This window comes from Frankia sp. CpI1-P (assembly GCF_001421075.1).
In the GTDB taxonomy this organism is placed as follows: Bacteria; Actinomycetota; Actinomycetes; order Frankiales; family Frankiaceae; genus Frankia; species Frankia torreyi.
This window is the reverse complement of sequence record NZ_LJJX01000008.1, coordinates 1-57,671: the sequence shown is the minus strand read 5'-3', so window position 1 is coordinate 57,671 and position 57,671 is coordinate 1. Positions and strand designations below refer to the sequence as shown.

Annotated in this window: 39 protein-coding genes and 26 pseudogenes (1 of these 65 running past the window's edge); 24 read left to right on the top strand and 41 right to left on the bottom strand. The window is 71.1% G+C overall.

What is annotated here, in order from left to right; all coding sequences use genetic code 11:
* Window positions 1–946, top strand: partial view of a mycothiol synthase gene (gene mshD / locus FF86_RS07470; RefSeq protein ID WP_044887016.1) — the 3' portion only. The gene continues 56 nt to the left of window position 1, outside the view; only the last 946 of its 1,002 coding nucleotides appear in the window; the start codon falls outside the window, past its left edge; its stop codon occupies window positions 944–946.
* 45 nt (window positions 947–991) lie between these two features.
* Here the strand turns inward: mshD and FF86_RS07465 are convergent.
* Window positions 992–1,312, bottom strand: a 321-nt coding sequence (locus FF86_RS07465) for an STAS domain-containing protein (RefSeq protein WP_242418349.1), incomplete at its 3' end; no start/stop codon positions are given.
* A 307-nt stretch (window positions 1,313–1,619) separates the two neighbouring features.
* On the opposite strand from FF86_RS07465, the gene FF86_RS07460 reads away from it, so the two are divergent.
* Window positions 1,620–2,078, top strand: coding sequence for a hypothetical protein (locus tag FF86_RS07460; RefSeq protein WP_044887018.1), 459 nt, complete (start codon window positions 1,620–1,622; stop codon window positions 2,076–2,078).
* Window positions 2,079–2,094: 16 nt separating this feature from the next.
* Here the strand turns inward: FF86_RS07460 and FF86_RS07455 are convergent.
* Window positions 2,095–2,578, bottom strand: a pseudogene (locus FF86_RS07455) (TMEM165/GDT1 family protein); the annotation flags it as partial.
* Window position 2,579: 1 nt separating this feature from the next.
* Window positions 2,580–2,760 (bottom strand): TMEM165/GDT1 family protein (locus FF86_RS42630; protein ID WP_242418348.1); only part of this gene is annotated, 181 nt, incomplete at its 3' end.
* A 437-nt stretch (window positions 2,761–3,197) separates the two neighbouring features.
* On the opposite strand from FF86_RS42630, the pseudogene FF86_RS42625 reads away from it, so the two are divergent.
* The 6 genes and pseudogenes from FF86_RS42625 to FF86_RS07420 form a co-directional block, all read left to right on the top strand.
* Window positions 3,198–3,841 (top strand): annotated as a pseudogene (locus FF86_RS42625) (L-seryl-tRNA(Sec) selenium transferase); the annotation flags it as partial.
* A gap of 1 nt (window position 3,842) precedes the next feature.
* Window positions 3,843–4,811, top strand: a pseudogene (locus FF86_RS42620) (L-seryl-tRNA(Sec) selenium transferase); the annotation flags it as partial.
* Window positions 4,808–5,320, top strand: a complete 513-nt coding sequence (locus FF86_RS07445) for a hypothetical protein (RefSeq protein ID WP_044887021.1) — start codon at window positions 4,808–4,810, stop codon at window positions 5,318–5,320. The pseudogene FF86_RS42620 and the gene FF86_RS07445, both read left to right, overlap by 4 nt.
* Before the next feature lie 1,697 nt (window positions 5,321–7,017).
* Window positions 7,018–8,660, top strand: a 1,643-nt coding sequence (locus tag FF86_RS07430) for a tryptophan 7-halogenase (RefSeq protein ID WP_313954308.1), incomplete at its 5' end; no start/stop codon positions are given.
* Window positions 8,661–8,771: 111 nt separating this feature from the next.
* Entirely contained in the window at window positions 8,772–9,245 is a 474-nt protein-coding gene (locus FF86_RS07425; protein WP_044887024.1) for a peroxiredoxin, read from the top strand.
* Between the two features lie 231 nt (window positions 9,246–9,476).
* Window positions 9,477–9,914, top strand: coding sequence for a hypothetical protein (locus FF86_RS07420; RefSeq protein ID WP_044887025.1), 438 nt, complete (start codon window positions 9,477–9,479; stop codon window positions 9,912–9,914).
* A gap of 152 nt (window positions 9,915–10,066) precedes the next feature.
* Here FF86_RS07420 and FF86_RS42615 read toward each other — a convergent pair.
* From FF86_RS42615 to FF86_RS65620, 3 genes and pseudogenes are all read right to left on the bottom strand, one after another.
* Window positions 10,067–10,618: pseudogene (locus tag FF86_RS42615) on the bottom strand (pirin family protein); the annotation flags it as partial.
* A 1-nt stretch (window position 10,619) separates the two neighbouring features.
* On the bottom strand, window positions 10,620–11,059 hold a 440-nt coding region (locus tag FF86_RS42610; protein WP_242418347.1), incomplete at its 3' end, for a pirin family protein.
* 44 nt (window positions 11,060–11,103) lie between these two features.
* Window positions 11,104–11,472 carry a cupin gene (locus FF86_RS65620; protein WP_055406497.1) on the bottom strand — a complete coding sequence of 123 codons (369 nt, stop codon included), beginning with the start codon at window positions 11,470–11,472 and terminating at the stop codon, window positions 11,104–11,106.
* A 165-nt stretch (window positions 11,473–11,637) separates the two neighbouring features.
* Here FF86_RS65620 and FF86_RS07405 point away from each other — a divergent pair, with 165 nt between their 5' ends.
* Complete coding sequence (locus FF86_RS07405) at window positions 11,638–12,207, top strand: VOC family protein (protein WP_236705524.1); 570 nt, start codon at window positions 11,638–11,640, stop codon at window positions 12,205–12,207.
* A gap of 1,129 nt (window positions 12,208–13,336) precedes the next feature.
* Here FF86_RS07405 and FF86_RS07395 read toward each other — a convergent pair.
* Window positions 13,337–13,789 carry a MarR family winged helix-turn-helix transcriptional regulator gene (locus FF86_RS07395; protein ID WP_044887030.1) on the bottom strand — a complete coding sequence of 151 codons (453 nt, stop codon included), beginning with the start codon at window positions 13,787–13,789 and terminating at the stop codon, window positions 13,337–13,339.
* 256 nt (window positions 13,790–14,045) lie between these two features.
* Here FF86_RS07395 and FF86_RS65615 point away from each other — a divergent pair.
* The 5 genes and pseudogenes from FF86_RS65615 to FF86_RS07380 form a co-directional block, all read left to right on the top strand.
* Window positions 14,046–14,252: pseudogene (locus tag FF86_RS65615) on the top strand (3-dehydroquinate synthase); the annotation flags it as partial.
* 1 nt (window position 14,253) lies between these two features.
* Window positions 14,254–14,570, top strand: a pseudogene (locus FF86_RS42605) (3-dehydroquinate synthase); the annotation flags it as partial.
* 1 nt (window position 14,571) lies between these two features.
* Window positions 14,572–15,098 (top strand): annotated as a pseudogene (locus FF86_RS42600) (3-dehydroquinate synthase); the annotation flags it as partial.
* 29 nt (window positions 15,099–15,127) lie between these two features.
* A complete protein-coding gene (locus tag FF86_RS07385) occupies window positions 15,128–15,934 on the top strand; it encodes a shikimate dehydrogenase (RefSeq protein WP_044887060.1) in 807 nt (268 codons plus the stop codon).
* A 130-nt stretch (window positions 15,935–16,064) separates the two neighbouring features.
* Window positions 16,065–17,105 carry an ROK family protein gene (locus tag FF86_RS07380; protein ID WP_396229808.1) on the top strand — a complete coding sequence of 347 codons (1,041 nt, stop codon included), beginning with the start codon at window positions 16,065–16,067 and terminating at the stop codon, window positions 17,103–17,105.
* Between the two features lie 22 nt (window positions 17,106–17,127).
* Here the strand turns inward: FF86_RS07380 and FF86_RS42595 are convergent.
* The 6 genes and pseudogenes from FF86_RS42595 to FF86_RS07365 all read right to left on the bottom strand — a co-directional run.
* Window positions 17,128–17,466: pseudogene (locus FF86_RS42595) on the bottom strand (HAD-IA family hydrolase); the annotation flags it as partial.
* A 1-nt stretch (window position 17,467) separates the two neighbouring features.
* Window positions 17,468–17,700 (bottom strand): annotated as a pseudogene (locus FF86_RS42590) (HAD family hydrolase); the annotation flags it as partial.
* A gap of 1 nt (window position 17,701) precedes the next feature.
* Window positions 17,702–17,853, bottom strand: a pseudogene (locus tag FF86_RS42585) (3-amino-5-hydroxybenzoic acid synthase); the annotation flags it as partial.
* A gap of 81 nt (window positions 17,854–17,934) precedes the next feature.
* Window positions 17,935–18,219, bottom strand: a pseudogene (locus FF86_RS42580) (gfo/Idh/MocA family oxidoreductase); the annotation flags it as partial.
* 1 nt (window position 18,220) lies between these two features.
* Window positions 18,221–19,026, bottom strand: an 806-nt coding sequence (locus tag FF86_RS07370; RefSeq protein ID WP_242418345.1) for a Gfo/Idh/MocA family protein, incomplete at its 3' end; no start/stop codon positions are given.
* Between the two features lie 109 nt (window positions 19,027–19,135).
* Window positions 19,136–20,207, bottom strand: a 1,072-nt coding sequence (locus FF86_RS07365; RefSeq protein ID WP_242418344.1) for a DegT/DnrJ/EryC1/StrS family aminotransferase, incomplete at its 3' end; no start/stop codon positions are given.
* 338 nt (window positions 20,208–20,545) lie between these two features.
* Here FF86_RS07365 and FF86_RS07360 point away from each other — a divergent pair.
* Window positions 20,546–20,989 carry a type II 3-dehydroquinate dehydratase gene (locus FF86_RS07360; protein ID WP_044887035.1) on the top strand — a complete coding sequence of 148 codons (444 nt, stop codon included), beginning with the start codon at window positions 20,546–20,548 and terminating at the stop codon, window positions 20,987–20,989.
* A gap of 127 nt (window positions 20,990–21,116) precedes the next feature.
* On the opposite strand, the gene FF86_RS07355 is transcribed toward FF86_RS07360, so the two are convergent.
* The coding region (locus FF86_RS07355) for a malic enzyme-like protein (RefSeq protein ID WP_242418343.1) at window positions 21,117–22,025 on the bottom strand (909 nt) is incomplete at its 5' end.
* Between the two features lie 15 nt (window positions 22,026–22,040).
* A pseudogene (locus FF86_RS42575) lies at window positions 22,041–22,191 on the bottom strand (malic enzyme-like protein); the annotation flags it as partial.
* 1,813 nt (window positions 22,192–24,004) lie between these two features.
* On the opposite strand from FF86_RS42575, the gene FF86_RS07345 reads away from it, so the two are divergent.
* Window positions 24,005–25,039 carry a replication-relaxation family protein gene (locus tag FF86_RS07345; RefSeq protein ID WP_044887037.1) on the top strand — a complete coding sequence of 345 codons (1,035 nt, stop codon included), beginning with the start codon at window positions 24,005–24,007 and terminating at the stop codon, window positions 25,037–25,039.
* A gap of 1,403 nt (window positions 25,040–26,442) precedes the next feature.
* Window positions 26,443–26,946, top strand: a complete 504-nt coding sequence (locus FF86_RS07340) for a hypothetical protein (RefSeq protein ID WP_044887038.1) — start codon at window positions 26,443–26,445, stop codon at window positions 26,944–26,946.
* A gap of 729 nt (window positions 26,947–27,675) precedes the next feature.
* Here the strand turns inward: FF86_RS07340 and FF86_RS65610 are convergent.
* Window positions 27,676–28,072: helix-turn-helix transcriptional regulator (locus tag FF86_RS65610; RefSeq protein WP_131729369.1), on the bottom strand; the 397-nt coding region annotated here is incomplete at its 3' end.
* Between the two features lie 395 nt (window positions 28,073–28,467).
* Here FF86_RS65610 and FF86_RS07325 point away from each other — a divergent pair.
* Both FF86_RS07325 and FF86_RS07310 read left to right on the top strand, forming a co-directional pair.
* Window positions 28,468–28,743 (top strand): hypothetical protein, encoded by a 276-nt coding sequence (locus tag FF86_RS07325; protein WP_044887040.1) that lies wholly within the window; start codon window positions 28,468–28,470, stop codon window positions 28,741–28,743.
* A 6,030-nt stretch (window positions 28,744–34,773) separates the two neighbouring features.
* Window positions 34,774–35,283, top strand: coding sequence for a hypothetical protein (locus tag FF86_RS07310; RefSeq protein WP_055865202.1), 510 nt, complete (start codon window positions 34,774–34,776; stop codon window positions 35,281–35,283).
* Window positions 35,284–35,794: 511 nt separating this feature from the next.
* Here the strand turns inward: FF86_RS07310 and FF86_RS35590 are convergent.
* The 4 genes and pseudogenes from FF86_RS35590 to FF86_RS07295 all read right to left on the bottom strand — a co-directional run.
* Window positions 35,795–36,103 (bottom strand): hypothetical protein (locus FF86_RS35590; protein ID WP_206778913.1); only part of this gene is annotated, 309 nt, incomplete at its 3' end.
* A gap of 258 nt (window positions 36,104–36,361) precedes the next feature.
* Window positions 36,362–36,531 (bottom strand): annotated as a pseudogene (locus FF86_RS42560) (NUDIX hydrolase); the annotation flags it as partial.
* 1 nt (window position 36,532) lies between these two features.
* The coding region (locus tag FF86_RS07300; protein WP_242418342.1) for an NUDIX hydrolase at window positions 36,533–36,889 on the bottom strand (357 nt) is incomplete at its 3' end.
* Window positions 36,886–38,256: a hypothetical protein gene (locus tag FF86_RS07295; RefSeq protein ID WP_128423497.1), complete on the bottom strand. Its 1,371-nt coding sequence runs from the start codon at window positions 38,254–38,256 to the stop codon at window positions 36,886–36,888. The genes FF86_RS07300 and FF86_RS07295, both read right to left, overlap by 4 nt.
* 233 nt (window positions 38,257–38,489) lie before the next feature.
* Between FF86_RS07295 and FF86_RS07290 the strand changes: the two genes are divergently transcribed.
* Window positions 38,490–38,906 carry a recombinase family protein gene (locus FF86_RS07290; RefSeq protein ID WP_044887046.1) on the top strand — a complete coding sequence of 139 codons (417 nt, stop codon included), beginning with the start codon at window positions 38,490–38,492 and terminating at the stop codon, window positions 38,904–38,906.
* Between the two features lie 80 nt (window positions 38,907–38,986).
* Window positions 38,987–39,565: ATP-binding protein (locus tag FF86_RS07285; protein ID WP_131729368.1), on the top strand; the 579-nt coding region annotated here is incomplete at its 5' end.
* 111 nt (window positions 39,566–39,676) lie between these two features.
* Here the strand turns inward: FF86_RS07285 and FF86_RS42555 are convergent.
* Window positions 39,677–39,887, bottom strand: a pseudogene (locus FF86_RS42555) (dCMP deaminase); the annotation flags it as partial.
* A gap of 1,949 nt (window positions 39,888–41,836) precedes the next feature.
* On the opposite strand from FF86_RS42555, the gene FF86_RS35585 reads away from it, so the two are divergent.
* On the top strand, window positions 41,837–42,037 hold a 201-nt coding region (locus FF86_RS35585; protein WP_206778912.1), incomplete at its 5' end, for a hypothetical protein.
* A 68-nt stretch (window positions 42,038–42,105) separates the two neighbouring features.
* Here FF86_RS35585 and FF86_RS65605 read toward each other — a convergent pair.
* The 11 genes and pseudogenes from FF86_RS65605 to FF86_RS07240 form a co-directional block, all read right to left on the bottom strand.
* Window positions 42,106–42,380: pseudogene (locus FF86_RS65605) on the bottom strand (MarR family transcriptional regulator); the annotation flags it as partial.
* Window position 42,381: 1 nt separating this feature from the next.
* Window positions 42,382–42,593: pseudogene (locus tag FF86_RS65600) on the bottom strand (MarR family transcriptional regulator); the annotation flags it as partial.
* Window position 42,594: 1 nt separating this feature from the next.
* Window positions 42,595–42,927: pseudogene (locus FF86_RS42550) on the bottom strand (MarR family transcriptional regulator); the annotation flags it as partial.
* Window positions 42,928–43,903: 976 nt separating this feature from the next.
* Window positions 43,904–44,219: GNAT family N-acetyltransferase (locus tag FF86_RS65595; RefSeq protein ID WP_396229802.1), on the bottom strand; the 316-nt coding region annotated here is incomplete at its 3' end.
* 653 nt (window positions 44,220–44,872) lie between these two features.
* Window positions 44,873–45,145: pseudogene (locus FF86_RS35575) on the bottom strand (hypothetical protein); the annotation flags it as partial.
* Window positions 45,146–45,448: 303 nt separating this feature from the next.
* A pseudogene (locus FF86_RS42545) lies at window positions 45,449–45,752 on the bottom strand (class I SAM-dependent methyltransferase); the annotation flags it as partial.
* A gap of 1 nt (window position 45,753) precedes the next feature.
* Window positions 45,754–45,858: pseudogene (locus tag FF86_RS61990) on the bottom strand (SAM-dependent methyltransferase); the annotation flags it as partial.
* A gap of 104 nt (window positions 45,859–45,962) precedes the next feature.
* A complete protein-coding gene (locus tag FF86_RS07250; RefSeq protein ID WP_052681297.1) occupies window positions 45,963–46,496 on the bottom strand; it encodes a hypothetical protein in 534 nt (177 codons plus the stop codon).
* Window positions 46,493–47,836, bottom strand: coding sequence for a hypothetical protein (locus FF86_RS07245; protein ID WP_052681299.1), 1,344 nt, complete (start codon window positions 47,834–47,836; stop codon window positions 46,493–46,495). Before FF86_RS07245 ends, FF86_RS07250 begins: the two co-directional genes overlap by 4 nt.
* A gap of 203 nt (window positions 47,837–48,039) precedes the next feature.
* Window positions 48,040–48,174: a hypothetical protein gene (locus FF86_RS61985; RefSeq protein WP_255355731.1), complete on the bottom strand. Its 135-nt coding sequence runs from the start codon at window positions 48,172–48,174 to the stop codon at window positions 48,040–48,042.
* Window positions 48,171–48,854 (bottom strand): AAA family ATPase, encoded by a 684-nt coding sequence (locus tag FF86_RS07240; RefSeq protein WP_044887053.1) that lies wholly within the window; start codon window positions 48,852–48,854, stop codon window positions 48,171–48,173. Before FF86_RS07240 ends, FF86_RS61985 begins: the two co-directional genes overlap by 4 nt.
* 1,738 nt (window positions 48,855–50,592) lie before the next feature.
* Between FF86_RS07240 and FF86_RS07230 the strand changes: the two genes are divergently transcribed.
* Window positions 50,593–50,910 carry a 4a-hydroxytetrahydrobiopterin dehydratase gene (locus FF86_RS07230; protein ID WP_044887054.1) on the top strand — a complete coding sequence of 106 codons (318 nt, stop codon included), beginning with the start codon at window positions 50,593–50,595 and terminating at the stop codon, window positions 50,908–50,910.
* Between the two features lie 35 nt (window positions 50,911–50,945).
* On the opposite strand, the gene FF86_RS07225 is transcribed toward FF86_RS07230, so the two are convergent.
* The 9 genes and pseudogenes from FF86_RS07225 to FF86_RS65555 all read right to left on the bottom strand — a co-directional run.
* A complete protein-coding gene (locus FF86_RS07225; RefSeq protein WP_052681302.1) occupies window positions 50,946–51,296 on the bottom strand; it encodes a MazG nucleotide pyrophosphohydrolase domain-containing protein in 351 nt (116 codons plus the stop codon).
* A gap of 174 nt (window positions 51,297–51,470) precedes the next feature.
* Window positions 51,471–51,564 (bottom strand): annotated as a pseudogene (locus tag FF86_RS65590) (hypothetical protein); the annotation flags it as partial.
* Window position 51,565: 1 nt separating this feature from the next.
* Window positions 51,566–52,377: DNA glycosylase AlkZ-like family protein (locus FF86_RS65585; protein WP_396229807.1), on the bottom strand; the 812-nt coding region annotated here is incomplete at its 3' end.
* Window positions 52,378–52,564: 187 nt separating this feature from the next.
* Window positions 52,565–53,260, bottom strand: a pseudogene (locus FF86_RS65580) (B12-binding domain-containing radical SAM protein); the annotation flags it as partial.
* A gap of 14 nt (window positions 53,261–53,274) precedes the next feature.
* Window positions 53,275–53,651 (bottom strand): annotated as a pseudogene (locus FF86_RS65575) (hypothetical protein); the annotation flags it as partial.
* A 1-nt stretch (window position 53,652) separates the two neighbouring features.
* On the bottom strand, window positions 53,653–53,842 hold a 190-nt coding region (locus tag FF86_RS65570; protein ID WP_396229806.1), incomplete at its 3' end, for a hypothetical protein.
* Between the two features lie 88 nt (window positions 53,843–53,930).
* A pseudogene (locus tag FF86_RS65565) lies at window positions 53,931–54,217 on the bottom strand (hypothetical protein); the annotation flags it as partial.
* Window position 54,218: 1 nt separating this feature from the next.
* Window positions 54,219–54,359 (bottom strand): annotated as a pseudogene (locus FF86_RS65560) (cytidylate kinase-like family protein); the annotation flags it as partial.
* A 1-nt stretch (window position 54,360) separates the two neighbouring features.
* Window positions 54,361–54,683 (bottom strand): annotated as a pseudogene (locus tag FF86_RS65555) (hypothetical protein); the annotation flags it as partial.
* A gap of 646 nt (window positions 54,684–55,329) precedes the next feature.
* On the opposite strand from FF86_RS65555, the gene FF86_RS07205 reads away from it, so the two are divergent.
* Entirely contained in the window at window positions 55,330–55,950 is a 621-nt protein-coding gene (locus FF86_RS07205) for a hypothetical protein (protein ID WP_095212067.1), read from the top strand.
* The last annotated feature ends 1,721 nt before the right edge of the window (window positions 55,951–57,671 follow it).

Below are 57,671 nucleotides of genomic sequence, written 5' to 3'. Positions count from 1 at the left end.
CCTCAGCGGCGCGGACGTGGACGACATCGCGAGCCTGCTCGCCGCCGCCGAGCGGGCGGACGGCACCGGTCCGGTGTCGGAGGACGTCCGGCTGACCCTGCGCCCCGACCAGCAGGTCGGGGCGGGGCGTCACCTGCTCGCCGTGGCCGCGCCCGGGGCCGAGGTCTCTGGCCCGCGGCGCGCGATCGTCGGCTACGCGCACCTCGGCGGCGCGCCCGACAGCCGCCAGGCCGAGGTCGTGGTCCATCCCGGGCATCGCCGCCAGGGGATCGGCCGCGCCCTGGCCACCGCGCTGACCGAGGCACTCGGCGACCCGCCGGCCCGGCTCGACGTGTGGGCGCACGGAGATCTCCCGCCCGCGGCGGCGCTGGCCGCGCGGCTCGGGTTCGCCCGCACCCGGGTGCTGTTCCAGCTTCGCCGGCCGCTGGGCGCGGGCGCGCCGCTGCCGGAGCCGCACCTGCCCGCCGGGGTCACCGTCCGCGCGTTCGTCCCCGGCCGCGACGACGAGGCCTGGTTGGCCGTCAACGCCGCCGCGTTCGCTGATCATCCCGAGCAGGGCCGCTGGACCCTCGACGACCTGGCCCTGCGGCGGGCCGAGCCGTGGTTCGACCCGCGCGGCTTCTTCGTCGCCGAACGCGACGGCCGGTTGGTCGGCTTCCACTGGACGAAGGTCCACGAGGTGGACGAGACGCCGCCGCCGGGCACGCGGCCCGGTCCGATCGGCGAGGTGTACGTGGTGGGGGTGCTGCCCGGCGCCGGCGGCGCCGGGCTCGGGCGTGCCCTGACCCTGATCGGCCTGCGCCACCTGCAGGCCGAGGGGCTCGCGGCGGTCCTGCTGTACGTGGACGAGGACAACGAACGAGCCGTGCGGATGTACACCGGCCTCGATTTCACCGTCCACACGCGCGACGTGTCCTACCACTGGCGCGGGGCGGCCACCGGCTGAGGCCGGTCATGCACCCCGGCGGGTCGCCAGACCGGACGCCGCGGNCGCGCCGCCGTGATCGACCTCGATGACCGAGGTCAGATTGGTGACGTGCAGCAGCCGGTAGGCGTCCTCGTTGAGGTTGCGCAACGCCAGCCGGCCGCCGGCGGAACGCTGCCGCTGGTGGGCGAACAGGATGACCGCCAGCCCCTGGGAGTCCAGGAAGCTCACCTGGGCCAGGTCGACGACGATGTCCCTGACTCCGGCGACGCGCGCGTCCAGCAGCGCCTCGCGCAGCGGGTCCAGGGAGGAGTAGTCAATATCACCGACCGGGTGCACGACGATGGCCTCACGGCCGATCACTTCGACGCGAACGCTTGGTTCCATGGCTCCGTTGACGACCGGACGGCATGGGCGCCACGGGAAGCCGGCCGGGCTGCTTCCCGCCACGCGCCGCGCCCCTGGCAAGCGCGACGATGGTCACCTACCCCCACCACACCACTCCCACACCCGCCCGATTCCCACCGGGAAGCAGTTTTCCTCACACCGAACCGACGCTGCCACCACCGGTACCGGTCCGTGACGCCGGCCGAGCCGACTCCGCCGCCCGCGGACTGCCCCACGGGCGCTCCCTCCCGTCTTCTCCCCGCCGCGCGGGATGGGATGACCAGTCGCCGGATGAGAGCGTCGACGCATGAACACCAACCCGCCCCGGACCCCTGGCGGCACCGATCACCCGAACGTCGTCACCTTCCTCAGCCAACTGGACGGCGCCGCCGTCTCCGTCGGGCCGCCTCCCGGCGCCCCGCCGACGCCGGAGGTGGTGCTGACCGCCCAGCGTCCCCACCGTGACCCGGCCGTCCTGCGGCTGGCGCCGGACGAGGCGGACCGGCTCGCGCGGCTGCTGTCCGCGGCCGCCGGCGCCGCAGCGCCGCCCCTCGCCCCCACCGACCGTTGCGGCGAGGACGGCGGCGGGCGGGCCGCCGTCCACTCGCACCACGTCGTCTGCGTCGCTGAGGGATCCGCGGCCGAGGAGCTGCGCCATGCGCTTGCGCTGCTGCCGGCGCGGGCACGGCTGGTCGACTTCACCTCGGACACCGACGTCGTCCTCGTGTTCGCCACGGACGACCCGCGCTGGCCCCCGCCCCGGTAGCGGCCGCGAGCCGGGTTCAGCCGCGCACCGCCTCGATCGCCGACACGACGGCCAGGAGCAGGAAGGCGCCCGCGGCGATCCGAGTGATCATCGCGATGGGCATCAGGCGAAGCAGCCCGCGTCCCCCGGCGATGGCCAGGCCGGCCACCGTCCACAGCGCCAGCACCGCCCCGATCCAGACCGCCACCGGCGCGTCGAACCGGGCGGCCAGGTTCGCCGTCGAGATCTGCGTCAGGTCGCCGAGCTCCGCGACGAAGACGACCCCGAAGGAGGTGGCCGCCACCCGCCAGAACGTCGTGGCCGCGACCGGCGCCGGGGATGCAGGCCGCTCGGCCGCGGCGCCGGCCCGATCCGGCTCGTCCTGGCCCGTACCGTCGTCCTGGCCCGTACCGTTGTCCTGGCCCGTACCGTCGCTCTCGCGGCCCTCGCGCAGCACGAGCACGGCTCCGGCGATGAAGAGCACCGCCGTGATCGTGTCGACGATCCGGTGCGGCAGCAGCNAGAAGGCGCTGCCGGCCGCCACGGCAACGGTGACGTGCACGACGAAGGCAACTGCGACCCCGGCCCAGACGTACAGCGGCCGGAAGCGGCTGCCCAGCACGAGGCTCGCGACCATCGTCTTGTCGGGTAGCTCGGCCAGGAAGATCACGCCGAAGGTGATGAGTGCTGCGGTGATGCTCAATGCCCGGGACCTCTCCGTGGAGCCGGGCCGGGAGCGGGGACGCGCCTTCGACCCGGCATGCCTGCCGTGTCGAAGGTCTCGCCCACTCGGCCGCGTGGGCCGGGCCCGGCCGCCGGGTGCCCGCGGACCGGCCCTGGATGGGTCGATCGGCGGACGCCAGTATGTCGACGACCGGACCGCTCGGACACCGCACCCGGCCGGCCCGGCGACGGACACGTCCGTCGTCCCAGGCCGTGCGCACCGGAGACGGGCCGCGCGGCAGGGCTACTCCCCTTCGGGGGAGACAGTACAGGCCGCGCGGACCGGCGGCATTCGCCTCGATCCGCCCTGACTGGCGCCCTGACGTGGAACGAGCCACAGGAACACGAAAGGACACCATCCATCGGTGGTGGCCTCCGTGAAAATCTCGGAAAGAAGCACTAACTTCACGTGGAGTGATGGACGACGCGGTTCCCCTCGCGTACTACTCCGGGGACGGTCCGGTGCCGGCGCCGACGACGCTCGCCCGCACGGCGACGGGACTACGCCCCGTGATCAACGCCACCGGGGTGATCCTGCACGGCGCGCTCGGCCGGGCCCCGCTGTCCGCGGCCGCGCGCGCCGCGGTGGATCTCGCCGCCGGCACCACCGATCTCGAGCTGGACCTGCGCACCGGCCGCCGCGACCGCCGGGGACGCACCGCCCTGGCCGCCCTCGCCGCCGCGGTGCCGGCGGCGGCGGGCGTGCACGTCGTCAACAACAACGCGGCGGGCCTCGCCCTCGCGGTGGCCGCGCTCGCCGGGCGGCGCGAGGTGGTGGTCAGCCGAGGGGAGCTCGTCGAGACGGCCGACGGTTTCCGGCTGCCGGAGCTGCTGGTCGCCGCCGGCGCGCGGATGCGCGAGGTCGGCACGACCAACCGCACCACGCTCGGCGACTACGCGGACGCCATCGGCCCCGACACCGGCCTGGTGCTGCGCGTGCACACGGCCAGCTACCAGGTGGTCGGGTTCACGGACAGCCCCGCCATCAGCGATCTGGCCGCCCTCTGCGCCGACTTCGAGGTGCCGCTCGTCGGCGACTGCGGCTCGGGCCTGCTTCATCCNGAACCGATGCTCGCCGAGCCCGACGTCTCGAGCTGGCTCGGCTGGGGGGTCGGCGTTGTCACGACCAGCGGCGACAAACTGCTCGGCGGCCCGCAGTGCGGTCTTCTCCTCGGCCGGGCCGACCTGATCGACCGGATGCGCCGCCATCCGATGTCGCGGGCGCTGCGCGCCGGCAAGCTCACCCTCGCCGCGCTGGAGGCGACCCTGCGCCATCCCGACTCGCCGGTCCGGCAGGCCCTGCGCGCCCGGCCGGAGCGTCTCGCCGCCCGCGCCGAGACGCTCGCGGCCTGGCTGCGCCGCGCCGGGATCGCGGCGTCCGCCGTCGCCAGCCGCGCGCTCATCGACGGCGGCACCGGCTCGGCGGCGGACACCAACACCTGCGGATGCCGGCGTGGGTACGCCACCGGAGTTGATCAGGCCGCCGGGCGAACGGCCTGCGGCGCGTGGGGGTTCGGGTGCGTCGGGGCCGAGCTGCCCAGTGCCGCCGTCGCACTGGACGCGATGATCGCGGCGCCGCTGCGCCATGGCGAACCGGCCGTCCTTGGGCGCGTCGAGCAGGGCTGCTGCCTGCTCGACCTGCGGACCGTGCCAGCGGAGCTCGATCCGGTGCTCGCCGCCGCCGTGCTCGCGGCGGCGACCGAGGCCGGCGCCGCCATCCTCACCGACGCCCCCACAGAGCCGCACAGCACGGCGGCGGCCGACACCGTCGTCACGGTCAGCGGGTCGGCGGTGGTGAGCGGGTCGGCAGTGGCAGGTGCGTCGGCGATGGTGAGCGGGTCGGCAGTGGCGGGCGCGTCGGCGATGGTGAGCGGGTCGGCAGTGGCGGGCGCGTCGGCGATGGTGAGCGGGTCGGCAGTGTTGGGCGGTGTCCCGGCGGTGGCGGGCAGCGCCGTCGCGGCGGCGGACATGGTGACCGTCGAGTCCATGGCGATCCCGCCCACCGCCGTGGCGGATCGGCGGGCGCCGTGAGCCGCATCCGGTTGCGCGACATCCCCGCCGTCGCCGACGCCGGGCGCCGGCTCGCCGGTGCGGCCGGTGGATCGGTCCTCCTCTGCTACGGGCTCGTCCACCTGCTGGTCTGGCCCGGCGCCCCGACCGGCACGCCGGCCGAGCGCTACGGCTGGGACGGGGAGACGGAGCTGCTCGGGTGGCTGCCTGTCTGGGCAATCTGGACGGTCGGCGGGGTTCTGCTGGCCGCCGCCGTGCTGGGCCACGCCGTCGGCGGGGCCGGGCTCGCCGGACTGCCCGTCGCGCGCCGGTACCGGCTGGCCGCGACCGGGACGGGAGCGGCCGGTTCCCTCGCGCTGTTCGCGGTGGCCTGGCCCGGCCTGGAGCCCACGCCCACCGAGTTCAGCGCCGGTCCGATTGTCAGCGGGCTGCTGCTGGCGAGTGTCGTCGCGACGGCGTGGGCCCGGCGCCACCCGCCGCCGGCCGGCGCCCGTCCACCCGACCGAAGCCGCCCGGCACCCGGGCGGTAGGACGGGCGGCTCAGCCGAGGGCGTGCAGCTCCCGGGCCAGGTTGAGGCGGGCCGGCGGCTCCCAGTTCCGCCGCGCCCACGCGGTCGCGTAGAGCGGACCGTCCAGCAGGCCGCGCAGAAGGGGCGCCCGTCCCTCGCGCCAGGCGCGTTCGTCGACCCAGCCGTATTCCCGGCGGACCCGACGCACGTAGCGGTCGTAGGCGGCCGGTGGTCGCGCCAGGACCCGCAGGTCGGCGTCGTTGACGAGGGCCTCGTCGTCGTGGGTCGAGCGGTGCGAGGCCGTGGCGAGGACCAGCCGGGCGACCGCCGTCCNGATCCCCCCGGGGCAGCCCAGCCGCGCGAGCACGTCGATCGCCAGCTCCGCGGACCGCTGCTCGTTGTCCGCCAGCCGCGGTTCGTGGACGGCGTCGTGGAAGTACACGGCGAGCACGCAGACGTGCGCGGCACGCTCCGCGGGCGGCCGGCGCTCGGCGGCGAGCAGCACCCGCAGCGCGGCGGACATCTCCGCGACGTGCCGCAGGGTGTGGTAGTGCCGACCCGGCTCCTGGTAGCGCCGAGCCAGGTCGACGAAGGCCGCGACCCGCTCACCCACGTCGGCGCGGGAGNCCGCGGTGACCAGCGCGTCGTCGAAGACCCTGGCCAGCGGTGATCGAGGGACGGCCGCGGCGGCCTCGCCGACGTGGCTCATGGTCCCGCCCATATCCACACGCCCTCTCACCTCCGCGAACCCCTCACGTCCGCACGCTCCCGCACACCCGCACGCCCACACATCTCACACGCTTGCGTGCCCCCTCTCGGACCATCGCGTCGTCGCCGGCAGGCGCGCCACCGGCGGGGGACCACGACGACGATCGTGCTCCCGGCACGCGTCTCCGGCCGGACGAATGCCTCCACCTGATACCAGAATGGTTCTTCCCTACCGGTCACCGCCCCCTGCCCCTGGCACCCCGCCCGGGCCAAGCTCCTCCTGCGGCCGGGACCGTGCCCGCCGGACGAGCGCATGACCCGTCCGGGCCATCCGGCATTTGCCTAGATCGAACAGGCGTGCGAATGTTGGGCCGTGGCAGTGCAGATCGTGATTGACGGGCAGCCCTATCCCCTGCCGCCGGGTACCGATCCGGACGAACTGCGCAGGCGGGTCGCCCAGGCGGTCTTCCGCTGCGAGGTCGAGCAGCTCCACCTCGCGGACGGCCGGACGATGCTGGTCAACTGGCGGTCGGTCCGACTCATCGAGGTCCGCTCGGACGCGGAGCCGCAGCCCCACCCGGAGGGCCGCGAGAACGACGCGGGGCACGAGCGTCGGCNGGTTGGCGACCGCTAGCAAGATCCGATCATCCGTGTTCGGCCGGTGCGCGCACCGGCATTACCTCAACAATGGTTGGGAAACACGTGGTTCACGATGCGACCCGGCGTCGACGCGACCGGGGGCCGTCCGCGCAGGTCACCAGCCGCCGACACCCCAAGTCGCCCGTCGGACCATTCCCCCCAAGTAGGTAGTTTCCGACATATGGGTAAAAGCTCAGATTAAGGATGGTCGCTTACGCATTGGCGTTGATGTTCCGTTTACTACAACCATGATCCGTCGAGCTGGTTAGGTGTTATTTGTNCACCGGTTGCGATGATTGTGATCATTGCGAGAGGACAGACGCAGCCGGCCCACTTCGTGTAGCGGCGTACAGGGAGTCTCGTAATGAGCNGGTACGACTATTCGGTTGCCATCCTCGGTAGCGGCATCGCCGGCTCGACACTGGCCAACATCCTCGCCCGGCACGGTCACAGTGTGGTCCTCGTCGACAGCGGCACCCACCCACGGTTCGCGCTCGGCGAGTCGACGATCGGAGAGACGACCTACCTGCTGAAGCTGCTCGCCGAGCGGTTCGACGTACCTGAACTCGGCCACGTGAGCAGCTTCGAGGGGGTGCGCTCGCACGTCACGTCAGCCTGCGGCGTCAAGCGCAACTTCGGCTTCGTGTACCACCGGGACGGGCAGGTACAGAACCCCGAGGAGGTCACCCAGTGCAGCGTCTCGGAGTTCCCGAACGGCCCCGAAATGCACATGCACCGTCAGGACATCGACTCCTACCTCTTCTACTCCGCGGTCCGCTACGGAGCGGACCCGCGCCAGCGGACCATGGTGGAGCGCGTCGAGTTCACCGCCGACGCGGCGACGCTCACGACGAGGTCCGGCGAGACGCTGCGGGTCCGGTACGTCGTGGACGCCTCGGGCCGCAACTCGGTGCTCGCGAACCAGTTCGCCCTGCGTGAGGAGCCCTGCCGGTTCCGGACGAACTCCCGGACGCTGTTCACCCACATGGTCGGCGTCACCCCGTTCGACGACGTGACGACCCCCAGCGGTCAGCCGTCGCTGTGGCACCAGGGCACCCTGCACCACATCTTCGACGGCGGCTGGCTGTGGGTCATCCCGTTCGACAACCACCGCAGGGCCACCAACCCGCTGTGCAGCGTCGGGCTCAACCTGGACGCCGGCCGCTTCCCGAAGGAGCCGGGGCGCACCGCCGAGCAGGAGTGGGCCGCCTACCTCGACCGCTTCCCCAGCGTGGCCCGCCAGTTCGCCGACGCCCGGCCCGCCTGGGACTGGGTCTCCACCGGACGCACCCAGTACTCCAGCACCCGCACGGTCGGCGACCGCTGGGCGATGATGAGCCACGCCGCCGGGGCCATCGACGCGCTGTTCTCCCGGGGCATGGCCAACACCATGCAGGTGATCTACGCCTTCACCCCGACCCTGCTGGCCGCGCTCGCCGACGACGACTTCTCCGCCGAGCGGTTCGGCCACATCGACACGCTCAACCAGACGATCCTCGACGTCAACGACAAGCTCGTGCACGGCTCGTACGTCTCGTTCCGGGACTTCGACCTGTGGCGGGCCTGGTCGAAGGTGTGGTTCCTCGGCTGGAACATGGGCATCGCGCGGATCGTCGGGACCTACTTCGGCTATCTCGAGAAGGGTGACCGGGCTCTGTTCGACCGGCTGCTCGACGCCCCGCACCTGGGCACCTTCTGCCCGGACCTGCCGGAGTTCCAGCCGTTCTTCGACTCCCTGAGCGCGGTGATGGTCGACGTGGAGGCCGGCCGGCTGGCCCCGGCGGCCGCCGTCGAGCGGCTCGCCGGCCTGCTCGGCGGGGCCGACTTCCTGCCCGCGCCGCTGCGGCTCGGCGATGTGCTGCGACGCTGGCACGACGGCTCCTTCGAGGCCCAGCGCCGGATGTACGAGTGGGGTCGGACCGACTCCCCGACGCCGCTGCGGCGCTGGTACGACTACGACCTCGACGAGCTGCTGACCCGCACGGGCGGAACGCCGCAACCGGCCGTCTTCTGACACCGCTCGGGCCCGGGCGGGCTGGCGTACCGCATTCTGTCACCGGTACTGTTGCGAAAATCAGCGCCCGCCCGACCCGCTGGCCGTGGCGGCCGGACAAGGAGCGTACTTGTGGCCACCCCGACTGTGGGCAACCCGGCGCCCGACCTCAGCCTGCCCGGACTCGTCCTGGCGGACGGCGAGCGGCGCGACGGCGAGTACGCCCTGTCCGCCGAGCGGGGGCATCCCGTGGTGCTGGCCTTCTACCCCGGCGACAACACGCCGGTGTGCACCAGGCAGATGTGCTCGTACTCGGCGGGTCTGGAGATCTTCGCGGAGCTCGGCGTGCTCGTCTGGGGCATCAGCCCGCAGGACCTGGACAGTCACGAGGGCTTCGCCCGCCAGCACAGCCTGGGCTTTCCCCTGCTCGCCGACACCGCGCGCACGGCGGTGAAGGCGTACGGGATCGCCGTGCCCGGGCTCGGACTGCGCCGCTCGGTCTTCCTCGTCGACGCGGACGGGGTGCTGCGCTGGAAGCAGGTCGGCCTGCTCGGAGTCACCTACTCCGACGTCGACACCATCACCGAACAGGTCAGAAAGCTCTAACAGATCAGGAAGCTCTAACAGATCAGGAAGCTCGAAGGAAGCTTGGACGAGCCGGGCGGCGCGGTCCNGCCCACACCGACAGTCGGGCGGTCCCGCTCGCCCTCCGGCCGCCGGCGACGTTACGTTTGGGGATAAACACGCCAGCGGCGCGAGCCGTCCGGCGCCCAGCGGCCAGCGCCCGGCGGCCAGCGGCCAGCCGACGAAGCGCCGCCCGACGGAAGGTTGCCCACCATGGGACTGCCCCTCAAGGCACGTGACGTTCCCGGCCGCGCCGCGGCCGGCGCGTTCATCCTGCATTCGGGTCTGGGCAAGTGGAAGGCCGACCGGGCCACCGCCGAGGGGCTGCACGGCATGGCGGCGAACACCTACCCGTTCCTGGCGAAGCTCGACCCGGTGACCTTCGCGAAGGTGCTCGCCGGCGCCGAGATCGCACTCGGTACGGCGCTCGTCGCCCCGGTCGTCCCGACCGCGCTCGCCGGGCTCGGCCTGTCCGCCTTCTCCGGTGGGCTGCTCGGGCTCTACGCCCGCACCCAGGGCCTGCGCGAGGAGGGCACGATCTGGCCGACGCAGCAGGGGCTGCCCATCGCCAAGGACGTCTGGCTGCTCGGCATCGGGCTGGGCTTCGTCGTCCAGGGTCTGGGTGCCCGCCGGAGCCGGACCTCCGACTAGCCCATGCCGCCGCCGGCCGGCCGGCCCGGGTCGTTGGCCGGCCCGGGTCGTTGGCCGGCCCGGGTCGTTGGCCGGCCCGGGTCGTTGGCCGGCCCGGGTCATCGGCCAGTTCATGGTCGCCAACCAGCCGAGGGTCCATCGACCGGCCAGGGTCAGCCGGCCGTCCAGGGGGGCTCGGGCGCGGGGATCCGTTGGGCAGTGGTCGTCACGGTGCCGAACCGGTCCGCGCCGGCCTGCCAGTCGGCGCGGGCGGCGTCGATCTCGACCCGGGACCGGGCGACGAAGTTCCACCACATGACCAGCCGGTCGGCGAACGGCTCCCCGCCGAGCAACAGCGCGCGAGCGCCCTCGCCGACGCGCAGCGGCAGCTCGTCGTGCCCGACGCCCAGATAGCCCAGCCGGCCGGGGCGCAGGACCTGCGTGCCGACCTGCACCGACCCTGCCAGGACGACCAGCCCGTGCTCGAAGTCGCGCCGCAGCGGCAGGACGGCACCGCCGGCCCGCAGCGCGAGGTCGGCACCGACGAGCGGGGTGTCGGTGCGCGCCGGGGAGACGTTGCCGTCGAGCTCGCCGAGCAGCACCGTCGCCTCGGCCGCCCCGAACCGGGCGACGGGCAGATCGGCGTGGTGGGCGAAGGCGGGCGGACCGTGCCGGGTGTGCTCGGGCTGCGCCACCCATAGCTGCACGCCGTGCAGTTCACCCCGNTAATCCTCGGATTCCTCCGCGTGGGTGACCCCGTGCCCGGCGCTCATCAGGTTGAGCTCGCCGGAACGCAGGACCTGCTCGGAGCCGAGGCTGTCCCGATGCACCTGGCGGCCGCTCAGCAGCCAGGTGACGGTGGCCAGCCCGATGTGCGGATGCGGGCCGACGGCCACCGGGTTCGACGCGGAGATCGTCATCGGACCCAGGTGGTCGACGAAGCACCAGGCGCCGATCGTCCGCCGGACCCGGCGAGGCAGCACCCGCCGCACCGGGATGCCGCCCACGTCGGCGGTCCGCCCTTCGACGACCGCCAGCTCCGGCCCGGCTGCCGAGTCCCGGTCCGCTCCCGATGGCGCTCCCGACAGCGGCGACAGTGGGAGGCTCGGCACCGGCGGTTCCGCTGGCACGGGGGCGACGTCGACAGGCAGGACGGGTCCACTCATCCCTCAACGGTACGACAATCGTTGCATACGCAACAAACCGTCGCCTACGCGCCCTCGTCCCGGTGGACAGTCTCCGGGAGGAAGGCCGGCAGGCACACCGAGATGTAGTCCGCGCCGTCCGCGCCGCGCGTGCTGTAACGAACCCATTCCCCGGCGGCGGTGTGCACCGCCTGACCCGCCGCGACCTCGATGATCCCGTCGGCATGCTCCACCGTTACCGAGCCGCGCAGAACGATCGTGTATTCGTCGAACTCCGGCCGCTGACCCGGCTCGGCCCAGCCGCCCGGACTCGACATGTGCGCGATGCTCAGGCTCCGCGTACCGGTGTTCACCCCGCCCACGTACTCGCGAATGATCTTTGGAAGATTCCCGGCGGCCTCGACGACGGTCGGGGACTCGATGAAGGTCGGCATGGGATGCATCATCGTGCCTGGCTGCCGGCCGAGGCGNCAGTGCCGCGGGACGGCAGTGCCGCGGGACGACGGTGGCGCGGGACGACGGTGGAACGCGGGTCGCGACGGGCGACGGTACGATCCGGTCGCGCTCCCCCGATACCGGCGGGACGTGGGAGGGGCGTCGTGACAACCGAATCGGTCTTTCACCCCCAGGCCTGGATGCAGGCCGGGGTTATTCCCGCACGTCACGGCGCCATGGATCCCCCGCCGGCCGGTGCGCGGTTCACCGGTGTCGGCGCCGTCGAGGCGGTGCTGGCCGGGCTGACGTTCCACCACTTCGCCGTCGTGGTGGCGGACCTGGAGCTCGCCCGCGAGCTCTACACCGTCTCGCTCGGCATCGACTCCTGGCACACCCGGGCGCTGTCCGGGGCCGCCGTGCACCGCGGCCGGCCCGTCGCGCTCGACGGCGCCCGCGTCGCGATCGGGCGGCTCGGCGCCGGCCTGGTCGAGCTGATCGCACCCGGCCGCCAGCCGTGGGCGGCGCGGGAGATCCTCGACCGGCGCGGCGAGGGCATCTTCGCCATCGGCTACCTGGTCGACGACGTGGCGGCCCAGCTTCGTGTCTCGGTCTCCGCCGGGGCCAGGGTCGAGCAGGTCAGACCGGATGCGCGGCATCCGGTCGAGGCTTACCTGGACGCCGGCTCCGGCCTGCTGGTCGACCTGGTCCAAAGCGGCTCATCCTGGCCCGCCTGACCGGCCGGCACGCTGTGGCGCGATCACGGTGGACTTGTGTCGGCGACCCGTTGAATGTCATCATCGGTTCAGAGGCCGCCCGGCACCCCCCGAGCTGGGCGGCCTCACCTATGCCATCGAGGCGCCGCCGGGCGGGGGCCCGCCGGGCACAGAAAATTCCGCAGGTACGTACCGTCGATGGATCCCGCGAAAAGCACCCCGACGGTCGGCCGGCGAGCCGCATCGCATTCCCGAACGCGCATTGGGCGCCGGGAAAGAACCATCCGCCGGTCAGGATGACCCCGGCCGACGAAAAGACTCCGCCGGTCGGTTACCGACCGCCAATCCCGTTACAGACCGCCGGTCGGTTACCGACTGCCGCCCCCGTGAGAGCCAGCCGCCCCCGTGAAGACAGCCGACGAGGAGGTCCGCCCGCCGGACCCGGGCCGACACCCGCTCCGCGGCGTCCCGGTCGCGGTCAGGTGGTGACGACGACGATCGTGAGGATCAGCCCGACCAGGGTCGTCGCGAGCGCGACGAAGGTCGCAATCTTGCCTCGCCCGCTGCCTTTTCGCCAGGCCATCGCCCCACAGCCGATCGCGATCAGCCCGGCGAGCGGGAAGAACAGCCCGAGCGCGGCGAAGGTGAACGCGAGGATCCACAACGCGCGAGCGCCGGGCAGCTCCGCCTCCTCCGGCGCCGCCGACGCGCCGTATTCCCCCTGGGCCCGGCCATTGTCCGGGTACGGAACATGTGGGGTGCCCTCGGGACCAGAGGAAATGGTCCCGGCCTGTTCCGGCCCCTCCGGCGCCGGCGTGGAGTGCCCTTGACCATCCCCGACCGGCGCTGCAGTCCACCCGCCCGGCGCCGTGCCCGGCGCGCCGGCGGGCGTTCCCGCGGGAACCGATCCGGAATCGGCGCTGGTCACAGGGGTCGNCTTGGTCATCACGGACTCCTCGTTTACGAACTATCCGGGTTTCTCGACGGATCTGCGGTCGGAGAACCGGCCCGTGGCCACAGAGCCTGACGCAGAATTCCGCCGGTGTCCCAGATCTTCGCGAAAGGCGCGCCGCGCGGAGNCATCGGCCACCCGAAAGCGCCACTGACCGTGACATAGGTCGCTACCGCCCGCAGCCATCGGTGAATCCGGCTAACGGCCCCGCTCGGCCAGGTTCTCCTCGACGAAACGCTCCATACCCGCAACGAAGGCGCGGGCATCCTCGGCCGGCCAGGCATCGAGCCTGCGCTGGAACGCGCCCGCCAGCCGGCCACGCAGCCGCTCGATGGCAGCGTGCCCCTCGTCGGTCAGGGTGAGCCGGGTGGCGCGGGCGTCGTCGGGATCGGCCGAGCGACGCAGCAGCCCGAGCGCCTCGAGCCGGTCGCTGTGCCGGCTCACCACCGACCGGTCGATGCCGATCTCCGTGCTGAGCTTGCGCGCCGTCGTGGGGCCCGTCCGCGCCAGACCGTTGAGCACGGGATAGGTCGCCTCGTCCAGGTTCACATCGCCCGCGGCCAGCAGGTCTCCGAACAGCCGCATCCGGGTCGGCCGCGCGAGCAGCATCCCCAGCGCGGCGGCAAGCCTGGCGCCGTCCTCTGATCTCACCGCTCGACCTTACTCTGCGTGCACGGTGCACGAGCCGGCCGGCATGTGGCGGACACCGAGTCCCGGCCGGGCCCCGCCGCGTCGACCAAAACACAACGGGATCTTCGGGTCGGGTGCCCCGGGTGGGGCCTCCGGACCGCACTTCGGCAGACTGGGACACAGGCGCCGCGGCGGACCATCGGGGAGCACGGCGGACAGCCACGACACCTCGCGGATCCGGAGACGAAACGTGACGGGCATGCTTGCAACCCTGNCGATCAGCCCGATCAAACAGGTCGCCGCCGACCACCGGCGCATCCCGGTGGAACTCGGCCCGCGCAGCTACCCGGTCGACATCGGCGCCGGCGTCCGCCGGACCCTGCCCGACGTCGTGGCCCGTGTCGGAGCGAGGCGGGCCGTCATCGTGTCCGCCCGTCCCCTCGACGCCGTGCCCGACCCGGGCGTACCGGCGCTGCGGCTGCCCNCCCGCGACGGCGAGGCGGACAAGACGCTCGCCAACGTCGAGGCACTGTGCAGCCGGTTCGCGGACTTCGGGCTGACCCGGTCGGACGTCGTCATCTCCTGCGGCGGCGGGACGACCACCGACGTCGTGGGGCTCGCCGCCGCGCTCTACCACCGCGGCGTCGCCGTCGTGCACCTGCCGACCTCGCTGCTCGCCCAGGTCGACGCGAGCGTCGGCGGGAAGACCGCGGTGAACCTGCCCGCCGGCAAGAACCTGGTCGGCGCCTACTGGCAGCCCAGCGCCGTCCTCTGCGACACCGACTACCTGACGACCCTGCCCNGCCGGGAATGGATCAACGGCTACGGCGAGATCGCGCGAGCCCACTTCATCGGGGCACCCGGGCTGCTCGGCCGGCCGGTCGCCGAGCAGATCGCGGCCAGCGTGGCACTCAAGGCCGGGGTCGTCGCCCGCGACGAGCGGGACTCGCACCTGCGCCACATCCTCAACTACGGGCACACCCTCGGGCACGCCCTGGAACGCGCCACCGACTACGCGCTCCGCCACGGCGAGGCCGTCGCCGTCGGCACCGTGTTCGCCGGCCGGCTCGCCGGGGCGCTCGGCCGGATCGGGCCGGAGCGGGTTCGCGAACACCTCGACGTCGTGCAGGGCTACGGTCTGCCCGCCGCCCTGCCCGCCGGGGTGGAGCCCGCCGAGCTCGTCGCCGTGATGCGGCTGGACAAGAAGTCGACGAACGCCGGGCTGACCTTCGTCCTCGACGGCGCGGACGGCCCGGAACTCGTGCCCGACGTCGACGAGGAGCTGGTGCTGGCGGCGCTCGCCGCGATGCCCCGCGAGGATCCGGCGTGACGACCCCGACGATCACGACCCCGACGTCGCTGCCGGTGAGCGGCACCACCCGGCTGTACGCCGTCATCGGCGACCCGGTCGCCCAGGTGCAGGCGCCGGCGCTGCTCAACCCGCTGTTCGCCCGGCTCGCGATCGACGCCGTCCTCGTCCCGGTGCACGCTCGACCGGCGGACTTCGCCACCGTCCTGCGCGGGCTCGCGGCCACCGGGAACCTCGACGGCGTTCTCGTCACGATCCCGCACAAGGTCGCCGCCTGCACCCTGGCCACCGAGCACAGCCCCGCCGCGCGGATCAGCGGCAGCGCCAACGTGCTGCGCCGGCTGCCCGGCGGCGGCTGGCTGGCCGACAACTTCGACGGGGCCGGATTCGTCCGCGGGCTGACCGCCGCCGGTCATCCCGTGCGCGGCACGCGGGTCGCGCTCATGGGCGCCGGCGGGGCCGGCAGCGCCATCGCGGTCGCGCTGCTCGACGCCGGCTGTGGGCTGCTGTCGCTCTACGACCCGGACCGGGCGAAGTGCGCGGACCTGCTCGCCAGACTGGACGAGCGCTGGCCGGGTCGGGCCGTCGCCGGGCCCGAACCGGCGCTGCGCGACGCGGACCTTGCGGTGAACGCCACCCCGCTCGGTCTGCGCCCCGGCGACCCGCTGCCCTTCCCGCCCGACGCACTGCCGGCGGGGTGCGTCGTCGCCGACATCATCATGAAGCCGCCGCGGACCCGGCTGCTGGACGCGGCCGGGGCCCTCGGGCTGCCGACCCATCCGGGCATCCACATGCTCGCCCATCAGCTCGACCTGTACCGGTCATTCTTCCAACTCGGCCCGGCGGACCGCACCTGACGGACCCGGGAGGCTCCGCATGCACACCCTCGCCCCGCCGGTGACATCCGGCGTTCTGGGCATCGACATCGGCGGGACCAAGGTCGCGCTGCGCATCGAACCGGCCCGCACCCCCNCCCCCNCCNCCCCCATCACCGCCGCGGGCTCGGTCCAGGTCGGCGTCCCCGGCGGCGTCGACGCTCCCGACGGCACGCGCTCGCCGGTCGAGGCGACGTTTCGCTGGGCGCCGTCGGCGAGTGCCACGCGGGACCTCGACGATCTCGCCACCCACGTCGCCGCCCTGCGGGTGAGGTGGGCCGGGTCGGTGGCTGCGGTCGGAGTCGCGATGCCCGCGACTCTCGACGCTGCCGGCCGGGTGACGACCTGGCCGGGCCGGCCGAGCTGGACGGGACTGGCACTGGCCGACGCGCTGCGGGACCTCGTGCCGGGAGCGATCGTCGCCTGCGCGGACGACGGCGACCTCGCCGCGCTCGCGGAGGCGCACGCGGTCGGCTGCCCGGACCTGGTGTACCTGGGCCTCGGCACGGGCGTCGGCGGCGGGATCGTGCTGGACGGCCAGCCCTGCCCGCGGCTCGGCCGCGGCTCGGCCGAGATCGGGCATCTGGTGATCTCCGCGGGGGGCCCGCCGTGCACCTGCGGGCGGCAGGGCTGCGTGCAGGCCACGGCCAGCGGCCCCGCCACCCTGCGCCGAGCGGCCCGTTACCGCGACGGCGAGGTCGGCGTACCCGGAGACGGCCTGGGCGGGGACGGCCTGGGCGGTGTCAGCGGGGACGGCGGTGTCAGCGGGGACGGCGGTGTCAGCGGGGACGGCGGTGTCAGCGGGGACGGCGGTGTCAGCGGGGACGGCGGATCGGCGGCCCGCGCGGAGGTGACCTTCGCCGAGCTACGCGCGGCCTGGCTCGCGGGGACCGGCTGGGCGGTACGGGCGGTGCGGGAAAGCGCGCAGGCGGCCGCCGTGGCCGTGGTCGGGCTGACCGAGCTGCTCCATCCGACGATGGCGGTGGTCGGCGGCGGTTTCGCCGATGGACTGCCCGGGTTCGCCCAGGCCGTCGACGAGCGGGCCCGCGAGCTCGGCCGCCCGGGTCATCCGCCCGCGCCGGTGCGGGCCGCGACGCTCGGCGGCCTGTCGTCCCTGTCGGGCGCGATCCTGCTGGCACGCCGGGCGTCCTGACCGGACCCGCCGGTCCGCGGGTTCAGTCGCGCGCGAGCAGACTCCCGACCCCGTGGGCCGCGGTCACCATCGTCGGCGGTTCGGCCGGCAGATCCCCGCCGGCGCCGGCGTCTCCGAGCAGCGCCAGCAGCTCTGCGGGACGGTGCAGCACGGCGTCCGGGCGGGCCGCGAGCAGCTCGACGCCGTCCGTCTCGCCCCACAGCGCGGCGACCGCCATGACGCCGGCGGCGCGGGCGCTGTCGATGTCCGCGACCGCGTCACCGAGCATCATCGCGTCGTCCGGCGCCGCTCCCAGCAGGTCGAGCGCGCGCAGCACGATGTCCGGGGCGGGTTTCGGCCGCGGGATCTCGTCGGAGCCGATNACGTGGTCGAACAACGACAGCACGCCGAGCTCTCCGAGCAGGTGGCGGGCCCGCGGGCCGGACTTCCCCGTGGCGACCGCCAGCCCATGGCCACGGGCGCGCAGCCGGCGCAGCATCTCCTCCACGCCGTCGAAGAGAACCACCTCATGGGCGAGCCGATAGCTCTCCCGCACGAACGGCTCCTCCATCGCCAGCGGCAGGTTCATGATCCGCATGATGTCCGGGAAGTAGCGNCCGAGGTGGCGGTTGTACTCCTCGAACGGCGGCTCGCCGGGACCGACGACCTCCGCGTAGGCGATCGTGAACGCCTGGCGCATCACGCCGAAGCTGTCGACGAGCACGCCGTCAAGATCGAAAATCACTGTCTGCCGGTGCGCGCAGCCGGCNATCGGCCGGCCCCTCGGTTCCGTTCCCACATGCCCCCCCGGGCTCGACGACGAGAACAACGGTGCTTCAGATGCGGGACATCATGAGCCCGCGCGGACGAGCTGCGGCGTCGGGCGGTGCGAGCGCGCCGAATCGTAGAGGCGCTCGATGGCCGCGATCGTCGGGCGGACCTCGGCGATCGCCCGCCCCCGGGAGGCCGGGTCAGCCAGCATCGCCGGCAGTTCGTCGAGCTGGCGGCGGTACTCGGTCCCGATCGGCTCGTCGGGCAGCGGCACCGCGGTCGTCTGCCCGGCCCGGGTCAGGGACAGGACCGAACGATCCTGCCGGTTCGGCCCGAAGCCGAAGGTGCAGCGCAGCGAGGCGGTNCCGGCGGCCCCCTCGACGTTGATCGCGGTGAGGTCGCGGGCCTCGTGCGAGGCCCAGCTCGCCCGCAACGACACCGAGGTCCCGTTCTCGGTCACCAGGAATCCGCGCGCCGTGTCCTCGACGTCCCCGCCCCCGCCCCCGGGGGAAGCCGCCTGCTCGCCGTGCCGCCAGGACGCCGCCCACGCACCGTCGCTGACGAAGTCGTCGGACGTCGTCCCGACCACCTGGTGGAACTCGACGCTGCCGAGCAGGGGGGTGAGGGTGTCCAGCAGATGCCAGCCGAGGTCGACCAGCGCGCCACCGCCGGACTGCTCCCGGCGGGTGAACCAGCCGCCCGCGTCGGGGATGCCGCGGGCGCGGATCCAGGCGAGGTCGACGTGGCGGATCGCGCCGAGCTCAGTGGCAACCTCGTAGAGCCGGCTGACGTCGGCTCGGTACCGTGCGGCGCTACCGGCCAGCAAGGTGACGTCGCCGGCCCGTTCGGCCGCGGCGAGCCGATCCGCCTCCGCCGAGCTCAGGCAGACCGGCTTCTCCAGGAAGACCGGGATGCCGGCGGTCAGCAGCCGCTCGGCGATGTCGGCGTGCCGATGGTTGGGCACCGCCACGACGGCGAGGTCGAACCGGGCCGGGCCGAGCTCGGCGACGTCGGCCAGCAGCTCCAGGTCCGGGTGCGCGGCGGCCACCGTGGCGCGGGCGGCGGGATCGGGATCGACCGCCGCAGCCACCGCGAACCGGGGGTGCTCGCGCAGCCGGGGCAGCCAGATGGACCGGCCGGCCCAGCCCAACCCGACGACGGCGACCCGCACCGGCGCCGCCGCCGTCACTGCGCCGCCAGGGTGTCGGCCACGACCGCCGCAACCTCGTGCATCTGCTCCTCGGTGCCCAGCAGTGTCCGGTGATGCAGCCAGACGCCGNCCGCGCTCAGCGCCTCGGTGTTGGGGCACCGCCGCGCGATGTCGTCGATGGATTCCGCCGGAGCGCCGGTCTCCCAGAACCCGTTGGAGCGGTAGATCGCCCGGAAGGCGGCGAAGGCGGGCAGGCCCCGCTCGACGAGCGCATCCACGAAAGCGTTGCGCCGCTGCTCGCTGAATCCGGGAAGGCGGAACATCGCCATGTAGTGCGGATTCCGGTCACAGCGTTCGTCGCGGGTCTGCGGCACGACGCCGGGAATGGCCGCGAGGGCGTCGGCGAGCACCGGCCACCGCTGCTCGCGGGTGTCGATCTGGCCGGCCAGGCGGCCGAGCTGGGCGCGCAGGACCGAGGCGGAGAACTCGTTGAGCCGGAAGTTCGACCCGGAGGTCTGGTGGAAGTACCGGCGATCGGTGCGGGGCCGTCCGCAGCTATGCCGCAGAAACGCGATCTCGTGCAGTTCCGAATCCGGGAAGGTGACGGCGCCACCCTCGCCCGCGGTCATCAGCTTGCCGTTCTGGAAGCTGAACGCCGCCACCGAGCCGAGCTCACCGACCTTTCGCCCCTGCCACTGGGCGCCGTGCGCATGGGCGGCGTCCTGGATCAGCGGGACGCCGGTGTCAGCGGACAGCTTCGCCAGGGCGTCCATGTCAGAAACCTGACCGGCCATGTGCACCGGCATGATCGCCTTGGTGCGGGGAGTGACCGCGGCCGCCGCCGCCGCCGGATCGATGCAGTAGGTATCCAGGTCGACGTCGACCGGCACGGCGACCGCGCCGAGACGCTGCGCGGCCTGGGATGAGGAGATGAACGTGAACGCCGGAACGATGACCTCGGTTCCCGGGCCCACGCCCAGCACCTGGAGGGCGAGCTCGAGGGCGTGGGTGCCATTCGTGACGGCGAGCGCATAGTCGGCGCCGTGATAGTCGGCGAATTCCCGCTCGAAGCTGTCGACCTCGCTGCCGCCCATGCGCCACCACTGACCCTGCTCCAAGGCTCGGATCAGTCCGGAGCGCTCCTCGTCGGAGTACTGCGGCCAGGCCGGCAACTCCGGTGCGCGTCGCACTACACCGCTCATGGTCCCCACCCTTTTCTTACGTGACGATAAGGTTCGCGCAAGGATCTCGGCCCGGCTACGGTTCATTACCGTTAGCTGCCCGAAGAATCTACGCGAGAGGTGCGCGACGGACGGTACTCCAACGCCCCCGACTCGCCTGTCGTCCCCCAGACGGGACTACAGGTTGACCAACGGGAGAGCAATCGACACGCCACGGCGGCACTACCATCGCGCCCAATCGTGTCGCATATGGGCCGATATAGTCCGATCGATGACCGCGCCATAGCTGCGATATCGTCCACTGGACGCCGGCCGACCAGGNCGGTCGGCACCGGTGTCGGCACGAGTGATGAGGTCTGGTGAGCACGCTTCTTCTGGTGAACGGCCCGAACCTGGGCATACTCGGTCGGCGGCAGCCGGAGGTGTACGGCACGGCCACTCTGGCCGACATTGAATCCGCCGTCACCGCCCGGATCGCTGATCGCGGCTGGAAACTGGTCTCCGTCCAAAGGGAATCCGAGGGCGAACTGATCCACGCGATTCAGGATAACTACGACTCGGTCGGCGCAATCGTCAACCCCGGGGCGCTCATGATGTACGGCTGGAGCCTGCGGGACGCACTCGCGAACTACCCGAATCCGTGGATCGAGGTGCATCTGTCGAATGTCTGGGCGCGGGAGTCCTTCCGGCACGAGTCGATTCTGTCAGCGTTGGCCCGCGGGGTGATCGTCGGCCTCGGCCCGCTGGGCTACGAGCTCGCCGCCCAGGCACTGCTCGACCTGGTGCCCTCCTCGTCCGACTGATCCGGCTCAGCCGACCGGGCGGCCCGCCGCTGCGGCCCGCCGCTGCGGCCCGCCGCCGCGGTCCGCGAACCGATCCTCGGCCAGTCCTGGCCGCGGTACCGCCCGCTGTCACGAACCACCCTCGCCGTCAGTCCGCGGCCAGTGCCCGGGCGGCCGCGTCGGCGACGGCCGGGGTCAGGCGCGGATGGTCGACGGGCGGCAGCAGCCCGCCGGGCGGGGTCAGGTCGACCAGCGCCTGGACGGCGGCCAGCCGCGCCTGTGCGTTGATCGGTCGGTGGGTGCGCACCGCCGCGCGCAACAGGCCGGGCAGGGCATGCAGCGGGCGCGGACCCGAGGTGGCCGAGGCCAGCGGCGGGGGCGTCTCGGGCCGGGTCCGCAGCACGGGCACCTGCTCCGGCGGCGAGGCCAGGCCGATGAGGTCGACGAGGAGATCGAGGTGGGCCGCGAGCCGGTGCAGCGGTTGGATCCCGTAGGCGAGCGGGTCGTAGAGGGTGAGATCCCGGATCCCCGCGGCGAGGAGCAGGCCGGCGAGATCGCCGCCGCGGGCGGGGTCCACGACGGCGACGCGGGCCGACTGCGGCCGCAGTCCCCGGCCGCGCAGGTGAGTGAGGACGGCGGCGGTGGCGGCGACGGCCAGGCCGTCGTTGACGGTGTCGAGCAGCGGCGTGGCGCTCGGCCGCTGCGCGGCGCGGACCGCGTCGATGTGGCTGACGTGCGTGTGGACCAGCACCGTGGCGGCGAATCCAGGCGCGAGCATGCCGATCGCCCGGCCAAGGTCCGCGGCATCCCGCGCCGCGATGGGCATCGGGATGACGTCGAGACCGGTCGCCCGGTGCAGGTGGACCGCCTGGGACTCCACCGCTGGCAGGGCCGCCTCGGCAGCGAGCGGCTCGAAGTCCAGCACGGCGCTGGCGTCGGAGAGCAGCGCCACCCGGCGGGGTCGCCCGGTGAACAGGTCGGTGTGGGTCGGGTGGGTGGCCAGGTGGCGGATCACCCGCCGGTCCGCGTCCGCGTCGAGGAGCGCGAGATCGTGCCCNGTGGTCANNGNNGNGNACAGGGACTGGGTGAGCTTGCCCGTCGACGCGACGACGAAGACCGGGTCCTCGGTCTGCAGCAGGTCGGCACCGAGGCGGTTACGCAGAGCGCTCAGGAGCCACGTCAGCGTCGGGCCGCTGTCGGCGTCGAGCGTGATCCGGCGGCCGNCCGGGTCCGGCTCGTCCGCGTAACAGGTGATCGTGCCGGGACCTGCGGCGATAACCGCGTCGATGTCGGCCCGCGCTCCGCGCGGCACCCGGATCGTGACGCTGTATGCCGGATTGGCCGCGGTGGCCGGCCCGGACCCGCTGGCCTCGCCCTGGCCTGGTACCCGCCCTGTCACGAGCCACTCTCCATGATCGTCCCACCCGGGACGGAGCCGGTGGACCGGTCCGGTCCGGCGACGCGGAGACGCCGCGCCATCGCTGGGCCCGCCACCGCCGCGGCGACGCTCCACCGCCCGCACGAGCGGATTGTGCGCGCTTCCGACAGCCGGCCGATTTTCTCACCGATACCCAGATCCTGACCCGAGCGGCGTCGGACGCGCCACCTGCGTGAGCACGTTCCGGCGGCCCGACCCAGGCGCCCGCCGCCGCCCACGCCGTTGGCCGGCGAGGCGGCGGGTGCGTTGCGTCACACCGCCTCCCGCGGGGGCGGCCAGACCCGGAAACTCCCTGCGCGGTAAGGGAACGTGCCCCAGGGGAGGCTCGTACAGCATCTACGCAGAACCGGGCGAAGTCGCGCCTGGTGGTCTCGGCTCGTGTACCTGCACCTATCACGCCCAGTGACGGAACCCGGCCGGTAGCGGCGCGGGCGCTGGCTAAGGCGGGTGCCTGATGGCCGCGNGCGGTACCGCCATGGTGGACGGTCCGGTTGTGGTGCCGTCGGCGGCAGGACGGGATGTGGCGGTCACTCTCGTCACCGTGATCATGGTTGTGGTCGTCGGTCTGACCTTCGCCTTCGGGTTCGGCAACGTGTTTCAGCTCGGGCTGCGTCTGGGAGTGCCGATCTGGGTCGCGCCACTGGTGGCCCCGGCGGTCGACTTGTCCGTGGTGGGCCTTTTGCTGGGGACGCGGCAGCTGGCGGTGCAAGGCGCGCCGCCGGAGCTGCTGCATCCGGCACGGCGACTGCTGGTGTTCTCCAGTGTGGTCACACTGGCGCTCAATGTAGCAGAGCCAGTGATCGCAGGAGACTACGGAAAGGCCGCGTTCGACGCGGTCGGCCCGGCTTTGCTGATCGGCTGGTCTGAAGTTGGCCCGGGGTTGTTGCGCGCGATGCGCCACCCCACCACCTTCCACCCCGTAGCGCAGGACGCGACTATCTCTGAGTCCGCGTCCCGGCCGGAGACCGGTGGGGCAGCGGTGTTCACCGCCGTGTCTGCGCCATCCGGAGGCGAGAGCCCTCGGGCCGAGGTGGTGGCGGTTCCTGGGCAGCGTGCTCCCGAACGGCCGAGCGCCGTGGTCCTCGATGGCTCGCTGTTGGAGCGGGCGCGGCGGGAGGATGCCCGCTACTGGGAGGAGCACCGTCGTCCGATCTCCTCGGATGAGCTGCGCAAGCGCCTGAAGGTCGGCTCGAAGCGGGCTCGGGCCCTGGTCACGCAGCTACGCACCGAGGCCCACCGGGTGTTGGAAGAACACGCCCCCACCGCCGACCTGCCCGAGGTCGGTACGGCCGCGCTCGCGTCGGATGCCGACGACGGGGCCGCCGACGGGTTGCTGGCGGCGGTCGGGCCGGATGACGACATGGTTGATCTCGGTCCGGTGGAACCGGCCGGGCCGGGTGTGCTGGCCGCGGTCGGATGACGGCCCCGCCCCGACGGGCGGGACGGGGGCGGACCTCGTGTGCTGGCGTGGCGGGCGGCTGGTCCGGGCGGGGACACGTCAGCCCGCTCGCCCCCGGCCGGTCCCGGCTGTCTGCCCGTTCTGCCTGTCTGTTCAGCTACCTCCGCTCGCATGATCAGCCCTTTGGGAGATCCTCGACGTGATCACGAATCCTCCGCAGCAGACCTACCTCGGCCGCCGTACCTACACGCGACCCGCCGCCCGCGTCGTGTCCAGCAGTGAGCACCAGCTGTGGCTGGTCCGCCACCTCACCCCCCGGGACCGGTGGATCACCCGGATGATCCACGAGCACCGGGTGCTGACCACCCACCAGATCGTCGAACTCGGCTGGGTCACCCGCCGGTCGGCGAACCTGCGCCTGCTGGAGCTCTACCGCTGGCGGATCCTCGACCGCTTCCAGCCGCTCGCGGTCAGCGGCCTGTCGCCCATGCACTACGTCCTCGACGTCGCCGGAGCGGCGGTGCTGGCCCACGAGGATGGCCTGGACCCGAAGAAGATCGGCTACCAGCATGACCGGGCCATGGGCATCGCCCACTCCCTGCACCTGGCACATCGGGTCGCGGTCAACGGAATGTTCACCCGGCTGGTCCACCACGCCCGCCAGCCCGACGCCACGGGCCGGCTGGCGGCCTGGTGGTCGGAGGAACGCTGCGCCCGGTCGTTCGGGGACATCGTGCGGCCCGACGCGTACGGCCAGTGGGCGCAGGGCCGCGCCGAGGTCGAATGGTTTCTCGAACTGGACTTCGGCACCGAAGCGCTCCGCCGCCTCACCTTCAAGATCGACGCCTATGATCGGCTCGCCAAGGCGACCAACATCCACACGCCGGTCCTGATCTGGACCACCACCCTGCGCCGCGAAGCCCGCCTCCGTGAGGTCCTCACGGAGGCGCTGCGCAACCTTAATGACCCGGCGCGGGTACCGGTCGCGACGACGGCCGCGGACCTAGCCGAACCCGACCAGCATCTGGACGCCACCCTGACCCGCTGGCTACCCCTCACCCCGGCGGCTACCGGTCGCCTCAGCCTGGGCCAACTGGCCGGCCTCTGGCCTCCCACCGCCAAGCCCCTGACCGACAGCTCGGCAGCCGACAGCGACCTCGGGCGTCCGACACGGCTCCACCCACCCCACCCGATGCCACCCACGGGTCCTGATCCCCAGCAGCGCGCGGCCTGACCGCAGCCCCGCATGGCCCGAAGGGGTCCTGCCACCAGGGCGCCGCACCAGGTGGCAGGACCCCTCGGCTTGAACGGGCATGGCTGCCGTGACCGGCGGACCGGTCCGCACGGGTCTACGGCCCGCCCGGTGCCGCGGCGATGGACACCGACGACGGCCGGGGGGTCTGTCTCGCCAGCGTCGCCCGGGGCCGGTCAGGAGCCATTGACTGCGGGGAGGATGCCAGCAGCGAGTCCGGCGACGACAGAGGCGGCGCGCGCAGATCTCTGGCGTCCGATCCGGCGTAACGGCCACGAAGACAGACTCCAGCTCGCTATGCTACCGAAAGCATCCTTTTGATGGCATAGGGTATTCGGCGCGCAATGCCGGTCGAAGCTGCGCCCGCTGCTCCATGTCCGATGCACCGGATGCTTCCGTGCGCGACGAGCACCGTGGGGATGCGAAATGGCCCGNCCTTCGGATGGNGATCTTCTGGACCTGTCGGGGTGCGCGCAGCTTCTGGGAGTTCCCCGCTGGCGGTTGTGGTGGCTGGCGCGTACGGGGCGTTTCGCGGAAGCCCGGAGCGTTCAGGACGGCGGCTCGTCCTGGACCAGAGCGAGCGTCTACTCCTGGGCAGCGGATCCCGCTGTGGGGCTGNCCGCGTAGGTACCCGTGCGACACTGGCCCGCCGCACAGGCGCCAGCGTCCTACCTTGGCGGACGGGAGGTCGCTGACGGTTCGGCGATCGCGCTGCGGTGGCGGACTGCCGCGGGTGTGCTTGCGATGGTGTGGCCGCTGTCCGGTCAGACCTTTCGCTTCCGGCACGTCGGAAGCGAGCTTCGCGATGCAGCTGGCATTGCCGTGGTGGAGTGGGACTTCGGGGTGACCGGGCCCGCGGTGACGGATGTCGGCGGGGGCGGTCGGGGCGAGATCGGGTGGCCGACCTTGGCGAAGGTCATTGGGTGTCCTCTTCCCTACTGGCCGAGCTCGTTGCGGATCGGCCGGCTCATGCTGGGCTGGTCGCCGGGCCAGGAGACAGTGACGACGCCGGTGAAACTGCCGCTCGACACGGCGGCCCTGCTCCGGCTGGCGGCCAGCTATGAGGACGGCCACCCCGCGGCGCGGACGTTGCTGAATCTCGCCCAGACCTGCCAGCACCGCGAGACCGAGTCCACAGAACAGATCCTGAAGATCCTCGCCACGACAGCGGACGAGGACACTGTCGTGGTCGCGGCCCGTCCGCTGGCGGTCCCGCCAGCGGACACCGACGATCTCGACGTTCACCAGCGACGGGCCGGCTGGCTCGATGTGCTCAGCCGCCAGGACACCCTCGCTGCCGACTGCCTGCGTGCACTGATGAGCTGGGACAACGGAGAGGATCTTCCATACGGAAGCATCGAGGAAGCCGACCCGGCCGCCCGCTGGTGGCTGAATGGGCGGGACGGCTCAAGCCGTCTCCCCGCGCCGCCGCGTTCGAGATCTTCGGCCGCGACGGGGTCGTGTTCATCGATCCGGAGACCGACGCGCCCGCGCTGCGGAGCGTCACCGAAGACGGCGAGCGGATCTTCCTCGCGAGTCCCCAGCGGCTTCCCACGACCAGCCCGCTGGTGGAGCTAATTCTGGACGAGCCGATCTGGGTCCGAACCGCGGACGGGACCCTCTATCCCGCACCCCAGGACGCCCAGTACGGACTGAGCTGGGGCTACGCGGGCACCGGTCCTGGCTGCCTCGCGGAGTTGATCGATCGGCTTCTGGACGACATCACCGCACCCGGTGCCGACCTGTCCCAGTCTCCGCCGGAGCCTCTTGTCCAGCTGACCGCCCTCAAGCTCCCACACGGGACTGTCCTCACCCGCGCGCAGCTCGAAGCGGCTCGTGCCGGCTCCTGGCTCCCCGACGTCGCCGATGCCGAGGATGGTCAAATTTGAAACCAGCTGGGGCGAGGGCCGGCTTCCGCCGAGGGCGGGCGGTGCGCCGGCGGGGTCCTGACGGAGCCAGGCGGCGGCGCAGCGGCCCGCATGGGGAAGACCCAACCGACCGACGCCCACCACTGGCACCGTGCTGGCAGGCTCGACGAGATGCTCGATCCTTCGTCCTACTCATCGTCGTCCTCGTGGGTCAGCCTTGCTGGAACGGCGCTCGGCCTGCACGGTGCGGGCGCGGCATCGGTCGGCGGGGCCGGCGTTACGTGTCGGTGCGTTTCAGGAGGTAGGGAAGCTCCCTGACGGTCTCTTCGACGATGCCGTGGACCTGGGTGTTCAACTCGACTGCGGGGGCGTTCGGGTCAAGCTCTGCGAGCCGGTTCTGAATGGTCATGCTGTCCAGGAGGGCGACGAGCTCGGCCCCGACTTTGCCCGCCGCGTTGACGAGAGCCATGACGAGGCGGGTACCGGGCAGGCCCTCCCCGGCGGGTGGGAGCGGGCTGTAGGTAGCCACCACGCGCGGGCCGGACGGCATGCCGGGTTCGGGGCGGGCCGCTGAGGTGACGGTGGCGCTCGCGCTGTCGGTCACCGGTGCGGAGTCGTTGGCGCGCACCTGTGGGNAGTTCACCCGGGCCTGGATGGTCGTGGGCGCCGGATAGACGCCGTCCGGGTTGGTTCTTTTGCCCGCAGGGAGGTCGGGCGCCGCCACCCACTGCGACGTCCGGCCCGCGACCNCGTTCGCCAGTTCTCGGCTGAAGATCTCTGCGGTGTGGTCGTCGGTCACGAAGCTGATGGGAACATCAACTGTGCGGCCCGCGGCGAGGTCGAGTGCGACCCGGTGGGCGTCGTCGCGGATGCCGCCAGTCACGGTTTGGTTGTCCGGGTCGGGTACCCACAGGCCGAGGCGCTGGCGGAGGTAGGGCACGTGGACGCCGAGGGCATCGGCGATCGACTTCACCCGCTCCTCGGGGACCGCGTTCTTCTCGTTCTCATAGTTCGACACTTGGGTCTGGTGGACGCCGATCCTCTCGGCGAGTTGGCGGGCGGACAGACCCCGGGCATGTCGCGCCGCACGTAGCCAGGCCCCTCCGGTCAGCGTGGGGTCGACAGCAGGTCCAGCGGGGATCGCCATGCGAAGAGTGTTGCACATGAAGCGACGTTCTGGCCATGCCCAGACCGGGCGTTGAGGACGAGCATGACCCATATTTGACGAGTCATTCACATGAAGGTAAGACTATCGTGCATGCTGATCGGTGCAACCGAGGTGTGGCAGGGCTCGGCCAGGCAAGCGCGTGCCCGTTGGGCCNCACGGAAGTTCAACCTGCGGGAGCGTGCTCGCCAGCTCGAATTGTGTGAGGGGGACCTCGGCCTGATCGCGTACGGCCAGGCCGACGCCGACTACGAGCCTGGTGTCGCGCTCGTTGAGGCGCTGCACTCGTTGATCGACGAGAGGTGGTCGTGCCGGAATGACCGGTCGAATGAGATCCGCCGCCAGGGCGTCACAGGCCCCTGACGCTGAGGGCACACATGGATCTCACACTGGTCGCGGGTATCGCGGCCCCGGCTACAGGCATGGTCGGCTGGTGCGCCTGGATGAAGGTGCGCCTGGAACGCGAGCGCACCCGACAGCGCCTGAACGACGGACTCCTCGCGCTGGGTAAGTGCGAGATTGATCGCGGTGAGCACGTCACGGTCGAGCTGGCGAAGGCGCTCCGAGACGAGCAGGTCGATGACCCCATGCCTGGCATCACGGGCCGGTTCGCGCCGGGCCAGCGACAAGGGCGGCGTGCGCGCGCGAGCTGAAGCGAGAGCTACCCCCTGCGCTCTGCTCCTGCTCCTGCGCCTCGGACCGGACAGGCGGCGGGCTCTGACCCCTCCTCGCCGGGCGTGCGCGCCCGGCGTGTCGCGCTTAGACCTTTCCGCGATCTCGGCCACCGGCACGCGGCCTCGCCAGGAATGCGTCGACGGGTGGCGTGGCGATGTCCTCGGCAATGTTCGGCGCCAGTCGTCGGCGAGGCCGCGGGCAGAGGCGTAGAACATGGTCATGGCGACGGCGGTCGTCGGATCCGCGGTGAGCGCTGCGGGACGCTCGGCCTCGGCGTGGGCGGTATCGGACGTTCGCATCGCCCGGCGGGGCGAGCTGCCCACCCCTGGCCAGGCCAGATACACCCGGCCCATACCACCTGTGATTCATTGGCGCGGTGACCTCACCCGCGCCGCCGTCATACACCTCGGTGAGCCTTACGCTGCGGCCGTCCCGCGTGGTCATCGTGATCGACGGAGGCGAGTACTGGAGCTACTGGGCGCGCCGCGCGCTCTACCGGGCGAGCCGCATCTGGGGCGGCGGTGACTTCGTCGTCGTCCCCCACGAGAACGGCCAGGTCGACCCGACTCTGCTACGGGGGTGCCAGGCATACGACCCGGACTTCGTCGTGACCTACCACCCAACCGTCGAAGACATCGAGCACTTCAGGTCGGGATCGATTCCGATCAACGGCCAGGACGGAACTCCGCTCGAAGGCGACGAGCGAGCACGGTTTCTCGATCAGATACGCACCGAAGAGGTCCGCTCGCCGGCCGACGAGACGGCCCGCGAGGAGATCGCGTCTGTCTGCTCGGTCTACCGCGCGCGGGGCGACGAGTCGATCACCTCGATCGGGGAAGAGGGATCCGGGCACTTCACGGACATCGGCGACATCCCAGATACGTGGTCTGGCTCGGTGCTGGCCTGTCCCGCGCGCTGGGGTGGCCTGGCCGGGGCGGCTACAGCGCTGCACCTGGGGGTGGCGCAACCGCCCGAGCGCGACGCGGTGGAGCCAGAACTCGACCCGTCGACCCGGCACCGGCTGACCGGGCGGCTCCTCGATCTCAACCACGCCACACCGCCCCAGGTGTTGATCTGGCACCCCGGCGCCGCCCTGAGCGTTGACCCGCAGACTCTGATCACCGCGCGTGAGCGGACGACGGCCCATCTCGCAGCGATCTCGGGCGGCGGTTTCGGTAACGGCACCGGCCTTCTGGTACTTGGTGACACGGCGAACGACTTCGCGCTCGCGTGCCTGTGGCAGCGGACCTTCGGAACCGCGTACTGGCTTCCCTCGGTCCTGGNCATCGACGAGGCCAAACTCCCCGATCTCCTCGGAGGGGCGCTCACCGACGTCAGGCTGACGCTCGACCGCTCCTCGACCAGCCTCGTGATCACCTCGATCTCACGATCAGATGACGACCTCGCGGCGGCCCGCGAACGCATCGACGAGGCCAGGCCCCAGTTCGCGCTCTGGGGGCCCGAAGACGTGCACCGTTCTGGGCAAGAGGAGCCAGAGCCGCCCTTCGAGCCGATGTCCACACCGCCGCTGGTGATCGTCCCCGGAGCCGAGCTGTCCTGGCGCCAGCCCGCCTCGACCAGCCTCGCGGTAGACGACCATTGGGAGATCTCCACGCCGGTCCCGGTGACCGTCGACGCGACCGGCACGACGACCATGTCCGCGCCACTTCCGCCGCCGACGCTCGCCGGATCACCGTTGAGCGTCGTCACCAAGTTGAACTGGCACGTGGACGTCCGCTGGTCCGAGGGACGCGCCGTTCGCAGGCGAGGAACCGCGGGCCACGAACTGCTGGTGGATCCCACCTGGTTCCCGGCTACCCTTGCGCGCAGTAGCCGGCACGGCACGTCCTACCAGGCAGGGCGCTTCGACTTCGTCGCAGCCGGGATCCGGCCCGAGAACCGGCTCACCAGGCCAAGGCTGCGCGATCTGAGCCTCGAAGCCTGGATCGCCGCAGCGTGCAGACAGTACGACATGACCGCGAAGGCCAGCGATGCTGGACTGCGGGCAGGACTGCTCGCGGCCATGCTCGGGGGGCGCAAGGAATACGCCGACTTCTTCGGCGGGGCTCTCCTGCCCGCGCTGCGAGCCATGCGACCCGAAGGGGACGGCAGCCGCGGGGCCTATCCAGACGGCGACGGTGTGAAGATCGCCTCTGGCGAAGGTGTCCTCGGCTTCGTTGGCATATGCCGCTGCGTGCCCACCCTGACCTCGACGGAGGTCCGCCTCCGCCTCGATGTGGCTCTGCGCGCCGGCGTGCTGCGGCGCGGACTTGTGCTCGGATGCGCGACCTGCGGACGCGTGCAGTTCCAGACCGTCGACCGGCTCGGCCAGCTATGGACCTGCCTGCGCTGCGACGCGCACAACGACCTCAACCAGCCCGCCTGGCGCCACCCGGACGACGAGCCGGGCTGGTACTACGACCTGCATCCCGCCGGCCGCGAACTACTCGCCCAGCACGGCGACACCGTCGCCCTGCTCTCCGCTCACCTGCGAGGACGCGCGGTGGGCGGGATCTTCGACGACGTGGAGGAGGTCGAGGTTGCCTCCGCCGGCAAGCCCGAGGCCGAACTCGACCTCGTCGCCTACCACGACGACCTTCTCACTGTCGCGGAGTGCAAGAGCTCCACCGCGAGCCTCACCAAGAGGCAACTCGGTATCGAGGTGGCGAAGAAGTGCATGGCCGCCGCGATGCTGCGAGCAGACCAGATACTGTTCGCTACAGAAGATCCAGAATGGTCGGAATCCCAGCAGGGATGGATCCAAGACGCGGTCAACCGGTTCCGTCGGTGGAGTCCCGCCGGACGACCTAAGATCATCATAGTGGCCGGCCTCGGGACCGACAGCGTGCAAGAACAGGATCTCTGATCAACCGTCCTGCTTCGACGGGTCACTCGCGAACACCCCGCAGGGCTGGCAGCCGGCAGCGGACGCGAGATCGCGCGGTGCTTGTCGACGGTCTCTGAACTCGCTACCGAAGCCACCCGGCGGCGGACGGTTCGGCCGTCACAGCCGACGTACCAGGGATGAAGGCGCGAATCCCTACGCCGCCAGTCGGACGAATTCCTATGCCGCCGTGGACGGCCGGGGGCGGCCAGCGCGCCGCATCGGAAGTAACACGCCGGTTCGGCCACGGGTTCGGGCCNCTCGGCCTCGGCGCGGCGGTCCGCGTCGCGTTTCCGCTGCCTGTGATCCCGATGGGTGCGGGTCCGGACTGCGCTCTGGGGCGGCGGCGGACGGTTCGGCCGTCACGGCCGCCGTATCTGGGTGAGGGCAACGAAGCCGGCACCATGTCGCGCCCGCCGCCCCGGGGCGGGGGNGGTTTCGGCGCCGGCTGCGGACGGTCGGGCCGGCCAACGCGCCGCATCGGAGGTAGCGGCCGATACCGGCTTGGCGGCGGGCCGCTCGGCCTGGCCATGGCGGTCCGCGCGGCGTTTCCGGAGGCTGGTTATGGCGGTTCCGTCTGGATCCAAAATCAAACCGCCGTAGCCAAACGAGCGAGGGACGCCTACCCCGCGCTCGACAAACGGCAGCTCGCACTGTGCGCCGCCTGGGCATGCCTCGGCCGCGCCCGCGCCTCGCGGGGCAACAGCCCAGCACGCTGGCGCCGAACAGCTGCCCGCCTGAAAGCCCGAAGATGATGATGACCGCACCGTCCGCAAGGCCGCCGTGCCAGCCGAGAGAACCGGTCCCGTTCCGCGGTCGCCGCCCGACTGTTCCGTGCCCGATTGCGACAGAGCCCTGCTGCACTGGCGCCGCGCAGGCGGCCGAGGCGCCCGATCTGCCGCCTGTGACATGCCACCCACAGACTCGCCTCGCCCTGGCCCCTGGCCATCGCCGCCGGGTTCGGAGGCGAATGTCGTAGCGCCGACCAGCGCGGCATTGAGACCCGATTAGGGGCCCTGGACCGGGATGCGCCTGCGAGGAAAGCGAGGCCTCGTCCTCGTTGAAAGCACCGTGACGAGGCCCTCCGCTCTGGCGGCAGTCAGTGCCGANCTGACGACGAACGTCCGAGCCCAAGCATAATCGCTCTCGCTGTGCGTGGTCCCTGGCTGACCCGACATCATGTAGTATCCATCGCTGTCCCTCTCGATGTGTGGCGCGATGGCGTAGAGGCGCGCGTAGTCCGCGTAGCTGATACCGAGCGAGACGATTTGCATGGCTTCCTGAAGCTCTCCCACGCACTCAACCAGACTTTCGACGGCCCCTTCGAGGTCGTCGTGCCCGGTGTCGCTTGGGACAGCCATCGAGCCCACATTCCCGCCGAAATTGAGGGTCCCGATGCGGGAATTTCCGGCGACGATATAGCGTCTCACCAGCTGGTCGAATCCGTAGAGCAGCCACCCCAGCGCGGTCGCGAGGTCCCCCTGTCGTGCGCAGTCGTCCGCTAGGCGAAGATAGCTCTTAACGTCGTCCTGGGGGACAATGTCGATCAAGTCAATCGAGGCGAAGGTGAGGCCGAAAATAAGCTCCGTTGCTTCTGTGAAAAACGCTGTTACGGCAACCGACGATCGCTCGATGCTGTCCTTCGAGGGCAGCACTCCGTAGTGCTTGAGAGTCCGTCTTATCTCGTTCAGATTGCNCATTCCGACCTTACCTGGGAGGTCTGCTCCCGCGGGCATCGCCGGCTTGATCTGATTCCAGTAGTCCATGAAATTGACGTTGCTGGGCAGGTTTCTTTGCAGATGATCGGCNGCGAGTCGCAGGAATAGTTCGGCTGCGTCATGCCAGGACAAGACCGAGGTAGAGGAAGCCGGCTCGGGCTGTGCTGCTTGGCTAAGGCCTAGCTCGTACAGGTAGCGAATGAACGCGAGCCGTTCCAGGGTATGTGGCGTAGGTCGCGTCGGTATCACCGGTCCCCCGAGTTGTCCGCATTCGGTCTGGTACGTCCAGATAGATCTTCGCCTGGTCCCCTCGGGCGCGCAACGAAATTCCTGCGCGAGTNATGACCTTGGTCGACACAGAAGCGTCCCCATGCGTCGGGAACGGGCTAGCGGCGTTCCTGATCGTCGGTGACTGCCCTGGTCGTGGAGGGAACCCGACACGGCGGCGAGAAAGCGGCATGTGGCATGGCGGCTGCGCAGGACGACGACCTGGGCAGCCCCGGCATGCTCGGCGATCAGGGCGCAGATGCGGGGACCTCGTCCGGCGGTAGCTGACGATGTAGCGATGAAGTCCCAGGTGATCCGGTTGTGGACGCCGATCGTCTGGTGCTGGCCGCGGCCGTGCCGGAGCCGGCATTGCAGGATTCGCCGCAGGCGGGCTGAGGCGGGCAGGTCCAGGAAGTTGAGCGTGTCGGGGGCTTGGAACCTGATGGGCAGGGCGGCGGCGTAGTTCCCGTCGATGATCCACCAGGGGGCGGTGGCGAGGTCGGGTTGCAGATCGGCAAACGTGTCCTTGCCGAGTGGCTTCCAGGCCGCGTCGTCGTACGGGGCGTCCAGATGTACGGCTCGATGCCAAGCGCGGCCCCGAGCGCGCGGGCGAGGTGGGACTTCCCGCTTCCCCGCAGCCCACGATCGCAATTCGATCCACAGCGACTGATCCTGACGACGAGCGGTGGGCACCCGAGGCGACCGGCAGGCGGGTGCGTCTGGTCCGGCACGGCGTCGATGGTGACGCGCGCGGACCCGGGCCGCGCGGCCCGCCGCCGGCGAATGATCATGACGGGTGATGTCATCCGGGGTGGTCCGGGGTGGCGGCGGACGGTCGGGCTGACTGAGCGGCCATATCAGGGGGACGGTGAAATGCGTCGCCGTGTGGCGCAGGGGCGTGGATCGTCGGACGGTTCCGCGTCGGTGGCGGACGGTCGGGCTGTCACGGTCGCCGTATCCAGGTGACGGCGAGGAACCTCGCCGTCTCTCGTGAGCGCGTGCCGCCGGCCGGGAAGATTCTTCGCCCGAGGCGGACGGTCGGTGCGGCCAGNGCGCCGTATCAGAGGTGAAGGGGCCGACATCGGCCATGGCCGCGGGTCGTGTGGCCTGTAGAGCGAACTGGAAGGAAGTGCTGGGCTATGAACAGGGAGACCGCTCTGCTGGTGGAGGACATCACGGCCCGTGTGCAGCGCGCGGTCGGCGCCGGTGACTATCCCGCGATCGTGGGCCTGCACGGCGAGCGGACCCTGATTCTGAGTGACTACGACTACCTGTTCAGCTGGGCGACCGCGCTGGAGTTCGAGATCCGTTCCGCGGCTCGGGCGCAGGCGATCGGAACCCACCGCTGGGTGTTCGCCGTGCCGCAGGTCTGGTTCGACGATGGGGAGATCATCCAGGCGAGGCCCTTGTTCACGGCGCCGTTGCAGCCGGGAGAGACGGAGACGATCACCTGGATGAGCTGCGACGCGGACGACGGTGTCGACTACGGCCGGGTCCAGTTCGCCCGTCGTCCCGGCGGCGAGCCGGTGTTCGACGACGCCGAGTACTTCGACTTCCCGGTCCAGGCGCTCAACCGGGCGCCGGGTGCGGCGATGCACCGCCTGTTGAACGCGGGCATCCCTGATCTTGCCGCGCACCTCCCGCGCTGAACACCCGCCACGATCACCAGCCCTGGTGGGATCTGTGCGGGACCTCGTGGGTGTTCTGGTAGTAGGCGAGAAGGTCCAGGGCGTGGGCTGCTACCAGGATGTCTGCGACGACCGGATCATCCAGTGGCACCGGTTCGGCCGCGAGTGAGTCCAGGATCGTGTCCAACGACGCGGGCGGGAGGTCAGCGGCGGCCAGCCCGCGGAGGAAGTCGCGGTAGCGATACCGCAACTCGGGCCGCAGCTGGGCCGCGAAGCCGTCCCCAGCAGGATCGGGATCGTGGCTGGCCGGGTCGTCGGTCGCGGAGGTGAGCGCGACGGTGAACTCGTGCAGCGACGGGTCGGCGAGAGCGGAACGGATCTCGGCGAGCGCGCCCTGGCCCAGCCCCCGGATCTCAAGAAGGACCNCGTCGGGAACAGCGGCGATCTCCTGCGCGGACACGAACGAACCCTGCCGCAACAGGTTGGCCGCTCGTGCCGACAGCCGTGCGTACAGCGCGTGGACGGGTGTCTNCTCGGCGGGCAGGTCCCGTAGCCGCCACCCCGGGACCTCGCCGGCTCGCAGGACCTCCCGCAGCTGGTCGGCGAGCCGGTTCTGACCGACCACGAGGATCTCCCGGGACTCCACCAGGCCGTACACCATCGCGTCGAGTCCGGCCCGGTCCGGGTACTGCTCCAGGATCCTCGACGAGCGGGCCCCGTGGCCGAGGAACTGCGGCGCGATGATCATCAGGGCTTCGTGGGCGGACGTGCCCGCAGGGCCGTTCCTGTCACCGGTGAAGTACACCAGCCGAGGGCCAGCACCGACGGTTCCCTGGCTCACGGGGACGCCTCCAGACCTCCACGGCCAACGCCGTTCACAACGCCGTTCACCCGACGTGAATCACGGCAACACGGATACTGAGACAGATTGTGACACCATGCTCGCCACCGGTGCCGCCTCGGTGACTTCGAGGCCGGCCCGATCCCCTGTGCTGCTCGCCGATCGTCGATGAGCTGCTGGGCGTTAGCCGCGGAAGCCTGAGCACTGCGAAGCTCGATTTTCGCCGTCCAGTCGCTGGGCGGGGTGGCTCAGACCAGGTCAGGCGTGGCCGTCGTGGAGGTAGGTGGCCTTGCCGCGTTCGAGGGCGGTGAGGGCGGCTCGGGTTCGGCGCCATACGTAGGGACGCAGCAGCCGCGCGGCTTCGATCGGTGGGCAGAAGCGGACGGCGGCGAGTTCTGGGTCGACGGGACGGAGCGCGTGAGCCCTGTNGGCGCGCAGGGTGCCGCCGTCGAAGACGAAGGCCAGGAGGTCGTCCCAGGGTCCGTGTGGGGAGACCCAGTCCACACACAGCAGCTCGCCGACGGGTAGGTCGAGGTCGAGTTCCTCTTTGAGCTCGCGGCGGAGGGCGTCGCGGGGGGGTTCGTTGGCCTCGGCCATCCCGCCGGGGAGGTCCCAGTCGGGTTTGTAGGTCGGGTCGACCAGCAGGAGGCGTCCGGTTTCGTCGCGGATGACGGCGTCGGCGGAGACCCGTTTGCGGGCTTGCCGGGCGTTGCCGGCGGCGAGGTGGGCGAACTCGGCGTCGACCCGGTCGCGGTAGCTGTCCTCCCATTCCTGTGCGGTGCTCATGACGCCTCGACGGCTCGGGCGGGCAGCGTGGTGGCGAGGTGGCTAAGGAACTCGTCGACGGCGGGTAGGCCGAGGTGCGGTTCGAGGCGGCGACCAAGCGCCCGCACGTGGTTGACGACGCGGTCGGAGTCCAGCTGCGTGGCGGCGTCGAGGACCCGTATGCCGGCGTCGCAGGTTGCGTCGAGGTCGCCGCGCCCGAGGTGCACGGTCGCCAGCGTGAGGTTGGTGAAGGCCCGGCTACGGGTCCGGTCAGGTGTGCGCAGCTCCAGGACCCGCAGCGCCTCCCGTTCGGCCGCGGTCCAGTCGTGCAGATCGCGCAGGCAGATGGCGGCTTCGGCGGCGAGCGCCGCTTCGTCGAACGGGCTGAGCCACTCGTCGCCGGGGGGCACCGCGCGGGCCAGTTCTCGCTCGGCGTTGCGCAGCGCGGCCTGGCACGCGGCAGATGCGCCCGCCAGGGCGTTGCCTCGTGCGGTCATGGCGTGCAGGCGGCTTCGCAGGGCCCCGTACCGGGGGTCATCCGGCACCAGCGCGAGGCCCGCCTGGGCGAGCCGGACGGCGTCGCGAGGGTGGCCATTTTCCAAGGCTAGTTGACTCTGGCTGACGAGCGCCTGCGCGCTGAGCGCCTGGTCACCGGCCGCGGTGGCGAGGCCGAACGCTTGGACGAAGTGCTGGGCCGCGAGGTCGCCACGGTCGTCGTCGTAGGCCAGCCACCCCGCCATGTCGGTCAACGACGCAGCCGCCGAGAAGATCACCGAAGGCGGGTACTGGTGGCCGACCAGCTGCGGAGCCACCTCGGTCTGGAGGAACCTGACTACCACCGGGTACAGCCGACCGCCACCGAGTTGGCGGTCGGCGGCACGGAACGCGAGCGTGGCCGAGCGGATCGTGTCGAGCGTTCCTCCGGCCGCCGGGACCGGCGGTGACAGCTGCCCGCTGGACCCGGCGGCCGGCGCGACGGTCACCGGCGTCGGCCGGGGCCGGCCAGGGAGGTCGAACCACAGCAGGTGCGGCGGCATCCGCAGGGTCCGCGCCCAGTGCGCCAGCCGGTCGAGATCACGGATCGGCGGGCCGCTCTCGATCCGGCTGACCTGGGCCTGCGTCAGGGTGAGCCACCGGCCCAGCCGTTCCTGGCTGATGGGCCGAGGGTGGTGGGGGTGCAGGCGGTAGGCCGCGGAGACCCGGCCGATGTGCTGGGCCGCGAAGGCGTCACGCATCTGGTCGGTGTGCCAGAACCGCTCCGGCACGTCGGGAGCGGTGTCCTGCGCTCTGCGGCTGTGGCCGATGCACCGGGCACACAGGGAGTCGGTGTTGTCGCGCGCCAACCGACCTCCGCACGAGCCGCAGTAGCGGCTCGATGCGGCGTTCATGACTCGTCCTGCTCCCACTTGTGGCCGTCCGGGTGCTATGTGCCAGCAGTGTAAGTCCAGATCGTGTACGGCCGGTGCGATCTCAACCGCGCGACGCATGAGCGTCATACAGGAACCGGCATAGCCCATCCTGTCTGGCCTGCGGACGCTTACGCCACGCGCCCGGGGCCGAGTCGACCACACCTCCTCGGCCTCGGGCGCGAGCCAGCGGCCAAGCCTGCATGGAGGTAGCCGTGGACAGCGGGCCGATCCCGATCCTCCCGACCAGCAAACCGGCACGAGCGGTGTACGGCTACATCGGCGTCGACCACACCGACGAAGCCGTCATCGACCGCCTGCACGACCAGCTCGCCGACCACGCCCGCGAGGAAGGCATGAACCTCGCCGAGGTCTTCGTCGATCGCTGCGTACCGCCGGGGCGTCTCGTCCGACCCGGCCTCAGCGTCCTGCTCGACACCGTCCTGCGAGCGCGCGGCGATGTCCTCGTGATCGACGTCGACCACCTCTCGTCTCTGCCCGCGGTGCGCCGCGCCATCGAGGTCGAGATCGAGGTGCTCGGGGCACGTCTCCATACCGTCACGGCACCCCGCGCTGACCAGCACCAGGTCACGCCCCAGAGCCAGCCCGCTGCATGGCGGACGATCACATGAGCCACCTCCCGCCAGCGGCGGCTCCGTTCGCCGTCCCCACGGCTGTGACCAGCACCGGCTTCCGCACGACACCCAGCCGNCCCACGACCGGCCACGTCGCTGTGGCTCGCCTTTTGCCCTGCGACGCGGCGGTCCCCGTCGTGCGCGCGGAAGCCGTCGAGACGCTGACAGCATGGTCGGTCGACGGGCAGGCCGTCGAGGTCGCCGCACTGGTCTTGTCCGAGCTTGTGACCAATTCCGTGCGCGCTAGCCGCCCGGAAGACGAGTTCGTCGCGGTCCGGCTATCCACCGCCAGCGGCGACGTCCTGGTCGAAGTATGGAGCCGACCCGACGTCCCCCTGCCTACGGTGCAGCGACCGGACGAGGACAGCGAAACGGGCCGAGGGCTGGGCCTCGTCGAGGCGCTCACCGACCGGTGGGGATCCTATAGGGCGACCTCCGGCGGGATCGTCGTGTGGGCACGGTTTCCCGGCGCTATTGTGCCTGTTCAGCGCCGCCGCGATGAGCCACCGCTGCCCGAGCGCACCCCACGACCCGTGCCCGAGCCAACGGCCGCCCCGGCACGCGCGCCGGGCCTACCGGACATCACCTTCAGTACGGATCCCGCGGTCGTTGCGCGGGTTGCGGAGCGCCTGCGTGCGCTCGACCCCTGGTACTAACTTCCCACCCCGTGTGGCAACTGACCGGCGGCGAACACCGGCCCAGAGCGTTCCGAAGCCGAGCGGACGTTAGCCGAAATCGGATCACACCGACAGGTGGGCGTTCATGGNGCGGGCCTGCTCGCCGAGTTCGGGTAGTTCCACGACGGTGACGCCGGCCTGGGTGAGGAGTTCGTAGCCTTGGCAGTCGGCGACGAAGAAGGCTGGGTTCGCGCCAGGCGATGACCACTCGCGGGATCTTCGCTTCCAGGATGAGCTGGGTGCAGGTGCGTGGCCGGGACTTGCGCAGGGAGCAGGGTTCGAGGGGCGCCAGCACTGCGGCNCCCGGTAACGGCTCGAACAGCCGCGAACGCACCGGTGGTCTCGCTAATCGCGGTTCGCGCAAGTCGCCGAGCAACCCACGCTCGGACAGGTGCGTGAGCAGCCGTCGTCGGTGCAGTCCGTCGTCGTGTTTGACCCGGCGACGTCGGTCACCGGCACCGCCCGGGTACCGAGGTCGAACAGGTCCGCGGTGAGACGGTCAAGAACCGCCGCGTCCTCTGACATGAGAACTCTCCTCACGATGGGCCATCGCAGCGGCGGCCAGGTTAGACACGGACTGCGACGCGTCGCTACCCTTTGCGGCCGGGGTGTGACAGCTCTAGCTCAACTGTGACAGCCAGAAGTCGCATTGGTTGGCCAATCTGGCGATTGCGGCTACTGGACCGGGGCGCGGCCAGGAAGCCGTCGCAGGCGACACGCCCAGGTCTGAACACCCCGAGCGTCGGTCCTGCACGGCGGAGGTGGCTATGCCAGAGATCGATGGCAGGCATACACAACGCCCATAGACATCGTCACCAGGAGTCCTAGTCTGCGCCGATAGTGATGCGCTGCGGACCAGGAACTGAGTGGGTGGAGATGGNGACGGCACGGATTAGCTTGCGCGAGGAGCAGGACGATCTTCGTTCCCGTATGCGGGCTCTGGGGATGGGGCACGGTGAGATCGCGGCTGAGTTCGCGAGGCGTTACCGGTTTCGGCCTCGTGCGGCGTGGCGGCATGCCCATGGCTGGACGTTGAATCAGGCCGCGCGCCGGGTCAACGATGTCGCTGCACGCACCGGATACGACGAGGATGGGCGTGCTCCGATGACCGGGCCGCGCCTGTGCCAGCTGGAGCAATGGCCGGCCCGGTCCGGATTGNGGCCCACCCCGCGCGTTCTCGCGCTGCTGGCGGTGGCCTACGGCGCTCCGGTAGGCAGTCTCCTCGACATCGATGACCACGAGAACTACACGGCCGCTGATCGCCTTGTCCTGGACACGATGACCGGATCGGGCACGCCGACCTCGACACCGCGCGCCACCCTCTCTGAAATCCGGAGCGAATCTGGCGTTCGGCGCACTGGTGAACCACGTGACGGTAGTCTGGAGGTGAGAGATCGTGAGCTTGTCCGCAGTGCCCATGGGGTGGTTGTCGTGCCCGTTGACCGGCGCGGCTTTCTCGCGGGAGCCGGTCTGGTCGCTCCGCTCGCGGCGATGGAGCCCACCCGCCACACGGTGACGACGTCGCTCGCGCCCGACGACGGCGTACCAGACGTTGACGAGTGGCGAGCGATCGTGCACGACTACAGCCTCAGCTATGGCAGCGACCCTGCNGCCGACCTGTTGCGTCGGCTCGACGCCGACCTGTCGATCCTCAGCGGAGTCGCACGAGACGAGACCGACAGCACGGTCGTGCGCGAACTGCGCCGTATCGGGGCCCTGCTGGCGGCTTTCACGGCACATGCCACGGCGGACGTCGGTGACTTGGCGTCGTCTCGTCGCTGGTGGCGCACCGCGAAGCGGGCAGCCGACGCTTCGGGTGATGTCCATGCGCGGCTGTGGACCCGCGGGCGTGAGATCGTCCGCGCGCTGTACGAACAGCGACCCGTAGCGGACGCCCTCGGCCTCGTCGCCGAGGCCGACGCGGTCGCTGCCAGCGTCCACGCGCCGCCCGCGGCGGTGCAGGACTACCTCGACGGGAAAGCGCGTGTTCTCGTCAGAGCGGGACGCGTCGAGGAAGCACGAGGCGTCCTGACCGAGGTGCAGATCAACTTCGAGCGCCTGCCGCCCGAGGTTTCCGGGGACACCGCCTCGTGGTTCGGGTGGTCCGAACGTGCCCTGCATCTTGCCGAGAGTTACACCTACTCTCACCTCGGCGACTGGACCCGCGCCGACGGGGCCCAGACCGCCGCCTCGCGTCTGTTTCCCGTCGAGAACCGACGCGGCCCGGTTCTGGTCGACCTCCAGCGTGCNCTGTGCCAGATCCGCAGTGGAGACATCGACGGCGGGATCGACCAGGCGTACACCGCGATGACCGCCTTGCCGCGCGCCCAGTACAACAGTCCGATCGTCCAGGTCAGCCGTGACGTGGCCACCGCCGTGTCGCCCACCGAATCGGGTCGCGAGAATGTGCGAGCGTTCAGGGCATACCTCCGCGATCTTCAGGTTGCCTAGCCGCTAGGCGCCACCCGGCCGGCTTCCCGCCGCTGCGCCCCATCCGCGTCCTGGTAGCTACGCTCCGTCTACCGGTTCTGGTCGGCGCGTAGCAGTGTGGCGAGCGGTTCGAGGGTGGTCACGAGTTCGTCGAGCTCGTCGGGCCCGAGGCTCTCGTACGGCTTCGCGGCGAGGTCGTCGGTGAGCGCCTCGACCCGCTGCCTGACGGCGCGGCCCGTTTCGCTTAGGCAACCGTCATCTCCGATCAGGTTGCGAGCGCGCATCCCGTCGATCACGGCGGCGAGCTGCGCTGGGGGGAGGTGGTGGATGCGTCCGAACTTCTCCGCAGGCATGTCCACGCCGANGGCGTAGAGGACGTGAGCCTCCAGACCGCCGACACCTTCGATCATCAGGGCGGCGATGTGCCCGTCGCCACGGTGCTCACGCAGCAGGGAAGCCGCATGGAAGAGGCGAGCCACCACGTCATCGGGGATCGGGATCGCGCGCAGCGCGGCGTACATGGGCCGGCCCTCGAACGGTGCGCTGGTCGCAGCCCTGAGCAACAGTTCGGCGGCCCNTGCGAAGGCGGGCGAGTCGACGTGATCACCGAGGATCCGCCGCAACGCCTTCACACAACCCATCTGACGAGCGGCGATCGCCGCTTCGGGCGTGGTCGTGTCCCACACCTTCGGGATGTGGCGGGCGACCTCGCCGGGAGCGAAGTTGTAGAAGAGCGCGTCCACCACCTCCGCCGGGACGAGACCCAGAGGCGCCGCCCGTCCGGCGAAGTAGGTATCCCAGTAGCTGGTGAACCCCAGGGCGAACATCGCCTCATTGGGTTCGTCGGCCGCGTAGGGGATGACACCGATCGGCTCGACCAGCTCGAACATCCGGCGTGCCATCGAGTTCATGACCTGATTCTCCTGCTGCCCAGCGCATCGTGCGGACACTCACGATCACTTAGACGCCTGGTCCCCGCGAAACTCATCGATGGGCGTGGCCCGCTCGACCGGGCGGACCCCCCGGAGGCCCTGGCCGTCCGCGACGTCTCGCCGCACGAGCGGTGGGCGGTCGCCCGCGGCGCCTACCTGCCGCCGGCGCCGGGGGCCCACGGCCAGCGGGAGAAGCCCGTATCCGCCGCGGACGGTCGAGTCGACCCCCGCCTCGTATCAGGAGTGAAAGGGCCCAACGCCGGCCACGGCGCACACGTCGGTGCTGGTCATGGTCGGGCTGAGGGTTCGTCCCGGCTGGTCCCTGCGGGCGGGGCGTAGAGCGTGAATTCGTCGACGCGTGCCAGGCCCGCGTTTTCCAGCGCAGCGAGGCATGGCTGGCGATGGGATGGCAGGACGGCGCGGACGACGGCCGAGCCGCCGAGGGCGCCGTGCCGGAGGGCCGCGTGGACGAGGTCGTTGCATGTGGCGAGCTGGTCGGCGANGGCCAGGTTGTGGTCGGTGAGGATGTCGGCGATCAGGAGTTCGGCTGNCTCGCCGTTGTGGCCGGTGGCGAGGGGATAGAGCAACGCTGCGGCGGCGGGCTGACGTGCGGGGCCGGTGAGCAGGAGGCGGTCTGGCTGGTAGCGGCGGTCCTGGCTCCAGCGCCGCAGCGTGTCCGTCGCCGTGCGCGGGTCCTGGTCGGGGTAGGTGGCGGCGTAGAGCCTGCCGAGGTGGCGGGCGAGATCGTGTGGGGTGGTGTCCTGGGCGGTCCAGACGGTCGGCGGCGGCGAGGCGGCCCCTGGTGGCAGGATGGGTCCGCGAAGCAGGGTCGGTCCGGGAACTCGCTGCCAGCCGGCGTGGGTGAACAGGGCGTGAGCGTCGGGGGCTGCGCTGGGGATTTCGGCGGTGGTGATGGCCGGCAGCGTGGCGGCTTGGCCGTCGGGGTGGCAGATGNCCGCGAGGAGCCGGTTGCCGAGGCGGTGGCCGCGGTGGTCGGGGTGGACGACGGGGCCCCACAGCCGGCCGGTGCCGGTGGGGACGTAGGGCCATCGCAGGGCAATGGCGCCGATGAGCTGGTGGTGCTCGTCGCGGGCAATGACCAGGGACGTGGGTGGCTGGCTGTTGGTGGTGTGTAGGCGGGAGGCGACGAGGTCGGCGGTGACGGGCCGCTGGTCGGTGCGGCCGTGAATGGACTGGTAGCACAGGTCGGCGAGTTCGGTGTCCAGGTGGGAGTCCGTCTGGTAGTCGACGCGGTCGACTCGGAGGGCCATCAGTGACCGGGACGGGCTTCGGCGCGCAGCCGCACGATCGTGCTCGNGGTGGCGGACAGGCGGCGGGGGTGGGCGGCGAGTGCGGCGGACGGCGGGGCCGTGTCGTGCTCGACGTCGATGATGGTGAGGCCGGCGTGGGCGACGGCGTCGACCAGAGCATCGATGGTGGTGAACGGCGCGCGTCGGGTGGGCCTGGACCAGGTTCGCTTGGCCGCGGCCCAGCGCTGTGCCGCTGTGGCGGGCTGGCAGGCGAGGGTTGTCGTGGTCTGGAGGAGGCGGCCGAGGAGGTCGTATTCGAGGCGTTGGTCCGGGCGGGCGGTGAGCCGGGTCGTGTAGCAGAACCTGCCACCAGGACGCAGGACGCGGTTGACCCCACGTAGCAGTTCGTCGACAGCCGCGCGAGAGGGAAACAGGGACAGCAGGCCATCGGTGACGAGAACGTCCACCGTAGCGAGGGACTGCGGCCAGCCGCGCGGGCCGGCGTGCTGCTGATCCATGGGTCCCGTGGCGGGTGGCGCGGCGAGGTCGCGCTGTTCGGTGGTGAGGTCAAGCCCGAGCCGGAGGGCGGCGGCGGTGTTGCAGGCCAGGGGTGTGGCGCACCGATCGATCAGGTGGACACGTGGCGGATACGGCAGGGGGACACGGGCGAGGGNGGTGAGCATCGTGTCGTCGGCGGCGCCGGCGATGACGACGTCGAGTGGGCGGATCGCGGCGTCCGGGTGGCTGGACAGACTCGCGGTCAGAAAGTCCTGGTGCCAGCCAGGATGGCTCTTGATCCCGAGACGGCGACAGACAGACCAGGCGGCGTGGTAGCCGAAGCAGCCCGGCCGGCAGGTGCGACGCGCCTGCCGCCACTGGCCGACAGGCCGACGGAAGTCGGGCGGTCGAGCTGCCGAGGGCTTGGCGGGTGGCTGGGTGGGGGTCATGGCCGGCGGGTGTGGATCAGGTGGTAGAGGCGGGCGATCTGGCGGTAAGGGTCGCGGCTGCCGGAGGTCCACTCGGCTTCGATCACGGTGTCGAGGTCGGGGCCGGGCGGGGTGTCGCCGAGGTGGTCGGTGAAGACGCGAATGCCGTGCCAGGCAACGGGTTCGGTGCCGGCGGCGGTCAGCAGGTCCTGGATGTGGCGGGGGTCGTCGCCGCGGCTGGGGACGCCGAGGTTTCCGATCTCGGTCACGGTGGCGCGGCGGGATTCGTCGTCAAGGAGGGTGAGAGTGTCGTGCCAGCGCCCNTGGAGACCGGCGCGCAGGGCGAGCGCGGTGGCGTTCTTCCCGACGACAGAGATCGTCCCGCCGGGGCGGGTGACGGCGGCCAGGACGTTCAGAAGCGGAGCCGGGTCGGGCAGGTACATCAGCACGCCGTGGCAGAGCGTGGCGTCCCAGTCGCCACCGACGAGCCCGGCGGCGTCATGCCCGTCGCCGAGGATCAGGGTGACATGGTCACGGGTCGTGCCGGTTTCGGTGAGCAGGTTCTCCTCGGCCTGGCGCAGCATGTCGGGGTCCGGGTCGCAGATCGTGACCTGGTAGCCGAGCCGGGNCAACGCGATGGCCTGGATACCGTCACCGCCGCCGAGGTCGAGGATCCGGCCGGGCGGGTCGGGCAGGTAGGTGCGCAGGGCGCGAGTGACGAGACGCTGACGGATGATGCCCCGCAGGGTGGCAGTGTGGGTCTGGTAGGCGGGAACGAGCGCGTGGTCGACGNCTCCCCGAACCCAGCTGTTGTCCGAGGCGTGCGCGCCAGGGTCGGTCATCGGTTCGGCTCCTTCACCAGGCAGGCGGGTGTCGGTCGAGCGGCGGCAAAGCCGTGGGCGGCCAGGTAGGTCTGTGCGCGGGCGGCGGCCTCACGGACAAGCGGCCAGTGCTGATGGGCGAGCCTGGCGGACAGGTAACGGTCCGCGATGAGCTCGGCCAGCTCGGGCACGCGGAGGTGGTCGATCTTTCCGGCGCGGTGCAGGCAGCGCAGGGCGAACAACGCGGGCACGGCGGCCTCGATGACGGCCGGGTCAGGGGCGGGCGCGCCGGCGAGCCAGCGGCGACAAGCGTCGGCGCTCATGACCTCCCAGACGACAGTGTCGCCGACCTGTCCGCGTTCGCCTGACGTTGTGACCAGGTGCGCCACCCGCACCAGACCGCGGCGAGGCAGCTGTGGTCGCTCTGCGGTGATCAGCCCGACGGGCAGATCCAGCCCGTCGCGGACCGCACGCAGGTGGTCCGCGAACGCGGCGACCGGCTGTGAGGACCCGTGGACCGGGAAGATCCGATCGTCCTGTGGGGCGGTCATGTCGTCGGTCCGTGCTCGGCGTAGTAGCGCTCCAGTAGACCGCTGGACTCCAGGATGCGGTCGGTCAGGGCGACGTTGTGCCCGGCCGGGTAGCGGTCGCGGTACTGGGACAGGGCGATGGCGCCGAGAGCGAGGGCGGCCATGACGACGTCGGCGTAGCTGTTGGGCAGCGACTCGGCGTGGTGGAAGTTCAGCGGATAGCCGTCCGCGAGGACGGTGACCGTCGCGCCGCCGGGCCGGTGGTAGCGCAGGCCCGCCGTGACGGGGAGGACCGTGGCGTCGTCGGCGATCTCATCGAGTGCCAGTTCCCGGGCGCGGGAGGTGACACTGGCCAGGAAGCAGTCGCCGCGTAGGCCGTCCAGATGGTCGCCGCGCAGCGACGTGCTCCCGGTCGCGCCGACGACCAGAACCGGCTGGTGGGTGGCGAGCAGACGGCGCACGGACCGGCCGGTGGTGAAACCGGCCTCGTGGGCGGCGACCAGGCGGACCATCTCGCTGTCGTGGACCGCGACGCGCATCCGCCGGTCGCGCAGCACCCGGGCGACCTGCTCGCCGATGCGGCCGTACCCGAGGACGACCGCCGGTTTGCCTTCCCACTTCTGCTGCGGGAGCAGCGTGAGCAGGTTGCGGACGGCGGCGTCGGCGACGCCGTAGGACTCGATCGTGGCCTTCAGCCGCGACTCGGCGACGGAGAACACCGGCACCGGAAGCGCCGGGCCGAACCGGGCGAGCTTGGCGATGCCCGAGGTCGTCTGCTCGACCAGGCCGAGAAACCGGCCCACCAGATCGGGGTACTCGTCGAGCAGAACTGGAAGCAGGTAGCCGCCGTCGTCGATCAGGACCGGCCGCCGGCCAGCCGCGTCCGCGCGAGCACAGTGGCCCGCGATCGCCAACGGGGCCGCCCGCCAGTCCGCCACGGTGACGCCCTGGGCGCGCAGGTGGGCGTCGACACGCTGGGTGTGCCGGTAGGCGTACCGCTTGTCGAGCACCGTCATCGCCGCCGGGGCGACGCCCAGCGCACACAACGCGTCGACGAGCACCAGGAAGTCGGTCATGTGATGCACCGCCAGCACCGGCGCCACATCGACGAGCACCCCGGCCGGCTGCCAGCCGGCCAGCCGCGACGTGAGGGGCATCTGGGCATGCAGGTCGGCCATCTCAGTCGCCGTGAACGGTAGAGCACCCACCGCCGTCAGCAGGCGCCCCTGCCCCCGTCCGCCGAGGTCACCCGGGGCGAGGATCGCCGCGGTCAGCGTCAGCCTCTGGCCGGACTGTTCACTGCCTGCGGTGAGGACCGCCTCGCCGTCACCCGGCAGTCGCAGTACCCGCGCCCCCGGCATCCCACGATCCACATGTGCCTGGGGCAGCACGGCTTGTACACGGCCGACGGCGTCGTCGAGGTGCCGTTCACGACTGTCCGGCTCGTCGCGACAGCTCACTGTCAACTGCGCACGGCCACAGATTCCTGCTTCGTGCCGGCGCTGGTCGGGCGGTGCGGTGGCAGGCGATCGAGGGTGCACGGTTGGCGTGGTCAAGAGCGGGGTCACGGCCGGACCCCGAGTACCGGGGCCCGGACGCCGAGCGCACGCAGGCCGAGCGCACGCAGATGGACTGCGTCGCCGGTCGGTTCGGCGCGGACGAGCTGTCTCGGAGGGATGCAGAGAACGGGCGCGGTCATCGACGGGTACTCCTCGCGGTCACAAGGGCGGACACGGCAGCGGCGGTATCGGCGAGGCTGCCGGTGGTATCGAGTCGGCTGATCGCGATGCCGGCCGCGGCGAACTCGTCGCGGATGCCTGCGGCCTCGCGCTGCCAGCGGGCGAGCCGGGCACGCAGCAGCCGGGGCGCGTCGCCCCGTCTGGGTTGAAGCACACCGCCGCACCGGCCACAGCGCTGCGCGTCCTCGTCGCTCGCCTTAGCAGGCAGCCGCGGGTCCCGCACGGGGTCACGTTCGCAGCGATGACAGACCCGCCGCTGCACGGCACGGCGGCGCAGTGTCACCGCGTCGACCGACAGCTCGATCGGCAGGACCACACGGCCAGGCGCGAGGGAGGCAAGCTCGCCCAGCAGCAACCGGACCTGTCGGCCGCTGCCCGGGAAGTTGTCGAAGATCACTACGTGTGCGCCTGCGGCGCGCACCACCCTGTCGAGATAGCGGCGAAGCGCGGTCGCGACCGTGACGTCATCCATCCAGCCCAGCGGCCCGGCGCCGCCCGCGGTCGCAGCAAGCCGCCCCGCCGGCACCTGCTCACGCAGCCTGAACACCACGCAGTTCGGCGCCTGGCCAAGTCGACTCGCCAGCGTCGACTTCCCTACCGCGGGTGGCCCGAGCATCGGCACCGCTACGGCGAGGGGCATCGCCATCCACCCCCTTTCTGCTGGGAATCTCCGCCGGCGCGATTCGATGTGGTCCTGTGCCCGTGTCGGACCGGCTCCATGGAGTGCGACATCCTGAGCGTGAAATTCAGCGGCGGGTAGTGGCTATACCGCGATCCGGTACACCTTCATGCGCATGATGCATGGACACAGTCACGGGCAGTGCTAGCGTTACTCCGCTGATCGTCCGCCCGCACACATCGCTGGGGAGGCGGCTCGGGATGACGCGCCCGTTACGCGGCTGCGCGCGGTGCGGCCACCGCCTCGCCGCGGACAACCTGGGCCCCGTCTGCGGACCCTGCCAGCGGACGGCCACCCACACCCGCTCCGCGCCGCCGAAACTGCCAGCCGAGTTCTGGCAAGCCGATCAGATGCGTGATGCCCTCGCCAGCTGGCACCTGGGCCGGGTGATCCATGCCTACCGGACGCACCCGCACCACCGCCAGACCCTGTCTCAGGAGCTCGTCAGTGGCTGGCTAGGACTCACCCAGCCGCAGCTCANCCGCCTCGAAAACGGCCGTGCCCCGGAAGAGCTGTCCAAACTGATCCACTACAGCGACGTCCTCGGCATTCCCNCTGGCCTGCTCTGGTTCGACCGCCCTGGCGAACCTCGCGCTCGGGCGCCGTTCTGCGAGCCTTTGCCGACGGTCGCGCAAACCTCTCTCCTCGGCGTTGAGATGGCCGACGATGGGGACGATGCGTGGCGGGTCGTCGCGGAGGTCGGGGAGGTGGTCATCGTGGCTGTGGACCGACGGACATTTCTGGCCGGCGGCGCCGCCGGAGTATGGGCCAAGGGCACCACGGCACTGCCCGCGTCGCGTCCCGAGGTGGCGCGGAACGTCGTCGTCCATCTGAACGCCCAGATCGACGGGTTCTACGCGGCCGAAGCTGCGCTCGGGCCTTACCCGGTGATCCCTTCGGTACTAGCGCAGCAGAAGCTGACGAACCACCTGACCGAGACTGCCAGGAGCGAGGATCGGCAGGATCTGCTGCGTACGGGCGCGGCGTACGGCGGGCTGCTGACGTGGCTATACCAGGACGCCGGCGACCTGGCCGCGGCCACGGGCTGGGCCAACCAGACCCTTGAGTTGGCACACAGGGTCGGCGACACCCAGCTCATCCGGCACGCGCTGGTCAACAAGGCGATGATCTTCACCGATCGGCGCGACGGACGGGGGACCCTCGATCTGACCGCGGCGGCCTTGGCGGACCAGACGCGGCTATGCGCCAAGGTCCGGGTACAGGCCNTCCAGCAGGCAGCTCACGGCCACGCGCTCGTCGGTGACCGGACGGCGGTTGACGTGGCCCTGGATGAGGCTGCCGCGGTGCTACCTCGGGTGGACGACGACTATCCCTGGTTCAACGCCTGCCGGCGGACCCCCGGCTACATCGAGGCCCAACGCGCGACCTGCTACAACCGCCTCGGCCTTGGCGCGGCGGCACGGACGCTGTGGGAGGAGGTCATCGCCGGGCTTCCCCCAGCGGCCCGGCGCGATGCTGGCGTGTACCGGGCACGGCTCGCTGTCTCCTGTGCCCAGGCGGGCCAGCCCGAAGCGGCAGTCGAGGCCGTCGGCCAGGCCGTCGCGGTCGCCGTCGAGACCGGCTCGGCCCGCCTGCGCGGAGAGCTGCACGCCGTGTGGCGACAGCTGACACCGTGGCACGGCACCCAGCCGGGGCATGAGGTGGCGGAACTGCTGGCGACACTTGAGGAGGACTGAGGATGGTACTGCGCGACCCGCTCCGGGCCGAGGACGTCACCAGGCGGCTGAGCCAGCTGGGCGGCTGGGAGAAGGACCCAGACCGCGAAGAGATCCACAAGACGTTCCGCGTGGAGTACTACACCGCCGTCCAAGCGATCAATGACGTGATGGTTCCCGCCCAGCGACTCCAGCACCACCCGGACATCGACCTGCGCTGGGAGACGCTGCACTTCAGCCTCACCACCTACAGCGCCGGCCAGAAGATCACCGAACTGGACTTCCTGCTCGCCGAGCAGATCGACCAGGTCCTGGCCAGATACACAGCCGCAACCGGCTGAGCCACCACGCACCAGGCGTGGCGACGGTGCGACGTCTACGAGGCTGAGGCTGGGGCTTCCCGTCGCGTGCCGGGCCAGCTGCGGGTCTCGTTGAGGGCTTCTTTCGCGCGGATGGCGTCGGTGAGATCGATGCCGAGGCGGTTGGCGATGGAGCAGGCGAAGATCAGGATATCGACGAGTTCTTCGTCGACGCTGCCGACCAGTTCACCTGTCAGCGTGCGTTGTCCGTCGTTCTTGCGGACGGCGCGGGCGAGTTCGCCGGCTTCCTCCATGAGGCGCCAGGTCTGGTCGTGAACTGTGCGACCGGTGAAGCCTCGTTCGGTTTCCATCTCGGCGACGTAGCGCTGGAGGTCGGCGAGGCTGGCGTCGGCGGCGAGGGGCTGCACGGAGGTCCCTTTCGTCTGTTCGGGTTTGGGCGGGCTGGTGTCAGAGGGCGAGGGCGAGTTGCCGGGGGTCGGGCCGGGCGGCAGGAAGGGCGGGAGGTCGCCAGCCGGCGCGCAGGGCTTCGGTGTGCCCTTCGGTGGCGGCTGTGACCTGCCGGATAGTTGTTGTGGCCTGGNCGGGCAGGAGGGTCGCGACGACGGTTCGGCTGGCCGGTTCCCACGACCAGGTGCCGCATACCTCGCCGTCGAGGAGGACGGTGGGGAGGGCTTCNCCGATCTGGTTGAAGGCCTGCCGTGGGGCGAGGTCGGCGAGGTAGCGGGTGCGGGTCTCGGCGTAGGCCTTGAGCGCGACGTCCTCGTGGGCGAGCATTTGCAGCCCGGTGGTGTAGGTGTCGGGGTCGGCCGCGTTGAACTGGTCGTAGCGGTCGGCCGCCATGTAGGCCGGGGACGGGCTCCAAGGGGTGGCGACTTCGAGTAGCGCAGTCTCGGGGTCGTCGAGTGCGTCGAGGACGGCGGTCTGGGAGAGGGCGGACCACCAGGTCGCGTCGCCGAGTGTTGCTGGCCCGTATCGGTCGAAGTAGGCCCGCAGGAGCATGCGGGTAGCGCTCCGCGGGTCGGGGTCGAGATCGAGACCGGGGTGGAGCTGGCTGGTCAGACCGAACATGCGTCGTTCGGCGTTCCAGCAGCCGGAGGCATTCAGATAGGTGAGCGTGCCCGACTCCCAGGCAATCTTGACCGCGGCCCGGACCGCGGCCGGGCTGGTGGGAGCGAGGGCGTCCTCGATACGCCGGTGCGGTAGCGGCCCATCCGCGAGCAGTTCTGGCAGCTGCGCACGGATCTGGGTGAGGACATGGTCAGGGACGCCGGCGTTGTACGCGCGGCGGGTGGCGTCGCGCAGCCGGTAGTGGACGGTGGCCCGGTGCGCGGCGGCGGCGAGATCCACAGGGAGGAGATGCAACGTGCGGCGCATGCAGCGCAGCGTGATGAGCCCAGGGGATCGACTGAAGAGCGACAGCGCCACCTCGGGGTCTTCGGCGCGGGCGAGGACGGTCGCGAACGGGGACGGCAGGCGGGCCGCGTGCAGCCCGAGCGCTGCGTGGCTGATCTGCGCGGCAGAGGTCAGCCGGCGGCGAGGGTGNAGCCCCTGGCGGGACAGGGTCCAGTTCCAGAGCCGACGGGCTTGGACGTCGGTGAGGGTGACGGCTCCCACGGTGCGCGGGCGCCGGCTGATCACCAGGGCACGGTAGCAGCGGGCAGGGGTGGGCTGGTGGTCACCCCTGGGCGCCCCAGTGGTCCTCGACGAAGCCGCGCAGCCTGCGGTAGGAGTCTTCGAGTTCGGCCCACTGGTCGGGGCTGCCCCACCAGTGGCGGTCGTTGTGGTGGATGTGGAACTTCGACCAGTCCCCGTCCCAGTCGGGCTGAGTGTGTAGGCCGCGCATGGCATGGCGGTCTGGGTCGGCGTAGACCTGGGTGCCGGGCAGTGGGACGAACCGGAACAGCGAGACGCGGGTCAGTGACGACCCCAGCTCGCCGAGCAGGCTGATCGTTTCGTCGGTTGTCTGCCGGTTCTCGCCCGGGAAGCCGTGGATGATGAACGCTTTGGCGCCGATCCCGGCGTCGGCGGTCGCTGCGAACGCGGCCTTGATCTCGGCGCGGGTGGTGTTCTTGCGCATGGCCCGCAGGAGTGGTTCGCTGCCGGACTCGACCCCGTATTTGATCTCGATGCAGCCGGAGGCGGCCATTGTCTTCAGCAGGGCCGCATTGACGGTGTCGACGCGGGATAGCGCCGACCAGGACAGGTCCAGGTCGGTGACCGCGTCGCAGATGTCGGCGACCTTCCGCTTGTTGACGACGAAGTTGTCGTCGACGATCGCGAACCCGCCGATGTGGTAGCGGTCCACGAGGTGCGCCAGCTCGGTGTACGCGCTCGCTCCGGAGCGATATTGGATGCGGGTCTGGCCGGCGGCNCAGAACGAGCATNGGAACGGGCAGCCCCGGCTGAACATCACGTGTGCCATCCGCACGTCATGGCCGGCGAGTCGGTCGGTCATCACGACGTCCTCCACGGGCAGCAGGTGTCGTGCCGGCAGCGGTAGCCGGTCGATGTCCCGTATCAGCAGACGGGGGAGCCCGGATTGGATCTGGCCGTCCTCGGCCCAGCGGGTGCCGGCGATCCCGGTGACCGGCAGGCCGGCGCTGGCGCGGGCCAGCACGTCGAGGATTGTCTCCTCGGACTCGCCCACGCAGACGATGTCCGCGGCGAAGTCGCGCAGCGCGTCGTCTGGGTAGAAGTTGGCGTGCACGCCACCAACCATCACGAGCGCTTCTGGGTCGATCCGGCTGTGCGCGCGGGCCGCTNCCATGAAGCCGTAGGTCGCTGAGGAGGCGAGGCTGAACCCGACCGCCTCGAAGCCGGTGAGGTCGAGGGCGAGATCGTCGGGTCGTACCTGGACGACCGCCACCTCGTGGCCGGCGTCTTCCAACACCGCGGCCAGGTAGAGCGCTCCGAACGGCGGGAACTCGCGGCGACGTTCCCGGAACCGAGCCATGTCGTAGACCTCGGGGTAGAGCAAGGAGACACGCATCGCGGACACCTCCGGAGAGTTCGTCCTTCGGACGAGCGAGGGGATAGCCGAATCAGAAAGGCGGGTGGCACCTGGTACCCGCGGCTCGGGACGTGGAGAGCCGGCCTATACGCAAAATTTCGGCCGGGTGCAGCCTCTTCAATCGAGCCAGTTCCTCGGGCGGCCAGCCGCCCAGCAGCGCGGTGACGGCGGCGTGCACGATGGGAGCGAACACGGCGATGCCCCGGTCCGCAGACCTCCGGTCCGCAGTCGGGATCAGATGCGAGTTACAGAGAACGAGGTCGTAACGATCGCGGGCTACATAAAGGTCGAACCGATGGCGACGCGCGAAGGAATCGCNGGTGTGGGAGTCCTTCTCCCGGACCAGCGCGTCGCACTCCGCCAAGGACAGTCGGGTGAGCGTCTGTGAGACCAGGCACTTACGAGCACGTGACGGCGGGTCGGACTCGATCCAGATCCGCACCAGCGGACCCGGTGCGAGNCAGGCCAACGCCCACGTGTCGAACACCGTGCGCCGCCGGCTGGCAGCCAACTCCAACAGCCGCCGGTCCAACTCCTCGTCCGCGGCATCACCTGCTCGGGCCCTCTGAATCTCGTTGTACCGCTCCAGCCAGGCCCTCTCCGCCGTGACGGGCGTGCCGAGGATATCCAACAGCACCTCGGTTGCCGAGACATACCCATAGCCCAGCTCGCTGGCCAACAACCGAGCATGAGTGGTCTTGCCCGCAGCCGTCAGGCCGGCGAATGCCACATTCGCGCCATCAGGAAGAATCTCTTCCGTCTTGGCGCGGTCGGCGGTGCTCATCGGGAAGACGGGAAGGAATCATGCGAACGAGCGCACTCGGACACGAACGAGCCGTCCTTTCACGCAGCGACACGGCGTCCCGAGCGTCTGTCCAAGCGAGGAACATGACTATGCCAATAAGCGGTAACGGCCATGCGGGACACGCATAGACACCGCAAGCCTCAGCGCGCGAAGATTCGGGTTTTGGGCACTCCGTCTCGCCGACGGTGCAGTACGCGACCGCGCTGCGCGGGTGTCATGGATGATCTGGAGCTGGCCGCATCGGCTACGCCGTGCTGCCCGTGTCGCGGGCACCCGGATGTCCTCGGNCAGGGACGCGTACGAAACGGTGATCCATGCCGATCCTCTCGCCCTTGCTGCTGGTCGACGGGCACAACCTGCTCCACCGGGCGCCGTCGGCGTGCCGGAGCGTGGACCGTCCGGCGGTAGGTGCCGCTCTTCTGCACGCGTCCGATAGTTCTTTCGAGCTACACGACGTCTTCCTATCAACCAGTCACCTTCTAGCCGTAACGAGTCAAATCGTGCTGGGTCGCCGTTCCAACTGCAAAGTTGGAACGGGTCTGGGCGGGTCTGGTCGGGCAAGCTGGAGGTACGGTCCGCAGCGGGACCGTGACCCATCGGCGCCGGACGTTGCGAGGTGGACGCGGTGGCTCCTCGTCACAGACCTGGCAATCGCCGGCCGCTTGGCCGGCTGGCCAACGGGGTGCTCCTCGCGGTCGTCGTCGCGGTGCTGGTCTCCTGTTCGGACGGCGGCTCGACGCCTGGTGCGGCTGGCACGAGCAGCGCTGTCTCGTCGACCGCGCGGGCGAGCGTCACGCCGTCGCCGACGTCTGCGGCCGAGGTCGCGAGCAGCGAGGCGGTGGCCGCGTACCTGGGGATGTGGCGGGCGACCGCGGTCGCCAGTCACACGTCGGACTGGCAGTCTCCTGAGCTGTCCCGCTACGCTTCGGGCGCGGCACTCCAGGTGATCACTGGCACGCTGTATGCCGACCGTTTCAACAAGGTCGTCTCCAGGGGCCAGTCGGTGAACCAGCCGACGGTGACCTCGGCTGACCCTCCTGCCGCGCCCACGACGGTCCTGCTCGCGGACTGTGGGGACGACTCGGGGTGGCAGAAGTACCACGCCGATCCAGGTCAGCCGGATGACGGACAGCTGGTCGCTGGATCTTCCGGTGGCCGCCGGCAGATCACCGCCGAGGTGAGGCTCCACCAGGACGGTGCGTGGCGGGTCACCCGTTTCGCCGTGGGGTCGGTGGGCTCGTGCTAGCCCGGATCGGGGGCGTCCTCGCCGTCGTGGCGGCCGTGTGCATCGGCGGTGTTGCGTCCGCGAACGCCGAGTTGCCGCCAGCCACAGGTCCGGATGATCAGGGTTGGTATGGCTCGGTGAACTGCGATCAGAACCCGCATCCGGGCTGCGAGCTGTTCGCGGGCGGGGGATCTTCCCCGGCGGCGCCAGCCGCGCCACAGGGCCCTGCGCCCGGCGCCGGTGGCGGGGGCCAGGGCAGGGGCGCTGCGCCGGGCGACCGGAATCTGACGCCGCCGGAGACGGCGAAGTGCGCCTACGTCCGCAGTGACTACCAGCCGCCAGCGGGTGGTATGCGGCCGGTTGTCTATGAGCGGCCGGCGAGTGGGGGTCTGGTCGTGCGGGCCGCGGTGGCGCGTTCGGGGCTGTCGGTGGAGGCAGTGGCGTCCCAGCCGGGCCGGGGTCCGGGAGCCTGGTACCTGTACCAGTGCACGACCGATGGTGTCCGCGACGCGCTGTACCGGCCCCCGGTCTGGCTGGCGGACCCGCCAGTCCCCGGACCAGCGGTCGATCCGGAGGCATTGGCAGCCCAGGCCCGCGACCATCTGGGACTCGTAGGTCCGGCGATCTCGATGAGTCCGGTTCGCGATCAGCTGGTGCAGCTGCCGACGTGGCTGTGGCTGGATGNGGCCGGGTGGAACCAGGTGGCGGCGACCGCGGCGGCGGGCGGGGTGTCGGTGACCGCGGTCGCCAGACCCGTTTCGGTGAACTGGTCTCTGGGGGACGGCGGGACGGTGACCTGCACGGGGCCGGGCACGCCGTTCCCGGCCGGGGCCGATCCGAAGAGCGCATCGCCGGACTGTGGCTATACCTATCGTCACCGCTCGTTGGACGAGCCGGGCGGGACGTTCACGGTGACGGCGACGGTACGCTGGGACGTGACCTGGGCGGGTGCGGGCCAGGCCGGCGCGTTCCCTGGGCTGACGACCACGTCGACGGTTCCGGTCCGGGTGATCGACATTCCTGCGCTCACGACGGGCGGGGGCTGAGGATAGGCCACGTCCAGGCACGGCGCCCGGCGGGCGGCACCGGGATTCTGCGCTGAGGATCTAGCATTGATGGAGAATTCGCCTCCCGGACCGGCCGGGCGGGGATTCTGCCCGTGCGGGCCGAGCTGACCTGGCGAGTGTGGTCGCGCCGTGGCCGGCGGTTTTGCTACACAGGTCGGGATCACTGGCCGCGAACTTGCTGGGTGGCCCGGTAGATTGCGGGGAGATCCGATCCGACCGGCGGTGCCCAATGGACGCCTCGAAGCCGGAAATACTGGCGTGTGGGTCCGGGCGGGGCGGAAATGGGCCGGTGGAGGGTCGGCTGCGGCGGTCGGCCGACCGGCCAACGAAGCGCGCTCCGCCAGCTACACCCTTGCTGACGCCTATACTCACGGGGCGTTGTAGGGGGCGTTTGTAAATGGGCGGCCAGCCCTGGGAGTTCGCCTCTATCTGAGCGGCGCTCCAAGGGGTGCTGCCCGGACCGTGAGCAGCGGATCGCCGGCCTCGGCGGTGCCAGCGGGGCCTGCCCAGCGAGAAGTGGGCCCTGGTCAGCCGCCCTGCCTTAGAGCGTGTCTTGTGTGGCCGGCCCGGGTACATATCTGATCATGGATGTGATGGAGAACAGCCTCGCTCAGCGGCTGGTCCCGGATGATCTGTGGGAGCTGGTGGAACCGTTGCTGCCCCGGTTCGAGTCCC

Bases quoted from the DNA above. Each gene is read 5' to 3' on its own strand.
- FF86_RS07325 (WP_044887040.1), top strand. From the start codon at position 28,468: ATGGATCTCACACTGGTCGCGGGTATCGCGGCCCCGGCTACAGGCATG.
- FF86_RS07420 (WP_044887025.1), top strand. From the start codon at position 9,477: ATGGGACTGCCCCTCAAGGCACGTGACGTTCCCGGCCGCGCCGCGGCC.
- FF86_RS07240 (WP_044887053.1), bottom strand. From the start codon at position 48,854: ATGCCCCTCGCCGTAGCGGTGCCGATGCTCGGGCCACCCGCGGTAGGG.
- FF86_RS07245 (WP_052681299.1), bottom strand. From the start codon at position 47,836: ATGCCGGGGGCGCGGGTACTGCGACTGCCGGGTGACGGCGAGGCGGTC.
- FF86_RS07250 (WP_052681297.1), bottom strand. From the start codon at position 46,496: ATGACCGCCCCACAGGACGATCGGATCTTCCCGGTCCACGGGTCCTCA.
- FF86_RS61985 (WP_255355731.1), bottom strand. From the start codon at position 48,174: ATGACCGCGCCCGTTCTCTGCATCCCTCCGAGACAGCTCGTCCGCGCC.
- FF86_RS07230 (WP_044887054.1), top strand. From the start codon at position 50,593: ATGGTACTGCGCGACCCGCTCCGGGCCGAGGACGTCACCAGGCGGCTG.
- FF86_RS07295 (WP_128423497.1), bottom strand. From the start codon at position 38,256: ATGAACGCCGCATCGAGCCGCTACTGCGGCTCGTGCGGAGGTCGGTTG.
- FF86_RS07310 (WP_055865202.1), top strand. From the start codon at position 34,774: ATGAACAGGGAGACCGCTCTGCTGGTGGAGGACATCACGGCCCGTGTG.
- FF86_RS65620 (WP_055406497.1), bottom strand. From the start codon at position 11,472: ATGCCGACCTTCATCGAGTCCCCGACCGTCGTCGAGGCCGCCGGGAAT.
- FF86_RS07460 (WP_044887018.1), top strand. From the start codon at position 1,620: ATGAACACCAACCCGCCCCGGACCCCTGGCGGCACCGATCACCCGAAC.